The organism is Flavobacterium sp., from assembly GCF_965277525.1.
In the GTDB taxonomy this organism is placed as follows: Bacteria; Bacteroidota; Bacteroidia; order Flavobacteriales; family Flavobacteriaceae; genus Flavobacterium.
This window is the reverse complement of record NZ_CBDIDC010000005.1, coordinates 1,555,595-1,602,465: the sequence shown is the minus strand read 5'-3', so window position 1 is coordinate 1,602,465 and position 46,871 is coordinate 1,555,595. Positions and strand designations below refer to the sequence as shown.

Annotated in this window: 45 protein-coding genes (1 of these 45 cut by a window edge); 22 read left to right on the top strand and 23 right to left on the bottom strand. The window is 33.7% G+C overall.

The window, feature by feature from the left end; all coding sequences use genetic code 11:
- Positions 1–240: 240 nt before the first annotated feature.
- The 3 genes from ACQY44_RS15300 to ACQY44_RS15290 form a co-directional block, all read right to left on the bottom strand.
- Positions 241–2,637 (bottom strand): ribonucleoside-diphosphate reductase subunit alpha, encoded by a 2,397-nt coding sequence (locus tag ACQY44_RS15300; protein ID WP_428231185.1) that lies wholly within the window; start codon positions 2,635–2,637, stop codon positions 241–243.
- Positions 2,638–2,902: 265 nt separating this feature from the next.
- Positions 2,903–3,880, bottom strand: a complete 978-nt coding sequence (locus ACQY44_RS15295; protein WP_428231184.1) for a ribonucleotide-diphosphate reductase subunit beta — start codon at positions 3,878–3,880, stop codon at positions 2,903–2,905.
- Between the two features lie 336 nt (positions 3,881–4,216).
- Positions 4,217–4,786, bottom strand: coding sequence for a DUF3109 family protein (locus ACQY44_RS15290; RefSeq protein ID WP_428231183.1), 570 nt, complete (start codon positions 4,784–4,786; stop codon positions 4,217–4,219).
- 308 nt (positions 4,787–5,094) lie between these two features.
- Between ACQY44_RS15290 and ACQY44_RS15285 the strand changes: the two genes are divergently transcribed.
- The 3 genes from ACQY44_RS15285 (at position 5,095) to ACQY44_RS15275 (ending at position 6,588) form a co-directional block, all read left to right on the top strand.
- A complete protein-coding gene (locus ACQY44_RS15285) occupies positions 5,095–5,673 on the top strand; it encodes a MarC family protein (protein ID WP_428231182.1) in 579 nt (192 codons plus the stop codon).
- A 107-nt stretch (positions 5,674–5,780) separates the two neighbouring features.
- Entirely contained in the window at positions 5,781–5,981 is a 201-nt protein-coding gene (locus ACQY44_RS15280; RefSeq protein ID WP_017496183.1) for a hypothetical protein, read from the top strand.
- Position 5,982: 1 nt separating this feature from the next.
- Positions 5,983–6,588: an FAD-dependent oxidoreductase gene (locus ACQY44_RS15275; protein WP_428231181.1), complete on the top strand. Its 606-nt coding sequence runs from the start codon at positions 5,983–5,985 to the stop codon at positions 6,586–6,588.
- A gap of 358 nt (positions 6,589–6,946) precedes the next feature.
- Here ACQY44_RS15275 and ACQY44_RS15270 read toward each other — a convergent pair whose 3' ends face one another.
- The 5 genes from ACQY44_RS15270 to ACQY44_RS15250 form a co-directional block, all read right to left on the bottom strand.
- Positions 6,947–7,258 (bottom strand): hypothetical protein, encoded by a 312-nt coding sequence (locus tag ACQY44_RS15270; RefSeq protein ID WP_428231180.1) that lies wholly within the window; start codon positions 7,256–7,258, stop codon positions 6,947–6,949.
- A gap of 77 nt (positions 7,259–7,335) precedes the next feature.
- Entirely contained in the window at positions 7,336–7,701 is a 366-nt protein-coding gene (locus ACQY44_RS15265) for a nuclear transport factor 2 family protein (protein ID WP_428231179.1), read from the bottom strand.
- 18 nt (positions 7,702–7,719) lie between these two features.
- Positions 7,720–9,297, bottom strand: coding sequence for a S41 family peptidase (locus tag ACQY44_RS15260; protein WP_428231178.1), 1,578 nt, complete (start codon positions 9,295–9,297; stop codon positions 7,720–7,722).
- Positions 9,298–9,729, bottom strand: coding sequence for a deoxycytidylate deaminase (locus tag ACQY44_RS15255; RefSeq protein ID WP_428231177.1), 432 nt, complete (start codon positions 9,727–9,729; stop codon positions 9,298–9,300). It lies immediately after the preceding gene.
- Positions 9,730–9,734: 5 nt separating this feature from the next.
- Positions 9,735–10,328 carry a HupE/UreJ family protein gene (locus tag ACQY44_RS15250; protein WP_428231176.1) on the bottom strand — a complete coding sequence of 198 codons (594 nt, stop codon included), beginning with the start codon at positions 10,326–10,328 and terminating at the stop codon, positions 9,735–9,737.
- Positions 10,329–10,497: 169 nt separating this feature from the next.
- Between ACQY44_RS15250 and ACQY44_RS15245 the strand changes: the two genes are divergently transcribed.
- Positions 10,498–10,929, top strand: a complete 432-nt coding sequence (locus tag ACQY44_RS15245; RefSeq protein WP_428231175.1) for a TerB family tellurite resistance protein — start codon at positions 10,498–10,500, stop codon at positions 10,927–10,929.
- A gap of 123 nt (positions 10,930–11,052) precedes the next feature.
- Here ACQY44_RS15245 and fbp read toward each other — a convergent pair whose 3' ends face one another.
- Entirely contained in the window at positions 11,053–12,060 is a 1,008-nt protein-coding gene (gene fbp, locus ACQY44_RS15240; protein WP_428231174.1) for a class 1 fructose-bisphosphatase, read from the bottom strand.
- Between the two features lie 264 nt (positions 12,061–12,324).
- Here fbp and ACQY44_RS15235 point away from each other — a divergent pair, with 264 nt between their 5' ends.
- Positions 12,325–12,798 carry an N-acetyltransferase family protein gene (locus ACQY44_RS15235; protein WP_428231173.1) on the top strand — a complete coding sequence of 158 codons (474 nt, stop codon included), beginning with the start codon at positions 12,325–12,327 and terminating at the stop codon, positions 12,796–12,798.
- A 257-nt stretch (positions 12,799–13,055) separates the two neighbouring features.
- The gene (locus ACQY44_RS15230; RefSeq protein WP_428231172.1) at positions 13,056–14,318 is read left to right on the top strand and encodes an aspartate kinase; all 1,263 of its coding nucleotides are present in this window, start codon (positions 13,056–13,058) and stop codon (positions 14,316–14,318) included.
- Between the two features lie 74 nt (positions 14,319–14,392).
- Here ACQY44_RS15230 and ACQY44_RS15225 read toward each other — a convergent pair whose 3' ends face one another.
- Positions 14,393–14,746, bottom strand: coding sequence for a helix-turn-helix domain-containing protein (locus tag ACQY44_RS15225; protein WP_428231171.1), 354 nt, complete (start codon positions 14,744–14,746; stop codon positions 14,393–14,395).
- 147 nt (positions 14,747–14,893) lie between these two features.
- Between ACQY44_RS15225 and ACQY44_RS15220 the strand changes: the two genes are divergently transcribed.
- From ACQY44_RS15220 to ACQY44_RS15205, 4 genes are all read left to right on the top strand, one after another.
- Positions 14,894–15,091 (top strand): hypothetical protein, encoded by a 198-nt coding sequence (locus tag ACQY44_RS15220; protein ID WP_428231170.1) that lies wholly within the window; start codon positions 14,894–14,896, stop codon positions 15,089–15,091.
- A 199-nt stretch (positions 15,092–15,290) separates the two neighbouring features.
- Positions 15,291–15,923, top strand: a complete 633-nt coding sequence (locus tag ACQY44_RS15215; protein ID WP_428231169.1) for a hypothetical protein — start codon at positions 15,291–15,293, stop codon at positions 15,921–15,923.
- Between the two features lie 154 nt (positions 15,924–16,077).
- Positions 16,078–16,599, top strand: coding sequence for a peroxiredoxin family protein (locus tag ACQY44_RS15210; RefSeq protein WP_428231168.1), 522 nt, complete (start codon positions 16,078–16,080; stop codon positions 16,597–16,599).
- Between the two features lie 7 nt (positions 16,600–16,606).
- Positions 16,607–18,760, top strand: a complete 2,154-nt coding sequence (locus tag ACQY44_RS15205) for a peptidase domain-containing ABC transporter (RefSeq protein WP_428231167.1) — start codon at positions 16,607–16,609, stop codon at positions 18,758–18,760.
- 9 nt (positions 18,761–18,769) lie between these two features.
- Here ACQY44_RS15205 and ACQY44_RS15200 read toward each other — a convergent pair whose 3' ends face one another.
- The 3 genes from ACQY44_RS15200 to ACQY44_RS15190 all read right to left on the bottom strand — a co-directional run bounded on the left by ACQY44_RS15200 (position 18,770) and on the right by ACQY44_RS15190 (position 22,502).
- Positions 18,770–20,947, bottom strand: coding sequence for a TonB-dependent receptor domain-containing protein (locus ACQY44_RS15200; protein WP_428231166.1), 2,178 nt, complete (start codon positions 20,945–20,947; stop codon positions 18,770–18,772).
- Between the two features lie 113 nt (positions 20,948–21,060).
- Positions 21,061–22,122, bottom strand: a complete 1,062-nt coding sequence (locus ACQY44_RS15195) for a helix-turn-helix domain-containing protein (protein ID WP_428231165.1) — start codon at positions 22,120–22,122, stop codon at positions 21,061–21,063.
- A 38-nt stretch (positions 22,123–22,160) separates the two neighbouring features.
- Complete coding sequence (locus ACQY44_RS15190; RefSeq protein WP_428231164.1) at positions 22,161–22,502, bottom strand: helix-turn-helix domain-containing protein; 342 nt, start codon at positions 22,500–22,502, stop codon at positions 22,161–22,163.
- 368 nt (positions 22,503–22,870) lie between these two features.
- On the opposite strand from ACQY44_RS15190, the gene ACQY44_RS15185 reads away from it, so the two are divergent.
- The 4 genes from ACQY44_RS15185 to ACQY44_RS15170 all read left to right on the top strand — a co-directional run bounded on the left by ACQY44_RS15185 (position 22,871) and on the right by ACQY44_RS15170 (position 28,768).
- Positions 22,871–23,101: a DUF5808 domain-containing protein gene (locus tag ACQY44_RS15185; protein ID WP_428231163.1), complete on the top strand. Its 231-nt coding sequence runs from the start codon at positions 22,871–22,873 to the stop codon at positions 23,099–23,101.
- A gap of 306 nt (positions 23,102–23,407) precedes the next feature.
- On the top strand, positions 23,408–26,839 hold the full coding sequence (locus ACQY44_RS15180; protein ID WP_428231162.1) for a hypothetical protein: 3,432 nt from the start codon (positions 23,408–23,410) through the stop codon (positions 26,837–26,839).
- 64 nt (positions 26,840–26,903) lie between these two features.
- Complete coding sequence (locus ACQY44_RS15175) at positions 26,904–27,461, top strand: hypothetical protein (RefSeq protein WP_428231161.1); 558 nt, start codon at positions 26,904–26,906, stop codon at positions 27,459–27,461.
- A 236-nt stretch (positions 27,462–27,697) separates the two neighbouring features.
- Positions 27,698–28,768 carry a glycosyltransferase gene (locus ACQY44_RS15170; protein ID WP_428231160.1) on the top strand — a complete coding sequence of 357 codons (1,071 nt, stop codon included), beginning with the start codon at positions 27,698–27,700 and terminating at the stop codon, positions 28,766–28,768.
- A gap of 139 nt (positions 28,769–28,907) precedes the next feature.
- On the opposite strand, the gene ACQY44_RS15165 is transcribed toward ACQY44_RS15170, so the two are convergent.
- From ACQY44_RS15165 to ACQY44_RS15155, 3 genes are all read right to left on the bottom strand, one after another.
- The gene (locus tag ACQY44_RS15165; protein WP_428231159.1) at positions 28,908–30,203 is read right to left on the bottom strand and encodes a porin; all 1,296 of its coding nucleotides are present in this window, start codon (positions 30,201–30,203) and stop codon (positions 28,908–28,910) included.
- 169 nt (positions 30,204–30,372) lie between these two features.
- The gene (locus ACQY44_RS15160) at positions 30,373–31,452 is read right to left on the bottom strand and encodes a sensor histidine kinase (RefSeq protein WP_428231158.1); all 1,080 of its coding nucleotides are present in this window, start codon (positions 31,450–31,452) and stop codon (positions 30,373–30,375) included.
- Between the two features lie 246 nt (positions 31,453–31,698).
- A complete protein-coding gene (locus ACQY44_RS15155) occupies positions 31,699–32,382 on the bottom strand; it encodes a response regulator transcription factor (protein WP_428231157.1) in 684 nt (227 codons plus the stop codon).
- 233 nt (positions 32,383–32,615) lie between these two features.
- Here ACQY44_RS15155 and ACQY44_RS15150 point away from each other — a divergent pair, with 233 nt between their 5' ends.
- The 4 genes from ACQY44_RS15150 (at position 32,616) to ACQY44_RS15135 (ending at position 38,339) form a co-directional block, all read left to right on the top strand.
- On the top strand, positions 32,616–35,429 hold the full coding sequence (locus ACQY44_RS15150) for a TonB-dependent receptor domain-containing protein (protein ID WP_428231156.1): 2,814 nt from the start codon (positions 32,616–32,618) through the stop codon (positions 35,427–35,429).
- A gap of 130 nt (positions 35,430–35,559) precedes the next feature.
- Positions 35,560–36,774 (top strand): hypothetical protein, encoded by a 1,215-nt coding sequence (locus ACQY44_RS15145; RefSeq protein ID WP_428231155.1) that lies wholly within the window; start codon positions 35,560–35,562, stop codon positions 36,772–36,774.
- A 107-nt stretch (positions 36,775–36,881) separates the two neighbouring features.
- Entirely contained in the window at positions 36,882–37,220 is a 339-nt protein-coding gene (locus ACQY44_RS15140) for a T9SS type A sorting domain-containing protein (protein WP_428231154.1), read from the top strand.
- A gap of 138 nt (positions 37,221–37,358) precedes the next feature.
- On the top strand, positions 37,359–38,339 hold the full coding sequence (locus ACQY44_RS15135; RefSeq protein WP_428231153.1) for an acyl transferase: 981 nt from the start codon (positions 37,359–37,361) through the stop codon (positions 38,337–38,339).
- A gap of 86 nt (positions 38,340–38,425) precedes the next feature.
- On the opposite strand, the gene ACQY44_RS15130 is transcribed toward ACQY44_RS15135, so the two are convergent.
- Genes ACQY44_RS15130 through tyrS form a run of 3 tightly spaced genes read right to left on the bottom strand, consistent with a single transcriptional unit; the run spans position 38,426 to position 40,212 of the window.
- Positions 38,426–38,680 carry a type II toxin-antitoxin system RelE family toxin gene (locus ACQY44_RS15130; protein ID WP_428231152.1) on the bottom strand — a complete coding sequence of 85 codons (255 nt, stop codon included), beginning with the start codon at positions 38,678–38,680 and terminating at the stop codon, positions 38,426–38,428.
- Positions 38,680–38,886: a hypothetical protein gene (locus ACQY44_RS15125; protein ID WP_428231151.1), complete on the bottom strand. Its 207-nt coding sequence runs from the start codon at positions 38,884–38,886 to the stop codon at positions 38,680–38,682. Before ACQY44_RS15125 ends, ACQY44_RS15130 begins: the two co-directional genes overlap by 1 nt.
- Positions 38,887–38,916: 30 nt before the next feature.
- Entirely contained in the window at positions 38,917–40,212 is a 1,296-nt protein-coding gene (gene tyrS / locus ACQY44_RS15120) for a tyrosine--tRNA ligase (RefSeq protein WP_428231150.1), read from the bottom strand.
- A 209-nt stretch (positions 40,213–40,421) separates the two neighbouring features.
- On the opposite strand from tyrS, the gene ACQY44_RS15115 reads away from it, so the two are divergent.
- Positions 40,422–41,423, top strand: coding sequence for an NAD-dependent epimerase/dehydratase family protein (locus ACQY44_RS15115; protein ID WP_428231149.1), 1,002 nt, complete (start codon positions 40,422–40,424; stop codon positions 41,421–41,423).
- Positions 41,424–41,425: 2 nt separating this feature from the next.
- Here ACQY44_RS15115 and ACQY44_RS15110 read toward each other — a convergent pair whose 3' ends face one another.
- The 3 genes from ACQY44_RS15110 to ACQY44_RS15100 are packed head-to-tail and all read right to left on the bottom strand — an operon-like array spanning position 41,426 to position 43,988.
- Positions 41,426–41,902, bottom strand: coding sequence for a DUF4296 domain-containing protein (locus tag ACQY44_RS15110; RefSeq protein WP_428231148.1), 477 nt, complete (start codon positions 41,900–41,902; stop codon positions 41,426–41,428).
- Between the two features lie 9 nt (positions 41,903–41,911).
- Positions 41,912–43,252 (bottom strand): dihydroorotase, encoded by a 1,341-nt coding sequence (locus ACQY44_RS15105; RefSeq protein WP_428231147.1) that lies wholly within the window; start codon positions 43,250–43,252, stop codon positions 41,912–41,914.
- 10 nt (positions 43,253–43,262) lie between these two features.
- Positions 43,263–43,988, bottom strand: a complete 726-nt coding sequence (locus ACQY44_RS15100) for a polyprenol monophosphomannose synthase (RefSeq protein WP_428231146.1) — start codon at positions 43,986–43,988, stop codon at positions 43,263–43,265.
- 106 nt (positions 43,989–44,094) lie between these two features.
- On the opposite strand from ACQY44_RS15100, the gene ACQY44_RS15095 reads away from it, so the two are divergent.
- The 3 genes from ACQY44_RS15095 (at position 44,095) to ACQY44_RS15085 (ending at position 46,138) form a co-directional block, all read left to right on the top strand.
- Positions 44,095–44,763, top strand: a complete 669-nt coding sequence (locus ACQY44_RS15095; protein ID WP_428231145.1) for a DUF4271 domain-containing protein — start codon at positions 44,095–44,097, stop codon at positions 44,761–44,763.
- Between the two features lie 14 nt (positions 44,764–44,777).
- Entirely contained in the window at positions 44,778–45,527 is a 750-nt protein-coding gene (locus ACQY44_RS15090) for a uroporphyrinogen-III synthase (RefSeq protein WP_173965978.1), read from the top strand.
- Between the two features lie 140 nt (positions 45,528–45,667).
- Positions 45,668–46,138, top strand: coding sequence for an Lrp/AsnC family transcriptional regulator (locus ACQY44_RS15085; RefSeq protein ID WP_035681816.1), 471 nt, complete (start codon positions 45,668–45,670; stop codon positions 46,136–46,138).
- A 140-nt stretch (positions 46,139–46,278) separates the two neighbouring features.
- On the opposite strand, the gene ACQY44_RS15080 is transcribed toward ACQY44_RS15085, so the two are convergent.
- Positions 46,279–46,871, bottom strand: partial view of a zinc metallopeptidase gene (locus tag ACQY44_RS15080; protein ID WP_428231203.1) — the 3' portion only. Its footprint extends 94 nt past the window's final position; only the last 593 of its 687 coding nucleotides appear in the window; its start codon lies off the right edge, out of view; it ends in the stop codon at positions 46,279–46,281.

Here is a 46,871-nt window from a genome sequence, read left to right as displayed (position 1 = left end):
TAGTTTTTTCATATTTTTCTTTTTAATCATACCTAGCCCCGATTGAAGTGGAAATCCTTTTTATTTTTTTCTTTAAAAAATAAAAAGATTGAAACGGAAAGCGGGACACGAATGAAGTGAACTGACGAAGTAAATAGCTCCTAAAAAAATAAAAGCAGCTATCATTACAATAACTGCTTTCTATAAATTAAAGATATAAATCTTTTCTCTTTATTCTATTCTCTTTATTCTAATCAAGAATTAAGACCCACACATTTCACAATCATCAGGCTCTGCTGCTTGTGCTTTTAAAAGCATTGCTTTATAATCCTCAACGCTGATTGCTTCTGTTTCCGGAACTAAAGTTACCGGAGCATCTTCTTCTTTTTTATCGTTATTTAATGTGAATTTAATCGCATCAACCGCAGATTTTGTTCTTAGGTAATACATTCCTGTTTTTAAACCTGATTGCCATGCATAGAAGTGCATTGACGTTAGTTTAGAATAGTTGGCATCCTGCATGAACAAGTTCAATGATTGCGATTGGTCAATAAAATAACCTCTTTGACGTGACATATCGATAATGTCTTTCATCGACATTTCCCAAACTGTTTTGTATAATTCTTTCAGGTCTTGCGGAATTACATCAATATTTTGAACTGATCCGTTATGACGCATAATTTCTTGTTTCAAAGTTTCATTCCATAAACCTCTGTCTACTAAATCATGCAATAAGTGTTTGTTTACTACGATAAATTCTCCAGACAATACACGACGTGTGTAAATGTTTGATGTATATGGCTCGAAAGCTTCATTGTTTCCAAGGATTTGAGAAGTCGAAGCGGTTGGCATTGGCGCAACCAATAATGAGTTACGAACTCCGTGCTCCATTACTTCTTTTCTTAAAGATGCCCAGTCCCAACGACCAGATAATTCTTCATCTTTCATTCCCCACATATTGTATTGGAATTCTCCTTGTGACATTGGAGAGCCTTCGAATGTAGAATATGGCCCTTCTTCTTTTGCCATTTCCATAGAAGCGGTTACGGCTGCGAAGTATAATGTTTCGAAAATTTCCTGGTTCAATACTTTTGCTTCATCACTTGTAAACGGCATACGCAACATAATAAAAGCATCTGCTAATCCCTGAACACCTAAACCAACCGGACGGTGACGTAAGTTAGAATTTTCAGCTTCTTTTACCGGATAGTAATTTCTGTCGATTACTTTATTTAAGTTACGGGTTACACGTTTTGTAACGTTATAAAGTGCTTCGTGATCGAATTTTCCGTTATCAATAAACATTGGTAATGAAATTGAAGCCAGGTTACAAACTGCGATTTCATCTTTAGAAGTAAACTCCATAATCTCCGTACACAAGTTAGACGAACGAATTGTTCCTAAGTTCTTGTGGTTCGATTTACGGTTTGCTGCATCTTTGTACAACATATAAGGTGTTCCTGTTTCGATTTGTGATTCCAGGATTTTTTCCCATAACTCACGTGCACGAATGGTTTTTCTACCTTTTCCTCTAAATTCATAATCAAGATACATTGCTTCGAATTCTTCTCCGTAAACATCGTATAATCCAGGACATTCATTAGGACACATTAACGTCCAGGTTGTATCTTCCTGTACGCGTCTCATGAATAAATCTGAAGTCCACATTGCGAAGAATAAATCTCTTGCACGCATTTCTTCTTTTCCTGTATTTTTCTTTAAATCCAAAAATTCGAAGATATCCGCATGCCAGGTTTCGATATAAATCGCAAAACTTCCTTTACGTTTTCCACCACCCTGATCAACGTAACGAGCCGTATCGTTGAATACTCTCAACATTGGAACGATTCCGTTTGAAGTTCCGTTTGTACCACGGATGTAAGATCCTGTTGCACGAACGTTATGAATAGAAAGACCAATTCCTCCCGCTGATTGCGAGATTTTAGCCGTTTGTTTTAAGGTATCATAAATACCATCAATACTATCATCCTGCATGGCCAAAAGGAAACAAGAAGACATTTGTGGTTTTGGAGTTCCGGCATTAAACAACGTTGGTGTTGCGTGTGTGAAGAACTTTTTAGACATTAAGTCGTACGTTTCAATCACCGATTTTAAATCGTCAAGGTGAATACCAACAGAAACACGCATCAGCATATGTTGTGGTCTTTCGACGATTTTACCGTTTATTTTTAGCAAATACGAACGCTCTAAGGTTTTGAAACCAAAGTAATCGTAATTAAAATCTCTTGTATAAATGATATGCGAATCTAAGAACGCAGAATTTTCCTGAATTACATTGAATACTTCATCCGAAAGTAATGGAGCTTCTTGTCCATTTCTTGGATTTACGTAGTGGTACATATCTTTCATCGTTTCTGAAAACGACTTTTTAGTATTTGAATGTAGATTTGAAATTGCTATACGTGCTGCTAATTGTGCATAATCCGGATGCGCAATCGTCATAGAGGCCGCCGTTTCTGCCGCAAGATTATCTAATTCAGAAGTAGAAACCCCATCATACAATCCTTCGATAACACGCATGGCTACCTTAACAGGATCTACAAGTTCATTTAAACCGTAACACAATTTTTTGATTCTTTCTGTAATCTTATCAAACATTACCGGCTCTTTATGGCCATCTCTTTTTACTACATACATAAGCTTACTATTTTAGTTATTGAAAAAATGAAAGACACTGGAATAACGAATTCCAGGACTTAAACATTGCGTGTTTTAAAATTATTTTTTGAGAATTGCAGGATTCTCAATAGTTACCCGTTTCAGTCTAAAAAACAGACCAAAAAAGCATTAAAAATTATCATTGAATCTGCGATTTGGGAAGAGATTCAATCTTAAAAAATGTTCTGTTGTTAATTTTATTCTTTATAACGTTTCGAGGTAACGTTACCCTTATTCTTGTTGTCTAGAAATCTGCATCAAATGAAATTTTCTGAGCATCACTATCTGTGTTCATTACGCCCGATTTTTGATACTCTGCAACACGTTTTTCAAAGAAATTGGTTTTTCCCTGAAGAGAGATCATGTCCATGAAGTCAAACGGATTCGCTGATCCACACACACGCTCGCAACCTAATTCTACTAATAATCTATCCGCTACAAATTCAAGGTATTGCGTCATTAAAACAGCATTCATACCTATTAAACTTACCGGAAGTGATTCTGTAACAAATTCTCTTTCGATATCTAAAGCATCAACAATGATTTCTTTAATTCTGTCTTTTGGCACTTTATTGATCAGGTGATGATTGTGTAAGTGTACTGCAAAGTCACAGTGAACACCTTCGTCACGAGAGATCAATTCGTTAGAAAAAGTCAAACCTGGCATTAAACCACGTTTTTTCAACCAATAAATAGAACAAAAAGCACCTGAAAAGAAAATACCCTCAACAGCAGCAAAAGCAATTAGTCTTTCAGCAAACGAATCAGATTCAATCCATTTTAAAGCCCAGTCTGCTTTTTTCTTAATGGCAGGAAAAACTTCTAGGGCATTAAATAATTCTGCTTTCTCTGCTTCATCTTTCACGTAAGTGTCAATTAATAAAGAATAAGTTTCGCTATGAATGTTTTCCATCATGATCTGAAAACCATAGAAAAACTTTGCTTCGGCATATTGCACTTCGTTTACAAAGTTCTCCGCCAGATTTTCATTTACGATTCCGTCAGAAGCGGCAAAGAATGCCAGGATGTGTTTAATAAAATACCTTTCGTCGTCACTTAATTTATTGTTCCAGTCTGTCAAATCCTGGTGCAAATCAATTTCTTCAGCCGTCCAGAAACTAGCTTCCATTTTCTTATACCATTCCCAAATATCATGATGTTTGATAGGAAAAATAACGAAACGATTTTTATTTTCTTGTAATATTGGCTCGACTTGTGACATGGTAATTTTTGTTTAATTTTTGTACTGAATTTTCACTAATTCAATAGACTACAAAGATTGTCATTTATCGCTAAAAATGAAAGCCAAACTTATTCACAATTCGGCGTAGTTTTTAACAACGGAGAAAAAATGAGATATTTTTCAGACAATAATTAATTTATTGTAAATGAACGGTTTAAAAGCCAACAAACAACCTTAAAGCCCGTAGAATATAGACTTTTTACAATAAAAAGCAAGAAATTTTCAATTGTTTTTAAAAGTTTTTTTTTGAGTTAAAACTTTATTTTTTGAGTTAAAATCTTTCCTTGTAAAGCGGTAACTGGGGCGCGTAAATTTTTATGATTTTTTGAGCTCTTCGGCTACTTTTTCAAGTTCTAAATACCAGTCCTGACCAAAGCGGCGAATTAACGCTTCTTTGACAAATTTATAGACCGGAACTTCTAATTCCTTTCCTAAAGAACAAGCATCGTCGCAGATATCCCATTTATCATAATTGACCGCAGCAAACTCCGTAAAGTCTTTTACCCGGATTGGATATAAATGGCAAGAAACCGGTTTTTTCCAATCTACGATTCCTTGGTTATAGGCTTGCTCTATTCCGCAAAGTGCGGTTTTACCGTCAAAAATAACGTAAGCACAATCTTTCTCGTCGATTAAAGGCGTTTCAAGATCACCATCCGTTCCTTTTACCCAGGTTCCTTGTGCTTCGATAGCAGCAATTCCTTCTTTGCGTAAAAATGGTTTTACTTTTGGGTAAATTTCTTCCAGGATTTTAGTTTCCGCTTCACTTAAAGGCGCACCGGCATCTCCGTCAACACAGCAAGCTCCTTTACAAGCTGACAAGTTGCACACAAATTCTTTTTCAAGAATATCTTCTGAAATAATGGTTTTTCCTAATTGAAACATGATAATAAAATACTGAAATTTATAAAGTGCAAAGATAGGTAAAGAAAGCAGATAAAACACTTTAAATATTTAACCGCAAGGCACGCAAAGATTTACTCAAAAATTCATAAAGCCTTATCCGCCTTTTATCCTTTGCGCACTTTGCGTAAATCTTTGCGAATCTTTACGGTTAAATTATCATTTGTTACAAATATCACTTTTTAAACACAAAAAGCGTGTTTTTATAACAAAAATACATTGTATTAAAAAAACACCTATCTTTATTATCTACCTTTGCAAAAATTTTAAACCCTTAAAATCAAAGTAATATGCTAGAAATTGACTTTAAAGAAATAATTACTGTCGGAATGGTACTTTTTGCTGTAATTGATATCGTAGGATCAATTCCGATTATTGTGAATTTAAGATCTAAAGTTGGACATATCGAATCTGAGAAAGCTTCGATTGTTGCCGGACTTATTATGATTGTGTTTCTTTTTGTTGGAGAAGGTTTCCTGAGTCTTATAGGCATTGACGTTCACTCGTTTGCTGTTGCAGGTTCGTTTGTATTATTTTTTCTGGCTTTAGAAATGATTTTAGGCATCAGAATCTATCGTGACGAAGAACCGGGATCCGCTTCTATCGTTCCTTTAGCGTTTCCGTTAATTGCAGGAGCCGGAACTATGACCACTTTACTTTCACTCCGATCTCAATTTCATACGATCAATATCATTATTGCAATAGTATTGAACATTATATTGGTTTATATTGTTTTAAAATCTTCAAAAAAAATCGAAACTTTATTAGGAGAAAACGGACTTGGTGTGGTTCGTAAGACATTTGGAGTGATACTTTTAGCCATTGCTGTTAAATTATTTGCTGCTAATGTTAAAGGTTTGTTTGTCTAACATTTATTTTTATAAATTTACCCCATAAAATTTCTAAAATACGACTTGCAGATATTTTTTAACATCTTAGGTTTTACTTTATTATTTTAGGCAAATAAACAACCATTATGAAAATCTTTACTTCCATCTTAGTGCTTTTAGCATTAGCTTTAATTGTTTTTAATATTACGTTGCTAGACTTCAAAAATCCTTTTCAGGGAGACAGTGTAGTTGCTTTTATTGGAATTGCAGCTTCATTTTGTGCCGTATTGATTCTTTTGATTTTTAGAATTTCCAAAAGAATTGAAGAGAAAACAAACGGACGATAATATGTTTGACGTTTTAATTATTGGCGGAGGCGTTTCAGGCATATCTTGTGCTCTCGTTTTAGGATCTGCCAAAAACAAAGCTTTTGTTACCGATAAAAAAATCGGAATTTTTACACATCAGAAAAGCTCTTCTTTGCAAGAAGCCATTTTCTACAATGCTTATGGCATATCACCAGGTAAATTAGGATCTGAAATACTTGCAGAAAGTACTCAGCATCTGGTCGCGACTTACCCACATATTACTCAGATTTCTAATGAAAAAGTAATTAAAGTAGAAGGTTCTTATCCTGAATTTACGGTTACTACAAACAAAAACTCTTATTCAACCAAAAATATTGTTGTAGGCATTGGTTCTGCCAATACTTTTGACATTGAAGGTTTGATGCAATACATTGAACCCCATAAAAAAGCACTTCCTGAAAAACAACGCATTCAGCTTAAAAACGACGATCATAAAGTAGCCGATGGCATTTATGTTATTGGAACTTTAGCCGGCTGGAGAAGCCAATTGGCCATTGCTGCCGGAAGTGGCGCTGCTGTCGCCACAGATATTCTTACTTTATGGAATAACGGCGTACAAACTCATGCTCACGATAGCATTCGATAAAATTTATTTATTTTTTACCATTAGCAGATTAAGAAAAATTAAGCTTTGGCTGAAATAAATTTAGTCATTTACGAACGAAATCAAAAACATAAGTTTTTATATATTGAACCATTAAGAGATTAAGAAAATTAAGCTTTGAGACTTAATAAACTTAATGGCTTAAAAATTTTACCGTTTCAAATCTTACTGTTCTAAAAAAGAAAAACCACCAAGAATCAAGCTTAATAAACTTAATATCTTAATGGCTTAAAACCTTATCGTTTCAAATCTTACTATTGTAAAAAAGAAAAACCATCAAGATTCAAGCTTAATAAACTTAATATCTTAATGGTTAAAAAAAAAATTAATGTTTCAGATCTTACTTCACAGAAACGATTTCTTTTACTGTGATATGCTTTTCTGTATCCGTTTTCCAGATTTCTCCTTTTAACGAAACCTCATCGCCTTCTTTAAACCTTTTGTAGTTTTGTGGCCCTCCCACATTTACGATGCTGATTACAGCAAAATAAACCTCATTTTTATCGGTATTGATTTTAGCCGTATAACCATCTTTCCCATTTTCTATTGATTCCACTTTTCCTGTGACTGTATTATCCTTTTTCATAGTTGCACACGAAATTACAAATGTCATCAGTACTAGTAGAAAACTTATTTTTTTTAGATTTTTCATATTATTTATAGTTTAACCGCAAAGTACGCTAAGGTTTACGCCATGTGCGCCAAGTTCTGTTTTAAATTATTATTATTTTATTGTAGAGCAATACAACTTCCGGCAATTACTTTTAGGCTTTCGCCGAATTGTTTCCAGACTCTTATATAACGAAATGAATTGGCAATTGCATTATTATCATAACTGCCTTTCAATAATACAATCACACTCACCACTGCCGTATCCTCAATTACATTAATAATTTGGTCTGCAGCTTCTAATGTTTCGATTTTCATTTTTCCGGAACGATACGATTCTAAGTCCACCTCTTTTGTGATGGTTTGTCCGTCCGGTAAATTAAAAAGTAAATCATCGTGCAGCATTTTATCCAGAGTTGGAACATCTGCATTTTTAATAGCTGTCAGAAGTTCGATTTCAGCATTTACAATAGATTCTATTTTCATCTGATACAAAATTAGGGATTACTTTTTTGGACTCAAAACAGCTTTAATCATCGCATCTTCTTTCAGGATAACATCATAATAATACAATTCGCCATACAGTTGTCTGGCAAATTCTGCTGTAATATAACGATTTACCAAAGCTTTGGTTTTGTCTAATTTCAGGTCTAAACCTGTCATTAAAATATAGGTTCTAAACTTTTTAAAATAAACATCTGAACTTTTCATCTTCGCCAAAAATTCATTAAAATGAAGATCTTTAAAAGCCTCTCTGTTTTTATCCAATTCTTCAAAAACAAAATGGCCAACAATTCCGGTTTGCATCAGATAGGCTACATTTTCATTTCCGTGTTCTGCTTCTATTGGCACAAACACATCCGGAACGATTCCGCCGCCGCCGTATACAATTTTTCCTTTTGGCGTTTTAAATTTCAAAGAATCGGCTACTTTAATGCTGTCTTTTGCATAAAGTTCACCGGATTTAATACGGGATTCTGATTCTTTAAAATATTCCTCGTTGCCTTTTTTATATGGCTTTTGAATCGATCTTCCGGTAGGCGTATAATATCTTGCCACGGTTAACCGCACTGCAGATCCATCGTTAAAATCCATCTCGCGTTGCACCAATCCTTTCCCAAAAGAACGTCGCCCTACAATAGTGCCGCGATCACTATCCTGAATTGCCCCGGCGAGGATCTCGCTTGCTGAGGCACTATTTTCGTTGATTAAAACATAGACTTTTCCGGTTTCAAAACTTCCTGCTTTTGTAGCAAATATTTTTTCGGTGGTTCCGTTTTTATTTTTGGTAAAAACAATCAATTGTTTGTCTTTCAGAAACTCATCCGCAATTGCAATAGCTTCTTCCATATAACCGCCGCCATTATCGCGAAGGTCAACAATTAGAGATTCAATCCCTTTTTGTTTTAATCGTGTTAAGCCTGTTTTGAATTCATTATAAGTCGTTTCGGCAAAACGGTTAATTTTTATGTAACCGGTTTTACTGTCGAGCAATAAAGAGGCATCAACACTTTTTATCGGGATAATATCCCGTTTTACTTTAAACTTGAGTTTCTTTTGTTCTGATTTTCTAAAAACAGTCAATTCAATTTCCGAACCTTTAATTCCTTTTAATTTCGAAAACAAGCTGTCTGATGGCAATCTTCTGCCAAACAATTTGGTTTTCCCTGCAAATAGAATTCGGTCTCCTGATTTTATTCCGGCTTTCGCCGAAGGTCCGTTTTCGACAGGTTTTATAATGGCAACAGAATCTTTATACATATAAAAATTGATTCCGATTCCTACAAAATCACCTTTCATGCTTTCGGCAACCTCAGCTTGTTCTGTTGGCGGAATATAAACCGAATGAGGATCTAATTTTGATAAAATATTGTCTACTGTGAGGTTTACAATAGAATCTGTATTGATGCTGTCAACATATTCATTATTGATAAAATCAATGAGTTTATTCAGCTTGGTTTTCGAGTAATTTTTAGCCAAAAGCTGATCATCCACGGGAGCATGCATGATACTTCCTAAGACTATTCCCAGAGCAAAAGTCGCTCCGATAATGATTGGCAAATATTTTGAATTAAATTTCATTTACTCTTCTAAAACAGGAATATGTTCGACTTCGACACCTGCTTTTATTAAAAATTGAATTCCGGAATCATCCCGATATCCGTTTTGATACACCACTCTTTTTATGCCCGACTGGTGGATTAGTTTGCTGCACTCTTTGCAGGGCGAAAGTGTAATATATAAAGTAGCGCCTTCACATGACTGTGTTGACCTGGCTACTTTAAGAATCGCATTTGCTTCGGCATGAAGCACATCCCAGCGTGTTAATCCGTCTTCGTCTTCGCAGCAATTTTCAAAACCGGATGGCGTTCCATTGTATCCATCGGAAATAATCATTCGGTCTTTTACGATAATGGCGCCTACTTGTTTTCGTTTGCAATAGGACAGCGCGCCCCATTCTTTGGCAATTCTCAAATAAGCCTTATCGTATTTATTTAATTTTTTTTCTTCCATTTATTTTATCTGTTCCAAATTGGGCTTTCGATAATCATCGGCACTACTACTCCTATAATAAAAGCCGACATTACAAGTGCCCAATCGCGTTTTGAAAAACGAAATACGGTTTGTACAATATAGGATACTATCAGAACCACAAACACCACAACTAACTGAGCAGCTTCTATTCCTAACGCAAACTCGCCTAAAGGTAGTAATTTTGAACTAGGTGATCCTCCTAAAATAGTTTTGAAATAATTAGAAAATCCAAGTCCGTGTATTATCCCAAAAAACAGGGTTACAAAAAACACTAAATTCAAACCATCACTTTTTGATGTTTTACCTGCTGTAAAGAGATTAAAAACCGCCGTGATCAAGATTGTAATCGGAATTAGAAACTCAACTGTATTTACTTTTATAGCAATGATTCCGTAAACGGAAAGCAATAAAGCTAAGGTATGACCAATTGTAAAAACAGATACTAAAAGCAAAATGCGTTTCCAGTCTTTGAACAAATAAGGGGTTGTTAATGCGATTAAAAAAAGAACGTGATCATAAGCGTGAATATCTAAAACGTGCTTTAATCCTATTTGAAAATAAATCCAAAATTCTGACATACGGGTACTACTATTAAATGATTAGGGGGTGTAAACTTACGATTTATTTTGAAAAATTAATGTGGTCCCAGATTAAATCAATGAATATTGATAAGTTAAAATTTATGAGAAAATTAAAATTAATAATTTAAAATAAAATTTATCTTTGCCGTATAAAAATCAACAAATTATGCCATTTTCAGAATTATTTGATAACGAATTCAAAGAAAGAAACAGAGGCCATTTCTCTGCAATTGTTCGTGTAGCTTTCGCTGACGGAAAAATTAATGACGAAGAACAAACATTTTTAGATAAAATAGCTTCAACATTACAAATTTCAGAAGACGAATACAAGGAAATCCTTCAGGATCCATGGAAACATCCAATAAACCCACCTTATTTATATACACAACGTTTAGAGCGTTTGTATGATTTGTCAAGAATGGTTCACGTAGACCACCATTTAGGGGATCAACAAGAGGTCATGTTAACCAGAATGGGATTGGCTTTAGGATTTACTCCCGGAAACGTAAATTATATTGTTAGAAAAGCATTGTCTTTAGTAGATAAAAAAGTAGACTTAGATACTTTCCTTTTCGAAATGGAAAATATGAACAAGTAAGAAAGTATTCAGTTTACAGTTACTAACGTAAATAAATAAATAAACCCGACAGATTTTAAAAAATTTGTCGGGTTTCTATTTATAGCTCAATCTGAGACTGAAAACTGTGACTGCGACTGAAAACTAATTAGCTTCGGCCATAAATTGCTCCGCTTTTTCGACCATATTATAACTTCCGCAGAAAAAAGGAACTCTTTGATGCAGTTCTGTTGGCTGAATTTCCATAATTCTTCCAAAACCATCTGTTGCTTTTCCACCTGCCTGTTCCGCTATAAAGGCCATTGGGTTGCATTCATATAACAGGCGCAACTTTCCTTTTGGTGCTTTTGCACTTGTTGGATACAAATAGATGCCGCCTTTGATCATATTTCGATGAAAATCGGACACCAGACTTCCAATGTATCTTGAAGTATAGGGTCTGTCCTCTTCTTCTCTTTGACAATATTTAATGTAATTTTTTACACCTTGTGGAAAATGAACATAATTTCCCTCGTTAACCGAATAGATATTTCCGTTTTGCGGAAATTTCATATTAGGATGTGACAAGTAAAAAGTTCCGATAGCCGGATTCAGTGTAAAACCATTTACGCCATGACCTGTGGTGTACACCAACATAGTAGATGTTCCGTAGATTACATATCCTGCTGCTACCTGATTGATTCCCGGTTGTAAAAAATCCTCGCTGGTTACCGGAGTTCCAAGTGGTGTAATTCTTCTAAAAACAGAAAAAATAGTTCCCACAGAAACATTTACATCAATGTTCGAGGATCCGTCAAGCGGATCCATTAAGATTACGTACTTATTATTATTACTGTTGTCGCTCCCCTTGACAGTAATAAATTCGTCGTTTTCTTCTGAAGCAATACCACAGACAATCTCACGGTTTATTAACGTCTGAATAAATACTTCGTTGGCATACACATCTAATTTTTGCTGGTCTTCTCCCTGAATATTTTGTTCGCCTGCAGCGCCAATAATATCCACTAATCCGGCTTTGTTGACTTTATAGTTCACGACTTTCGCCGCCAAACGTATAGAGTTAATAATTCGGGAAAGCTCTCCCGACGAATACTGAAATGCTTTTTGGTTCTCAATAATAAACTCTCCTAGTGTTTTATTGCGTTCTTCCATTACTATATCGTTGTAGTTTTTGATTATAAGTCACAAATATCGCTTTTTTTGTGAGAATGATTCAAAAATTATTTTGTTAGTTTGCCACTATTGTATATTTGCTAATTAAAGACAGGAAGTACCGAATAAAAAAATACATTTTTAGCTAATAAACGCTTAATAATAAGAATATATGAATTGCCCTTACAAGAAATTCGTACAAACAAATTTTTAAATTAAAAGTGGTAATAGTATATTTAGGACTAAAATAAAATTTTATAGAATATGAATATTAGAAAAGGAAATCCTGAAGATATGGAATCGGTTTTGGGATTAATACAGGAGTTGGCAATATTCGAAAAAGAACCGGAAGCGGTTGTGATTACTGTTGATGATTTAGTGCGTGATGGTTTTGGTGAAAACCCGTTATTTCATGTTTTTGTTGCAGAAGTAGAAGAAGAAATTGTTGGAATCGCATTGTACTATTACCGCTATTCTACCTGGAAAGGAAAAACCATACATCTTGAAGACCTGATTGTAAAAGACAAAATGCGCGGGACCGGTTTAGGATCTGCACTTTATGCTGAAATCATGAAACAAGGAAAAAAAGATAATGTGCGAAGAATAGACTGGAATGTTCTGGACTGGAATACTCCTGCCGTAAAATTCTATGAGAACTCAGGAGCCAAAATTCTTGAAGAATGGAGAGTGGTTCAAATGGACGAAGCAGGAATTAATTCGTTTTTAGAAAAATTATAAGGAAAATATTTTGCCACTCCCGATAGCTATCGGGATATCAGGATCAAAATGATTTTAAAATCTTTGTCTTCTTTGCCACGAATTAACACAAATTAATTAGTGGAAATTCGTGTAATTCGTGGCAAAAAAATCAGTGAAAATCATTTTAATCTGTGGCAGAAAAAAAGAAGCACTGCCGTGCGTCTCTACAATCCCAATCAATTGGAATTTGGAACTTAAAAAATTGGAATTTTATAAAAAATAGCAGCATATAGAAAATGAGAGTATTTAAATTTGGTGGTGCATCAGTTAAAGATGCTGATGGAATTAAAAACGTATACGACGTTTTACAAAAAGTAGGTTATGAAGATGTAATTTTGGTCGTTTCGGCGATGGGAAAAACGACAAATGCTCTTGAAGTTGTAATCAAGAATTATTTTGATAAATCGACTGAGTTAAATTTATCTGTACAGGAAATTAAGAAATATCACAATCAGATCTTATTGGATTTATTTGAGGATGAAAACCACGAGGTTTTTGCCGCGGTAAAAGCTCAGTTTTCTGAATTAGAATATTTCCTGGCACATAATAAATCTCCTAATTACAATTTTGTTTACGATCAGATTGTGAGTTTTGGAGAATTGATTTCGACTACTATTTTAAGTCATTATATGAACTATAGAGGTATTCAGACGCAATGGCTTGATGTTCGTAACTTCATTAAAACAAATGCGAATTACAGAGATGCCGAAGTAGATTGGGAAACGACTCAGCAATTGATCAGCAAAAATGTAAAACGTAAAATCCTAAACATCACACAAGGTTTTTTAGGTGCTGATGAAAATAACTTTACTACCACTTTAGGACGTGAAGGTTCTGATTATACGGCTGGAATTTTTGCTTATTGTTTAAATGCCGAAAGTGTAACCATCTGGAAAGACGTTCCGGGGGTAATGAACGCTGACCCGCGTTATTTTGAAAATGCGAGTTTATTAAACCAGATTTCGTATCGTGAAGCGATCGAATTGGCTTTTTACGGTGCAACGGTTATTCACCCAAAAACTTTGCAGCCTTTACAGAAAAAAGAGATTCCGTTATACGTGAAATCGTTTATCAACCCATTACTAAAAGGAACTTGTGTTTCTAAAGGTGTTGATCTTGAACCACAATATCCTTGTTTTATTGTGAAGAGAAACCAGCTTTTGATTTCGCTTTCATCAATAGATTTCTCTTTTATTATGGAAGAGAACATCAGCGAGATTTTTGCTTTGTTTCACGAATTCAAGATAAAAGTAAATCTGATCCAGAATTCTGCTATTAGTTTTTCTGTTTGTGTAGAGGATAAATTTGAAAACTTCAGCGAATTGAATGCCCTACTTTCGAAAAAATTCAAAGTAGATTTTAATGAAAATGTAACATTATATACGATTCGTCACTTTACAGAACAGGCAGCAGAAACTGTCGAAGACAATAAAGTGGTTTTACTAAAACAAGTAAGCCGCGAGACCATGCAAATTGTTACGAAAGAGATTAATAATTAAATCTTTTTTATTAAGTTAATTATTTAATTCAACTATATACGGAAAGGCTTCACTTATTGGTGAGGCTTTTTGTTTTAGTTCTTTCCCTTATTCAGGTTCTTGATAATAATTTTTAAATCTTCTATCTGTAGTTCATATCGTTTTATTATTTTTCTGTAAACACTAAGCATCGCAATTTCAGTAAAACGTTGTTCACTCACCAAATTATCACTTAGCAAAGATTTCGATTCTTTCCTCACCAAATCTTCCGGAGTTATTTCAAAAATCTCACAGATTTTATTAAAATGATTGGCCCAGGAAGTGCTTTCTCCTCTTTCCATTCTTGAATATGCAGATAATGATATATGTAAAAAATCTGCCACTTGCTCTTGTGACAGATTTTTAGACCGTCGCAATTCTTTAAGCTTATTTCCTATAATTTTATTCATAATTAACATTTTTACGCCAGTAAACGTAAGAAATATTTTGCAATATCCCGAATACAGATTTAAAATAACCGATTTTAGGTTTATATTTTTATAAAACTATAAATAGATTTGTAATATAAATTAATTATTAATCTTAAATTAAATATTATGAAAAAACTAGAATTAGATCAAATGGAAAATTTAAAAGGTGGATTAACATCCCGACAAGTAGGTTGTGGCGTCTATGGTTTAGCTGCTGGAATTGCTTCAGGTTTCAATCCACTTGTAGGAGGACTAACTACCCTTGCATGTTTTTTAACAACATCTGAAAGAATGATTCTAACTGATGAAATGGCAATCGAATAAAATCATGAATAACTCGGCTTTGACTGCAACAATGGTTATTATAATAATCGCATTAGGTTATAGATTTTTAAACAAAAAATAATGATGTATAAAAGTGTTCTCAAGATAAACTTATTTTGAGAACACTTTTTATCATATTCACAATCGCTTTAATTAAGTAAAAAACTCATAGGAGGTTATTTAAAAATTTACAATAAAAATGAAGCATCCTGTTATCAAATGCCTGCTATTTTCAGCTGTTTTAATCTCGATTTCTGAAATTACAAAAATGATTCTAGACATTGACAAACTACTTTACGATACAATGGCAGAAAATCTTAGTTTTGAACAATTAAATCATTTTTTTGAATTTCAGAATAAATGGAAGTGGGTTTCTTACTTATTTATCCCAATACACATTATAATCAAAACAAGCATAATCACTATTGTATTATATATAGGAGCTTATTTTTTAAGCCAAAAAGAAGTCACATATAAATCATTATGGAATATTGTAATTAAAGCCGAATTTGTTTTTTTATTAGTACCTATTGTAAAAGTCGTATGGTTTTATTTTTTTCAAACAAAATATGACTTGGAGGACATTCAGTATTTTTATCCATTATCGGCATTAAACATTACAGGTTACAAAGGGTTAGAGCTTTGGTATATATATCCTTTTCAAACACTTAACCTATTCGAATTGGCATACTGGCTTATTCTTGCCTATTTTATTGGGAAAGAAATTGAGACCAATATGGATACAGGATTGAAAATAGTAACTTATAGCTATGGATCAGCTCTGCTATTATGGGTAACTACCGTTATGTTTTTTACACTTAATTATTCGTAAATATCAAAATTTAGAAAATCCTTTTATTCTACACTATATAATAACGACAATTTATATCATAAATTATTTAATTTACTGTGAAGTTCTATTAAGAATTTTATCTCGGTGACTCCTATTATTATTACAGTAATGGTATTCAACTAAAAACAAAAAAATGAAGCAATTATTTAAAAAAACATTTATATCATCATTCATAATTCTTCTACTTTTTTATGCTTATCAAATAACATCTAAAATAGATCATAAAAATGAAATAAATCAAAATATAAAAACCATTCCTAAATTTTCTTACAAAAATACAAAAGGTGGGATTTTCACCAATCAAAACCTAAAAGATAGAACTAATACAATTTTTATTTATTTTAATACAGAATGCGAGTATTGCAATGAAGAAGCTCAAATGATAAAAGAAAATATAGATGACTTCTATGAGAGTCAATTGATATTTATATCGCTTGAGAAACCAGAATTAATCAAAAAATTTGCTCAAAATCATCAACTAATAACTTATGATAACATTCATTTTTTATGTGATGACAAAGTTACTTTCGCTTCTACTTTTGATGTAAGTACTTTACCATGTTTAATACTTTATGACAAAAATAAAAAACTAATTGAGAAAATTAAAGGACAGACAAAAGTAACAACTTTGCTAAAAAAAATGAATCAAGAATAAAACTACAATGAATCTAAAGCATATCGAAAAAACATATGTACTGCAATTAGACCAATCAGATTGTGGTGTTGCATGTCTGTTGTCAATTATAAAATTAAATCATGGAAACCAATCACTTGAAAAGTTAAGAGAAATAAGTGGCACAACTAAAGAAGGTGCAACTATGTTAGGTTTATACCAAGCTGCTAATCAGTTAGGTTTTACAGCAGAAGGCTGTGAAGCCGATATTCAGGCATTAATTGATCATAAACAGCCCGTTATTTTACATGTTTCGATCGAGAATCGATTACAGCATTATGTTGTTTGTTACCAATACAATGAGAAAAAAGGTTTTTTAATTGGGGATCCGGCAAAAGGAATTTCTACTTTAAGTATTGCAGAATTGGAAAAAATATGGATTTCTAAAACTTGCTTAACACTGGAAACTAATGCCAATTTTGTTACTCAAAAAATGCAACAAAACAATCAGAAAAAATGGTTCTTAGATTTAATAAAAGAAGATTATAAGCTAATTTGGATTTCGGTTTTACTAGGTGTTTTTATTGCCGGACTAGGAATGTCGATGGCTCTTTTTTCTCAAAAGTTAATAGATGATATTCTACCATCACATAATATCAAAAAACTAGTTTCGGGTATTTCAATGTTAGCTATTTTATTATTTGCCCGGGTTGGAATTGGTATTTTGAGACAATACTTTCTATTAAAGCAATCAAAGGATTTTAATAACAGGATCAACAGTTCTTTTTTCTTTTCACTATTACAATTACCCAAGCTTTTTTTTGACACCCGAAAAACGGGAGAACTTGTGGCAAGATTAAATGATACTCAAAGAATACAAGGTGTGATCAGGTTGCTCTCAAGCTCATTAGTAATTGATGTTTTGGTTTCAATAATTTCTTTAATTTTCCTTTTTGCATATTCCTGGCAATTGGGTATGATTTCTATATTAAGCTTACCCGTTTATTTTTTCATCATTTATCGAAATAATAAAGATATAATGACGTCTCAAAAGGAAGTTATGAAGAGCTATGCCTCTAATGAGACTAATTACATTAACACTATTCATGGAATTGCGACTATCAAAATAGACAATAAACAACCTTTTTTCAACAAATTAAATGAGCATATTTTTGACAATTATCAAGAGAAAATATTCAATTTAGGGAAAATAAACATCTCCTTATCATGGCAATCTGGTTTAGCCAATGTTATTTTTTCGATTGGAATTTTAGTGTATACATCAATTCAAGTATTTAATAATGAAATTAAAATTGGAGAGTTAATGGCTATCTTAGGAATTGTGGGTTCCTTATTACCATCGATAGCAAATCTGGCTTTGATTTCAATTCCCATAAACGAAGCTAAAATTGCTTTTAACAGAATGTATGAATTTGCATCTATAAAAAAAGAAAATGAAAAAGGAATAGAAATTTATCAAATTGATAAAATCTCAATTCAAAACTTATCTTTTCGATTTGCTGGAAGAAGCGAACTTTTTCATGATATAAATATAGAAATTGAAAAAGGGAAATTTATAGCAATTATTGGAGAAAGCGGAAGTGGAAAAAGTACTTTAGGCCAAATATTACAGCGGTTTTATCAATTTGAAAAGGGAAACATCCTAATAAATAATAAATATCAATTACCCGAAGTTGGACTTAAAAGTTACAGAGATTTATTAGGAGTGATCCCTCAGGAAATTACAATATTCAATGGAAACGTAATTGATAACATTCTATTAGGATCTATTGACACTGTAGAAAACGTCTTAAAATTTATTCATGAATATGCCTTTGAAGATTATTTTAATCAATTACCTCAAGGATTAGCCACTCTTCTTGGTGAAGAAGGCATCAATTTGAGTGGAGGACAAAAACAAATCATTGCTTTAGCGAGGGTTTTATATAAAAAACCTCAATTTTTAATTCTGGATGAAGCTACTTCTGCAATGGATCGAAATACAGAAAACTTCACAATGAATTTATTTCAAAGAATAAAACCTAATTGTGCAATTCTATTTATTTCACATCGTTTAAATAAATTGAAACATACAGTCGACATTATTTATATTTTAGAAGATAAAACCATCACAGCATCAGGAAATCATCAAAGACTCATGGAAACTACTAATTTCTACAGTGAATATTGGAATATTAATTAGGCTTTGCCTTTACCTCGCCCTACTATCCTCACTTTGCTCCATCTCTGTCTTTTTATAATTTGCCTTTTTTGAATTCCCAAAATTATAGGTCGCAATGAGTTTAAAGTACTGTGTTGTAAAGGTTCGATGATAATAAATTTCAGTCTGCCCAACGTTATAATCGCCTGAAATCCTAAAACCATGAAAGAGATCATTTGCGGTAAAATTCAGCTTTAAGGCATCTTTAAAAAAGTTTTTTTCTATTCCTATTGTTACTGTCGATCTACTATCATCGTGGCGCAATCCGTAACTTTTATTGCCTAAATACCAGGCTAATAATTGTATTTTGAACCAATCAGAAATGGTAAATGTATTATTCGAATACAAATATATCTGAGGTTTGACTGCTCCGGATGTGTATTCAAAAAAATCATCAATAGCCTTACTTACATTCATACTGACGGTATTGGTAGAACTCCACCATTTGTTTGTAAACGATTTGGAAATTGAGGTAAAAAAAGTATGTTCTTTCTCGAGATTTAGCGATCGTAAAACATAACTATTTGGGGTATCGCCTCGCAGGGCAGCTCCGGAAATGGGATCAAATTTGTAGGTGTAACCTATTTTAAAATCAATTTTTCTAAACAGAGCACCAATTTCAAAAGCGTGTATCTTTTCAGGTAATAAATTAGGATTTCCTTCTATGGTTGTAAAAGGGTCCTGATAAATCACAAATGGGTTTAATGCCTGATATCTTGGTCTGGTGATCCTTGAAACATACGAAAAATGCGTTTTTAAATTTTCCGAAAAATCCATATTCAAAAGTAGGTTCGGGAAAAAATTAGTATAGTTTTTATTAAATTTCTGAATTCCATTTGCACTTGTATACAAATCATAATTGGTTCTTTCGGCTCTTGCGCCAACTGAAAAATTGAATCTTTCATCTAATGTGCTTCCATAATTTAAATAAGCTGCACTAATTTTTTCCGTGTATTTAAAATCACTCGAAAGTTGATTATCAAATTCAAAATTCAGATCTCCTTCATCTGCAATTAAAAAATCTGTTCCTGATATTATTTTGGCATGACTCCATTTTACTCCCACTTCGAGCTTTGTGCTTTCGTTTATTTTTTTTGAATAATCAGCTTGTGCAGCAAGAATATTTATAGTGTTTCCCACATTATTTTTCAAATATCTACTGTCTTTTATGGCATCGACCAGACTATTTTCTTCAATAAAATCTTTGACAGTTCCGTTATAATTAGAATATTGAGATCCTATAAATAATGACGAACCTTTGCTGTCTGTGATGGTATTGTAATTTAGATTGATGAATTGGTTCAGTAAAACATCATTTTTGGCAATAGCTGTGGCATAAGAACTTTTTCCTGAATTAGTATCTATCCCATTTCTGCTTTCTACAACACCTCCTAAATCTTCAATATTACCGCTATAAGCCAGTGAAATATAACTTTTTTCAGAAAAAGTATATTGCAGGCCAAATCCAAAATTAGAATAATTATTAAATTGTCTTTTCCAGTCTGTCGTTAATTCTGATCTCATATACTCATCAGGATTTGTCCTGGTTCTGGTCGTATATAACAATTCGCGGCCTTTCCCTAATTGCAATCCATAATTGGTAATAAAAGAAAATTTTCCTTTGGTAAAATTAAAATCAAGAAGTGTATTGGTACTTGTTCCGGCAAATTTAGAAACCGTTACTTGCTGACTTGCTGTTCCCTTTATGCCATTTTCGATATTTTGTTTTGTAATAATATTGATAACGGCTTTCCCTTCGGCATCATATTTCGAGGATGGATTTGAGATGACTTCAATCTTTAAAATCTGCGAAACCGGAATTGCAGCGAAACGTTCGTAATTGATCAATATTCCGTTAAGATAAATAATAGCTTCGCCTTTTCCGAGAACGCTTATTTGTCCTTCGGCTACAATAATATTCGGAACCCTGCCCAATAATTCACTAACAGAACTACTTGTCGAAAGCAGTGTATTGGCAACATTCACATCAATAGTTCCATTTGCTGCATATTTTATTAACGATGCCTGTTTTTTAATGACCACTTCATTTAACTCGTTAGGGGCACTTACCTCCTTTTCCTGAACTGGTTTTGAAGATTGTCCGTTTGCTGAAGTAGAATAAAGAATCAAATAACAGATATAAATGAAAACGGTAACTGGGAATCTCATGATTGGTGACGATTAAAATTTGACTTATTGTTGAAGCAAAAGTCAGCTGTACATCGCAATATGAGGTAATCAGAATAGAAATCAGGAGTACGAATTTATAAATTCATACTTAATTATACTTGTAAAGCCTGTAATTGGTAATTGGATGGAGTTGTTCCGGTATGTTTTTTAAATGCTGCAAAAAAAGTAGATTTAGAATTGAATCCACCATCATAACCAATCGACTCTAAAGTAATTTTATTGTTTGAAGTGATAATTTTACATGCCTCTTTGATCCTGAATTCATTTACAAAACTGGTAAAATTCTTTCCCAGATTATTATTCAAAAACTGTGATAATTGATGGCTTGATATATTTATTTCTTTAGACAAATCCTGCAAGGTCAGATTTGGGTTTTTATATAATATTTTTTCGATCATTATAGTTTCCAGCTTTCGAAAAAGTATTTCAGCTTCGGCGGAATCAATCTTTTTAGCTGCATTTTTTGATCCATGTAGCAGAAACAAATCATCCGTTTTTTTTCGATACAAAAGGATCGAAATAATTAAATATAAAATAAATGAAAAAACCACTGCCCCACTAATATATGTTACCGCCGGAGCATGCATAATCGAAAGAAAATAAAAAAGAAACAAAAGGAAATTTCCCAGAAAAAGCATTCCAAACCACATTTCAGACGGAGTTGTTTTGTGTTTTTTACTTATGATCTTTTGTAGAATTCCTTTAATAGTAAATCCGGAATAAACAATATAAACAAACCATTGAAAATAAATCGCTTTTACAAAATACTGTTTCCAAAGTTTCGGAAAATATTCGTACGGAAAAATAAAACCAACTGTGATAATAAATAAAGCCCAAAATAAAAGTGTAAGTTTCCAGGATTTTGGCATAACATCAACTTCTTTAACAGCTGATTTTAGAAAATAATACAAACACGGGCCTATAAAGAAACAAGCAGTGAGCCCAAACTGCAAATACATTTTAGGTAAGGCCGGATCAAAATAAACAAATACAGATTTTCCGATTCTTATACTCAATGCAAATAAAAGAGCGCCTAAGAAATAATTGGTAAGGTATTTTTTCCTGGTAAAGAAAAAGAAATATATCCCCAAAATAATTCCGTTAAAAGCTCCTAATGCACTAAAAAAGAATAAGAGTTCTTTACTCGTATCCATAAATTAAGTTTGTTATGTTCTGACAAAGCTAAAAAATTTTACGACTTCCACGTTTTTTTATGCTCCTTCAGATCCTTAATTACCTTTTTCAACTCTTTAATACGTTCTTCATACTGCACGATTATTGTATCTGATAAATGATTTGCACTACTGATAGAAGACATTTCTTTTTTATTTGCATCTACTTTCAGTAATTCATCAGGAGTTATTTCAAAGATTTTGCAGATTTTTAGAATATGAATTGCCCAGGTATGACTTTCGCCATTTTCCATCCTCGCATAAGCGGACTGTGATATATGAAGATATTCTGCTAATTGTTCTTGCGACAATTTTTTATTTTTCCGAAGTATTTTAAGTTTATTACCTACAACAATATTCATAATTGATCAAAGTTTTTCCTTATAAAACAATAGAGGACAGTTTTATAAAAATATACTCACAAAAAATTATTATTTTTGAATAAAAAACAAGTATAAATTACGTATTAAAAATACCCGATATTCACATAATACGAAGCGTTATAAAACACTAATTTAGATTTGCCAAAAAACAAATAAATAATTCTCTGAAAAATCAGGTTTTGAACCTCATTCTCATGGAGCCCTAAAACCTCAAAATTATGCTTAACCCTGTAATACTTTTATCTTTTCTTGTCATAATAATAGCTCTGGGATATCGATTTAGCAAAAAATATCCTTAAGAATATCCATTGCAATTTATAAGAAAGAAAATTTAAAACTTTAAAATCATGGATCATAACAGCAAACCTGACAAGGAAACCCGGAATGAATGGAACAACAATCCAGACAACTGGATTTGGGGCCTTTTTTATTTCAATCCAAAAGACAATAGGTTATTCCCACCCAAAAAAATAAAAGAACTTGGATGGACCATTAATTTTGCAAATCCAAATTCTGTATTTGTAGTCATCGTTGTCATTGCAATTCTTCTTATAACAGGAGAATATGTCAAATCATAAAACCCAAAGCAAGCCATTGTTCTTGATTAAATCATAGATTAAAATATGAAATTCTTTATTTTCAAATATAGTATTGCTATTATTAGCTGTCTCTATCTAGCGTATTTTTTCTATAAACCGGATCATACCGGCAATATGATCAAAATGGGAACTTCACTTGTTTTAGCACTTTTTGTTTCTGTCTCCATGTATCACCAGTTAAAGAGCAGAAAATAGCGTTCAGCCAAACCTTAAAAGACCTAAATCATTGCTTTGAAATTTCCCAATTATAAATACTACTTTTGATTTTTCAGAGTTAAAGTATTTATGTTTAAAAAATTACTGTTTTTAACGGTTTTTATATGGTATTCCGGGCTTCAGGCACAGGAAACGGAATCATCGTACAAAACCAAAAAAGTAATCGTAACGCGGGATACAATCCATTTAGAACCATTTAGTATCAACTCCGGTTTTTTTCAGCTTTTAGACACTAAAAATCAAACTGTAGACTCTGCTTTTTATAAGATCGATTTTCAAAAAGGAACCTTGGTTTTAAATGAAAAAGCAGGTTCAGTTTCAGACACTTTAATTGTAAACTACTTAAGATACCCCGATTTTATAACCAAAGAATACAGCCTCTACAAATCAGACCAAGTAGTTACGAATGATGTTGGTTCTGAAAGACTGTATAAGATTGACAATACAAATGTTAAAAAAGTTACTCCTTTTGATGGCTTAACGACTTCCGGGAGTATTACGCGTGGTGTTACGGTGGGGAACAATCAAAATACAGTTTTAAATTCTAATTTAGACCTCCAGATTACCGGAAAAATATCCGACAAAATTAGTCTGCGGGCTTCCCTTCAGGACAATAACATTCCGTTGCAGGATGGCGGCTACTCCCAAAAACTGGATCAGTTTGATAATATTTTCATGGAGCTTTTTAGTGATGACTGGAACATTCGTGCGGGAGATGTTTTTCTGGAAAACAGAAAAACGCAATTTTTAAATTTCAATAAAAAAGTACAAGGACTTTCTACCAGTTTTAATTTTGGAGATGGGGAAAGTAAAACGAACATTTTTGCCTCCGTTGCGTTTGTAAAAGGGCAATACGCCAAAAGTACCTTTACGGGACAGGAAGGCAATCAGGGACCTTATAAATTAAAAGGACAAAATGGTGAATTGTATGTTTTGGTCATTTCAGGTTCTGAGCGCGTTTATGTAAATGGTGTTTTGCTCAAACGGGGAGAAAACAATGATTATGTGATTGATTACAATGCCGGAGAAATTACTTTTACCTCGCTTTTTACGATTACATCTGAAATGCGAATCAATGTTGAATATCAATATTCCGAACGAAATTACAATCGACTTGTAACGTATGCAGGCGCCACGCATGAAAACAAAAACTGGAGTTTTGGCGGTTATATTTATTCTGAGAATGATATGAAAAATCAGCCTTTGCAACAAAATCTTTCTACTGAGCAAGTTCAGATTTTAAGTCAGGCAGGCGATGATCCTAATTTGATGAAAGCACCATCTGCTTATGAAGATACTTATGCAGATAATAAAATATTGTATAAAAAGACGTTGGTTAACTCCGTTGAAACCTATGAATATTCTAAAGATCCCAGCAATGTTTTGTACAATGTAAAGTTTAGTATGGTTGGCAATAATGCGGGCAATTACATTATTCAAAACAACAATTCGGTAGAACGAATTTACGAATATGCTGCACCGGTTAATGGTATTTTACAAGGCAATTACGAACCTATTGTAAATCTGGTGGCGCCCATAAAACTTCAGGTGGCCACTTTCTTAGGGAAATACAATCCGGATGAGAAAACACTGGTTGACTTTGAACTTGCAGTAAGTAACAACGATAAAAATTTATTTTCGAAAATCGACGACGGTGATAATGGCGGAATTGCGCTGAAAACAACTATTAAAAAACGTCTTTTTACAAGGGACTGGACTTTAGATGCTTTTGCCAATTACCAGTTTGTACAGAAAGATTTCAGATCAGTAGAGCGTTTGTATAATATCGAATTCAATCGCGATTGGAATTTGAATGAAACATTGCTGGGCAATCAAAGTTTGCTTGTCGCAGGTTTGAGTTTTGATTTATATGCTAAACAGAAAACCTCAAACATTGGTTTAGTTACCTATCAGTTCGAAAAATTAGATTATACCGAAAGTTATTCAGGAGCACGACATACAACAACGGCACTTTTCAAATTCAAACAATGGACAATCGAAAACCAGGGCAGCTTTCTGAACACAGATGCTACAGGTTCAACTTCTAAGTTTATCAGAAATCAAACCAGAACCAAATATCATTTTGGCAAAAACTGGATTGGTGCGAGTATGCAAATCGAAGACAATCAGCAAAGAGATAAAGTGACCAGTCAATTTTCGGCATTAAGCCAAAGATTCTCAGAATATGGCGCTTTTATTGGTCGTGGGGACAGCACTAAAGTTTTTATTGAAGTTGGGTATTTGCAGCGTCGCAATGATAGTTTGCAAAACGGATTATTACAACACGTAAACAATTCGCAAACCTATTTTTTAAAATCAAAATTGATTCAGAATAAAACAACTGATTTAGCGGTTTATGCCAGTTACCGTAATCTGGATTTTACAGATATATCCCGAAAAAATGAACCTTCGCTGAATTCGAGAATACTTTATAACGATCGCTTTTTTAATCAATTCATGCAACTCGGAACGGCTTACGAAACCAGCTCCGGAACTATCGCACAACAAGAATTTACCTACATTGAAGTTCCCACAGGTCAGGGAGTTTATACCTGGAATGATTATAATGGCAACGGAATTCAGGAGCTGGAAGAGTTTGAAATTGCAGCCTTCCCCGATCAGGCCAAATACATTCGCATCTTTTTGCCCAATCAGATTTATATTAAAACGAATCAGAATAAATTTTCGCAATCTGTTGCTTTGAATCCATTGCAATGGCAGAATGAGACGGGTTTAAAAAAAATAGCTTCTTATTTTTACAATCAGACGTCCTTTATTATGGATCGAAAGGTAAAGAGCAAAGGCGAGCGTTTAGAATTGAATCCGTTTGATTCTTCTGAAGAAAACATTTTAGGATTAAATTCGAGTTTTAGAAATAGCTTCTATTACAATCGCGGAAAGCAAAAAAACTCCGTAACATATACCTATCTTATTAATAAAGGTAAAAATTTACTTTCGATAGGATCACAAAACATTAAAAACAGCTCCCACCAATTACAATACACCCATTTGTATCAAAAAAGCTGGCTGTTCAACTTCTTTACCAAAACGATTAGTACCAACTTAGTTTCTGAAGATTTTGTCGAGAAAAACTATGATTTAAAAGGTTATCAGGTAGCGCCGAAAATCAGTTATTTGTTTTCGAAAAATACAAGTTTAGACTTCTTCTACGAATTTCAGAACAAAGAAAATCAGATCGGTAATTTCGAAACTTTAGTTCAGAACAGACTCGGAACTTCTTTTTCATTTGCCGGCGAGAAAAAAGTCACCCTAAATGGAGAGTTTTCTTTTTATCAAAATAAATTTACGGGAAATGAATTTTCATCTGTAGGATTTCAGATGCTGGAAGGACTTCAAGAGGGACAAAATTTAGTCTGGAAGTTACTATTACAAAAAAATATAACCCAGTTTTTAGATGTCAATCTAAATTATCAGGGGCGTAAAAGTGAGACTGGCTCAGTTGTTCATACAGGAAACGTACAGCTTCGTGCTTATTTTTAACACATTACGAAGAATCGTATTAATAAATTGATTAATTTTAATTGAAATTTAAAACCGTAACCTTATGAAAAAATTATTATTACTCTGTTTTATGGTAGTTTTATCTACTAATTTCTATGCACAGGAAACTGCTGTAAAAGATACGAAGAGCAAAACTGAAACTGCTGCTAAAAAGAAAAAAGCAACTGCTGACAAAGCAGCGTCAGATGCAAAAAAAGAGGCTACAAAATCTAAGAAAGTAGCAAAAGATGCTACCGATGCTTCTGCAGCAGCAACTAAAAAAACTACTGAAGCAACTAAAAAAGCAGCCGACAAAGAAGCAACCAAAGCGAAAAGCGATGCAACTAAGGCCTCTAAAAAAGCCACAGCAGCAGCGGAAAGCACTAAAGCTGATGTAAAGAAAACAGCCACTAAGGCTGATGCGACAACTAAAGCAGCTACAAAAGATGCTACGGCAACTACAAAGTCAGCTACTAAAACATTAAAAGAAACTACGGAAAAAGCTCCAAAAGTAGCCGATAAAGTTACAGGAGAATACAACGGAAAAAAAGTATATACAGGACCTAAAGGTGGTAAATACTACATTAATAAAAACGGAAATAAAACCTATATCCAGGATTAGTTAAAGGTACTGAGTTGCTAAAACACTAAGGTTCTAAGATACTTAGACTATAATATACAAACTTTGAAGCCGAACTTACGTTCGGCTTTTTTATTGCTAAAGAAAAGAATCTTAGAACCTCAGTCGCTTAGTATCTTAGCAACTAAAATAAAATACAGAGTTAATAATTTAGTAATATGTGCGAAATAACATAAAAAACATATTTCTTTATCTTCGTTTTCAAAAAGCGTTACATTATGAGCATTGACTATTCTGCGAACAAAACAATTTTAGTTGCTCCATTAAACTGGGGATTGGGCCATGCCACAAGATGTATCCCCATTATAAAAGCGCTTCAGGAAAACAATTATATTCCGATAATAGCTTCTGACGGAGTGGCATTGGCGTTATTACGAAAAGAATTTCCGTACATACAAACACTGGAGTTACCCTCTTATCAAATTGAATATGCTAAGAATGGCAAAAACTTTAAATGGAAATTGATCAAAAGCCTGCCTAAAATGATCGTTGCTATTCTGGACGAGAAAAAGATGGTAAAACGCTGGATCAAAAAACACGGAATTGACGGAATTATTTCAGACAACCGACTGGGTGTTTTCAGTAAAAAAGTTCCATCGGTTTTTATGACGCATCAATTGAATGTCATGACCGGGAATACTACCTGGCTAACCAGTAAATGCCATCAATATATTATAAAAAAATATACGGAATGCTGGGTTCCCGACACCAATGAAAAGACAAATTTAACGGGTGATTTAGGCCATCTGAAAACAAGTGATCTTAACTTAAAATACATTGGCCCCTTAAGCCGAATGCGCAAAAAGGAAACTCCAAAGTTATACGATTTGATGATAATTTTATCCGGTCCCGAACCTCAACGTACTTTCTTAGATGAGAAACTTCAAAAAGAAATTACGGAATATAAAGGAAAGGTCGTTTTTGTACAAGGTCTCATAGAGAAAGTACAAACCAAATGGCAAGCCGGAAATGTGACTTATTACAATTTCATGAACTCAAAACAATTAGAACAAACTTTTAATGAAAGTGGTTTTGTTCTATGTCGTTCTGGTTACACTACTGTAATGGATTTGGCAAAATTGGGTAAGAAAGCCTTTTTTATCCCAACTCCGGGACAATATGAGCAAGAATATCTGGCAATAAAACTTCAGGAAGAGAATCTGGTACCGTACGCAATGCAAGACGACTTTACCATTGAAGATCTTTCAAAAGTAAAGTCGTTTAAAGGTTTGACTCAATTTAATGATACAATAGACTGGGATTCACTATTTACCGTTTTTGAAGATTAGAGGTGTACAGCGATGCGCCTTTTTTGCCACAAATTTTACGAATTTACGCTAATTAATTTGTGCCAATTCGTGAAATTACTTCGCCCGTTCACTATCGCTCGGTTCGTGGCGAACTAATACTAATTTAAAATCATTTAGTTTAGAAATTAAACTGCGCTTGTAAACGCAATAAATTTCCTTGCTGACGGTTGATTGGTAATGCGCTGTCCTCGAAAGTACGATCAGCAATAACGTATTCTGCGGTAAATTCAAAAGCTTTGAACGGTTGCCATTCTATACCAATTTCATAATCTCTAACCACATAACTTCTGGCGTCTTTTTCGTATTTTTTTCCTCCGTCATAATATTGAAATTTAGCAAAAGGATATAGGTGTTGCTTTTTGATATCTAATTTATAATTCAATAATACGTAACCACCGTTTAAATCTGTTTCGTCAACTGTATTGGTTAACGTATTATAACGAGGTCCCCTACCAACATTATATTCTGTCTGAATCCCAAAAGGTCTTGGGTATAAAACGAAAGTCGCTCCTACTCTTTGGTCTTTTACATATTGAGGATCATCTACTTTTACTCCCGGAGAAATTTCGCCTGTAAATGCCCATTTTCCGGTATAAGCCTGAATTCCGGGTTCGATAATCTGACTTCCTATAACAAAAGGATAAGTCACTCTCGCCACAACATTCAAATCTCTGTTTCCATCAAGTTTATTAGCGATTTGCCCATTGTAAACTCCAAAAGCAAAAACTCCATAATCTCCTGAACCTTTGTATCCATCTTTTACCAACATGGCAAAACGTTCTCTGATTTCGGCCGGAGCCCAATAAAAGAATATTCCTAAATCACGTTCGTTTAGTATCGCACTGTTCATTGCATCGTTACGATCTAAAGCCAATCGTTGCGAACTCGATTGCATATTTTCGAAACCATACGGAATTTTACTTTGTCCTATACGAACGCGGTATTCCTTTTTCTTATCAAAAGAAAGATCGAAATACAAGTCTCGAATCTGAACGAAATTTTGAATTCCCGTACTTGGTGAACTGGCAAAATCAGGTTGAAAATAAAAGAATACATTCGGATGAACCTGCCCTGAGAATACTAAACGTGCACGACGAATAAAAAGTCCGTTGTTTGCTTTAGCATCCGGATCTGTAGAAGTAGTTCCCCATGATTTATCACATTGTTCGCAGGAAACTTTATCATTTGTAGAAAATAAACCATTGTATCGTATTTGTGCATAACCTCTCAAAGAGATCTTGTCGTACCAATGTTCTTCGCCGCTTACTCCGGATTTGGTGTCCGGAAGTTTTGCTTTGTTGATCGAATCTAAAATACGCATTACTTCGTTTTTTACATCCTGTTTATTTAATTCCTGTGCGTTTGAGGCGCAAGTTATAAGCAATAAAACGGCCAAGATTTTTCTTTTTATCATCTTTTCTCTAATTCCCTTAATTTCAAGGTACAAAGATGAGTCACCTATGTTAAGAAATCATTAACAAGATGTTACTATAATAAAAATTTAATGTTACGCAGTTTTAACTTACATTGATTAATTGTTAAAACACCCCGCTTTACGGTACTTAACAAAAAACAAATTACAATTACTTAACTTCAGCTTTAATGGCTTTATGTGCTTTTTCAAGCGTAAACGAGAATTCAGATCCAATTCCGAACTCACTTTCTACATATACTTTTTCTTTATGTGCTTCGATAATATGTTTTACAATAGCCAACCCTAAACCAGAACCACCTTCTGAACGGGTTCCGCTTTTATCTACTCTGTAAAAACGTTCGAAAAGTCTTGGGATATTTTGTTTTTCAACCCCTTCTCCGTTATCACTAATACGAATCAGGACTTTTTTCTTGGTTAAGTTTACAACACCCACTTCTGTTAATCCGTCATTTTTGCCATATTTAATAGAATTGACAATCAGATTTTCCAGCACTTGCTGAATCCTGTCCTGATCTCCACGTACAATAACTGACTGTACATTTTTACTTTCAAAAGCCAGTTTGATTTTCTTTTTATCGGCTTTCATTTCCAATAAATCAAAAACACTCTGAATCAATTCCACGATATTAAAGTCAGTAATATTCAAATCCAAATCGCCTGATTCTAATTTGGTGATCATGTCTAAATCTTCTACTATATATATCAGACGTTCAACTCCTTTTTCAGCACGTTTTAAATATTTTTTTCGGATCGTTTTATCGTCCATTGCTCCATCCAGCAAAGTCGAAACATAGCCCTGAACCGTAAACAAAGGAGTCTTTAATTCATGTGAAACGTTTCCTAAAAACTCTCTTCGGTATTGTTCCCGAATTTCGAGCATTTCGATTTCAAGTTTTTTATCCGTGGCAAACTTTTTCACTTCGCGTGAAAGTGTTTCCATATCAGTCGTTATGGGTTGATTGATAAGTGTGGTAGATTCTAGTAAAGAAACCTCATCGTAAATTTTCTTCACTCTTCGATAAATAAAGCGCTCTACGCGATATTGCAACACCAGAAATGAGAAAATATAAATCGAAATAATGAAAATTATTCCAAAAGCAACCTGATGATGTAACTCATTTTTATAAAACAAATTCATCAGAATCAGCACAAATCCAGTTCCGAAAAGACTTATATATAATGCCGACTTAACAGCAAATTTGTATGTTTTTTTAAAATTAATTTTCATTGATTTATTTAAACCATTAAGAGATTAAGAAAATTTAAGTTTCTCTTTTGAGTTAATGAATTTCTCTTAAATTAACATTTGAACTCAAAGCAAAGTTAATTCAAAAACCATATAAGCAATTAAAGCTCATACGATCTTTAACTACTTATATGGTCTGTTTTTTTTATATTTTAAAAAATTGAATCCGTTTTAATCTAAAAAATTGCTTAGCATCTTAGTCCCTTAGCAACTTAGTATCTTAAAAAATTACACTTCAAATTTATAACCAACACCTTTGATGGTTTTAAAAAGGTCTTCTCCTATTTTTTCGCGTAATTTTCGGATATGAACATCGATTGTTCTTCCTCCTACTACAACCTCATTCCCCCAAACTTTATCCAGGATTTCATCTCTTTTAAAAACTTTCCCTGGTTTTGAAGCCAATAAATAAAATAATTCGAATTCTTTTCTTGGTAAAGCAATTTCGACATTACCTTTGATGATTTTGTATTCTTCCCGATTAATCTCGATTCCGCCTACATTTAAGGTATCACTAACAACTTCTTGTTCTTTTAACCTTCTTAACAAAGCCTTTACTTTGCTGACCAATAATTTTGGTTTTATTGGTTTGGTGATATAATCATCTGCACCTGCATCAAAACCAGCAACTTGTGAATAATCTTCGCTTCGGGCTGTTAAGAATGTTATGATAACATTACTTAATTCAGGAATTTTTCTGATGTGTTCACAAGCTTCCATTCCATCCATTTCGGCCATCATTACATCCATAATAATTAGGTCCGGCAATTCTTTCTGTGCTTTTGCTATCGCTTCTTTTCCGTTAGAAGCAGTAACAATCTGATAGCCTTCCTGAGCAAGGTTATAGCCTACGATTTCCAAGATATCTGGTTCATCGTCAACTAATAAAATCTTGGTTTGTGTTTTTTTCATAAATAGCAAAAATTGAGATTTTTACATCAAATTTTCTTTATTATACATTCGATGTTTTTTATTTCACAGCGTAAATATACTAACAAAATAACCGTTAAAAACTGCGGTTAACGGTAATTTAATCTGGTAACAATTTGATAATCTACAAGACACAAAAACATAACAAGTACCTAACATGGACTTTACACGGCGTTTCTTTCTTTGCACAAAAATAAATCAAACACAACACAAAAATGAAATTCAATTTAAAATTTCTACTTATCACACTATTTATTTGTACGATTTCGGTCGCGCAAAACAAAGGTACGATTTCTGGTGTATTAACCGACAAAGAAACCAACAATGAAGTTCTGCCTTTCGCAAATGTTTTAGTAAAAGGGACTAACACAAGCGCGAACACTGACATTGACGGAAAATATTCGTTGAGCGTAAATCCGGGGAACTACATTCTTATTTTTAGTTTCGTTGGATATGAATCTGTAGAAAAACCAGTAACTGTTAAGGCAAATGAAACCATTACGGTAAATCAGGTACTTTCTTCAGGAAGTTTTACTCTAAAAGATGTAGTCGTAAAATCTACGGCTAACAAAGAAAAAGAAACTGCTTTATTACTTGATCAAAAAAATGCTGTTGTTATCAAACAAAGTATTGGCGCTCAGGAAATGTCAAGAAAAGGGGTTAGCGATGTCGAAGAAGGTTTAACCAAAATTACCGGAATTACTAAAGTAGACGGAAGGGGTCTATTCGTAAGAGGTTTGGAGGATCGTTACAACAGTCTTTTGCTAAACGATTTGGCTGTTCCGTCAAACAATCCATTTAAAAAAATCATTCCTTTGGATATTTTTCCAACCGATATTGTAAGTGTTTTAGAAACCTACAAAACTTTCAATCCTAATTTATACGGTGATTTTGCAGGAGCTACTTTTAATATCGTAACAACTGCTACAGGAAAAAGTCAAACGAAAATTAATTTTGGAGCTGGTTACACTATTAATAATAACCTTCAAAAGTTTCTTATTTCTCAAGATGCAACTTCAACATCTGATTTCTTTGGATTTTCAGGTAACGAAAGAGATTTACCATCTGCATTGACCAAAACCCCTAGTAATCAAACATTAACTGCAGATCAAGCTGCAAACGGATTTGGTTCAGGATTTGACGTTAAAAGTAGTGTGTCTCCTCTAAATACAAGTTTTGGAGTTCTTCATTCAGAAAAATTCAACGTAGGCAAAAAAGATAACGTGTTTCAATATTTGATATCACTTAACTATGATAATAAATATCAAATTAGAAGCGGAGCCGATAGAATTTTTAATACTGCACAAGGAAACTATGACAATGATTTAACGACAACACAGTATAAATTTATTACAAATTCATCTGCACTAGTTGGGTTAACTTATAAAACAAAAAGGCTTTCTCTTACATCAAATACGATATACCTCAAATCGACTGAAAATTTAATACAAGATCAGGTAGGTTATACAAACTCTAATGCAGCTCAAACAAATGGCTTTATTAGAATGAATCAATTGCAAGAGTCTACTTTATTTAACACTCAATTGTTTGGTAACTATAAAATAACTGAAGATGAAAGACACACTGTTAAAGGTGGTGTCTCATTCTCTACCACACAATACGAACTTCCTGATAGAAAATCTTTCAAAGGTATTAAGATGGATGACAATACAACTTCAATATCATACACTGGTAACAGTATAACCAGACAATATCTTGATTTTAAAGGAGACCAGCATGTCTCTGGTTTATTAGAATACGGTTGGAAATTTGGAAATGAAGACATAAGCAAAGCAAACAAGCTTACAGCAGGTTATAGCGGTTATATGAATAAAATGGGATCTGAATTTAGATTTTTAGTATCACAAAATCTAGACTCAAATAGTGCTACTTTTCCAACTAATACTCCTGATGCTACTTTAAGAAACGAAATTTCAAACGGAAATTTCACTTACAGAGAAGGTACAAACTCAACTTACAAAGCAATGCTAGAAGAGTTTGTTAACGCTGGATACTTAGATTTAGCCTTAAAATTTTCTGAAAAATTTGAGTTAAATATAGGCGGAAGAGTTGAACAAACTCATAGAGAAACAAAATACAAGTCAACAGGAAGTTTTGAAGATCCATATCAAATAATAACTACTGATAAAACAGATATTTTGCCATCTGTAAACACAAAATACATTTTAAATGAGAATTCAAATTTAAGATTTGCAGCCTCAAAAACAATTACAAGACCTGTAATTATGGAGTCTTATCCTCTTGAGTTTGTAAACCCTGATGGTACCATAGAAAGAGGTAATGAATTTTTGACTAATAGTGCTAATTACAATTTTGATTTAAAATACGAATTGTTCCCAACCGGTAAGGAATTAATTTCTGCTACAATTTTTACTAAAATGATAGATAATCCTATCGAAAGATTATTTACAAATTCAGCAGGAAGTGGTGGACAAATTATAACATACGGTAATTCTAATAAAGCTTTACTATATGGTGCTGAATTCGAATTCTTATTTCAATTAGAAAGAATTTCGAAATCATTATCTAATTTCTCTTTAGGTGCTAATGCAGCATTAATGGATACGAAAGTAACGATTCAAAAAACTTTTGAAAATGGAGTTAACAATCCTGAAACTATTGCAGTTGATGATAATCCATCCCGAAAATTACAAGGAGCCTCTCCTTGGATCGTAAATGCTGATCTTAGATACGATTCTGAGTTTAGTGAAAAATGGAAAAGCTCGATGACTATGGTTTATAATGTATACAGCAAACGTATATATGCCGTAGGTACAAATGGACTAGATAATTATTATGAAATGCCGTTTAGTAAACTTGATTTTATCTGGCAAAATAAAATTTCAGAGAAATTTGATGTTAAACTTTCTGTAGATAACTTATTAAACCCGTCTTATAAAATACAAATGGGTGAGAATAGCAGAATCCCAATAACTGAAAGCGATTTAACCGTAAGAGAATACAAAAAAGGAATTGGTTTCTCTATGAACGTATCTTACACATTTTAAGAAACACTTAACAATTACCAAACACAAAGTTAAAGAACGAGTGTTGATTTGATAACATTCTCTTAAATAGATTAAAAGAGAGTCAGATTAAATTTGTTGCAAGATTAAAAAAAAACAAAACACACAAATTATGAAAAAATTAGTAATCTGCTTAGCAGTTTTAGGAACTATCTTTACAGGATGTTCGAGTGACAACAATAATGATACACCTGTAAAAACACCAGTAACAGGAGAAATATCTTCGAACATTACAGCAAACAAAACTTATGCTTACGGTAACTATACATTAAAAGGGATGATAAAAGTTAGCAGTGGTGTAACTCTTACTTTTGAGCCTGGTTGTACAATTACTTGCGACAAATCTACAGGAGAAAATGGTCTTATTGTATTAAACGGAGGAAAACTAATTGCTAACGGTACAGCAGACTCTCCAATCGTTTTTACTGAAAAATCAAAAGTTGGAGGTTCTTGGGCTGGTATCATTATGTACGGAGATGCTCCAATTGTAAACTCAGCAACTGCTCCTGCTCCACAAACAGCAGTATCAGAAGATGGTTTAAATTTAACATACGGAGGTTCAAATGCAGCACACAATGGAGGCTCATTGAAATATGTAAGAGTTGAATATGCCGGACAAGTTATCACAACTAACAGTAAAGAAAACAACGGATTTTCATTCTACTCTGTTGGATCAGGAACTGTATTAGATCACTTGGTTGCCTACAAAGGTAATGATGACGGTTTTGAATTTTACGGAGGAACAGCAAGCTTAACAAACGCAATCTCTTATGGTAATACTGATGACTCTTTTGACTGGCAAGACGGATGGAGAGGTCAAGAAAACTCAAACTGGTACGCATACCAAACAGGTGTTGCTAACTACGGTATAGAAGTAGAATCTAAAAGTGTTGATAATGCATTCTGGCCAAAAGTTACTGGCATCACCCTTAGAAGAGCTGCTGGTACAACTACAGAAGCACAAAGTGAAATTCAATTGGATGCCATTCAATTTAAAAAAGAAGGAAATGGTGATTACAGTAACATCGTAATAGATGGTTACGTTAGCCAAACTACTCCAACTGCTTACAATGGTGGTGTGATTCAAATATTAGATAAAGCTACATATGATCACCAAGTTGCTGCAGGTAAAATTAAATTAAACAACGTTAAAATCACTAACTCTCCTCTTACTTTTATTTCAGGAGTACCTGCTTCGTTCACAGTAAGTGCAGCTAGTTTTGTTCCTGCATCAAACTGGTCAATTAGCACTACTGCTACAGGAGCTGTGTTAACAGGTGGTGCATGGGCTACTGTTGATGGTGTAAACTTATTAGCAAAACTATAAGTCACTAATAAATAAATTGTTAAAAACATCCTAAATCTTTAGGATGTTTTTTTTTGGCGTAATTTTTGCATTTTTTTTTGTATATTTACATTAATCAAAATTACGCGATGGCAAAAAACTACTTTTATATTACATTCTTATTGGCTTTTTTCTTTACTCTAAGTGTTTCAGCACAAGACAGTAAGCAATTACCAAAACCTCAAGATGCAACTACCATTGAGGGACTGAGCTTGTACCCTAATCCAGTTACCAGCGGAAAAGTATCTATCTTCTCTAAAAATGATTTAGAAAAAGAGATTATCATTTTTGATGTTCTGGGTAAAAAAGTACTTCAAACACATTTGAGCTCAAGAGAATTGAACGTTTCAGAACTTGTCCCGGGTGTTTATATCATTAAAATAAGCGAAGGAAATGCTTCTGCAACCAAAAAGCTCATTATTCGATAAATCATAAAAAAGCTCCTGAAAAGGAGCTTTTTTAGTTTTCAGGCACAGCCACAGTTTTCAGGTTCACAGAAAACCGAAAACTACTACTGAAAAACTGCGACTGAAAACTAAAAACAATATCTTTGTACAAAAAAAGTTTTGATTACAGCCAACGATATATTTACGATTTCGAGTCAGAAACAATTTGAAAAGACAGCCCTAAAAGTGTTTCGTTTTCAACATGAAAATAACAAAGTATATCGTGACTTTTGCGACTTTTTAAAAGTAAATCCGCAACAGGTAAAATCTTTGGAACAAATTCCATTTTTGCCTATTCAGTTTTTTAAGAGCCATGATGTTGTTTCTAATAATGATCCGGCTCAGGTTACGTTTACCAGCAGCGGAACAACCGGAATGATTACAAGCCGACATATAGTGACCGATGTTTCCCTGTATGAAGAAAGTTATCGCAAAGGATTTTCTCAATTCTATGGCAACATCGAAGATTATGTTGTTTTAGCCCTTTTACCGTCTTATCTCGAACGCGACGGCTCTTCGTTAATTTATATGGTCGAAGACCTGATAAAACTATCCAATCAGCCTGAGAGCGGCTTTTATTTACACAATCATGATGACTTAATCAAAAAAATGACCGCCCTCGATGAATCGGGGCAAAATGTCATTTTAATCGGAGTTACTTATGCTTTATTGGATCTGACTGAAAAACATCAATTTAATCTTCAGAATACCATCATAATGGAGACTGGCGGAATGAAGGGCAGACGTAAAGAAATGATCCGTGAAGAACTACACGACATCCTTTGCAACGGTTTTGGCGTTTCAGCAATTCATTCAGAATACGGAATGACTGAACTTTTGGGACAAGCTTATTCTTTAGGCGAAGGCGTATTCGAATGTCCGTCCTGGATGCACATTTTGGTTCGCGATCCCGAGGATGCACTCACTTACGTGAAAGATGGAAAAACCGGTGGAATAAACGTAATAGATTTAGCCAACATCAATTCATGTTCCTTTATCGCCACGCAGGATTTGGGTAAAAAAAATCCCAACAACTCTTTCGAGGTATTGGGACGTTTTGATAATTCTGATATTCGCGGTTGTAATTTAATGGTTCTTTAAAGTTGAATCGTTGATTTGTTTGTCCGTTTAAACGTAATTTTCGCAAACCAATTAAACAACTAATCGATTAAGCAGTTAAACAATTTTTATTCGTAAATATCTTTTCGATGTCCTAAATCAATTACATCTATCAAAAGAACTTCATCGAATACTTCATAAATAAATCTATAATCACCAACTCTAATTCTATAACCTGATCTTCCTTTTAATTTTTTATATCCTTTTGGCCTTGGATCTTCAGCCAAATCATAAATATGCTTTTTAATAGCTGAGTAATATGGCTCATTTATTTTTATCAGAGCTTTTAAAACCTTACTTCGAAATTCAATATTGTAAGCCATTACTTTGCCATCTTTCGCTTTTCTTCAATAATTTTAAAAGCATCATCAATAGAAATCCTGAAACCATCGTCATTTCGCTTAGCCTCATCATACAATTTAACATCCTCTAAATCTTCCAATTTTTCCAGAAGTTTATTGTATTGCTTTATAGGTAATAAAACAGCAGTTCTATTCCCTTTATCATCTGTTATAAATTGTGTTTTCATAGTCTAATAATATTCTATAAAGTTAGAAAATTATTTTGCTCTAATCACAAAATAATTTCTTCTTCCACTTTGCAATAATACAAACTGATTGTTGATCAAATCATTTGACGTTAATACAAAATCTTCTTTTATTTTTTCTCTGTTTACAGAAATTGAGTTTGCTGTCAAAGCACGTCTCGCTTCTCCGTTTGATTTAAAGAAACCTGTTTTTTCGTTTAAAACTGAGATAATATCCAATCCGTTTTCCAAATCAGCTTTTGCGATTTCAGCCTGAGGAACACCATCAAAAACCTCTAAAAAAGTCGTTTCATCTAATTTCTTCAAATCATCTGCCGTAGAATTTCCAAACAATATATTCGAAGCCTGGATTGCTTTCTCTAATTCTTCTTCAGAGTGAACAAAAATTGTAATTTCTTCAGCCAGTTTCTTTTGCAAAACTCTTAAATGCGGAGCTGTTTTGTGCTCTTCGATTAAAGCATCAATGGTTTCTTTATCTAAGAAAGTAAAGATTTTAATGTATTTCTCAGCATCAACATCCGTTGCATTCACCCAAAATTGGTAAAATTTATAGACCGAAGTTTTATCAGCATCCAGCCATACATTTCCACCTTCAGATTTTCCGAACTTAGAACCGTCAGCTTTTGTAATCAAAGGCGTTGTCAAGGCAAAAGCTTTGGCTCCTTCTCCTCCCATTCTGCGCACTAATTCCGTACCCGTGGTGATATTTCCCCATTGGTCAGAACCGCCCATTTGCAAAACGCAATTGTTATTTTTATATAAATGATAAAAATCGTAACCCTGAATTAGCTGATACGTGAATTCTGTAAAAGACATTCCGTCGCCTTCTCCGGCAAATCTCTTTTTTACCGAATCCTTTGCCATCATATAATTTACCGTGATACGTTTTCCAACTTCACGGGCAAAATCAATAAACGAGAATTCTTTCATCCAGTCATAGTTGTTTACCATAACCGGGGCATTTGCCTCTTTTGAATTAAAATCTAAAAAACGAGACAGAACACTTTTAATTCCCGCAACGTTTTTAGCCAGAGTTTCTTCGTTCAGTAAATTTCTTTCATCAGATTTTCCGGACGGGTCACCAATCATTCCGGTTGCACCACCTACCAAAGCAATTCCCTTATGGCCTGTTCTATTCAGGTGAACCAATAGAATAATCTGAACCATACTACCAATATGTAGTGAATCTGCTGTTGGATCAAAACCTATATATGCCGTTGTTACTTCTTTAAGCAATTGTTCTTCCGTTCCTGGCATGCTATCATGATATAACCCGCGCCACTTTAATTCTTCAACTAGATTCTTCATTTTTAAAATAATTTGTGCAAATATAATCAATGGCAATCGCAATGGCAAAAAACAATTCAATGGCAATGGCAATAGCAATTTCAATAACAATGCAAATAGAAAGGATTTGTCATCTTGTTCTTTACAACTTTGAATCTTTCTAAAAAACCTTTGCAACTTTGAACCTTTGTATCTTTGCTCCTTTAAAAGCAAAAAGTTATCTTTACAAAATGGTATTAGTAACTGGAGGTACAGGTTTAGTAGGCGCACATTTATTACTTCATTTAATTGAAAATGGAGAAAGCGTTCGGGCGATTTACCGAAACCAGTATAATATTCAAAAAACAAAACTAGTTTTCGAGCTATACAAAAAAGGAGATTTATTCGAAAAAATCAATTGGCTTGAAGCGGACATTCTGGATGTTCCTTCCTTAGAAATTGCCTTTATCGATATTGATTACGTTTATCATTGTGCTGCCTTAATTTCTTTTGACCCTAAAGATGAAGATCTGCTTCGAAAAACCAATATAGAAGGAACAGCCAATATGGTTAATTTTTCTATTGCAGGAGGGATAAAGAAATTCTGTTTTGTAAGTTCTATTGCAGCTTTGGGAGATATTGCACCACACGAAACCTATATCACTGAAGAAACAGACTGGAATCCGGAAAAACCACACAGCGATTATGCTATTTCTAAATATGGTGCCGAAATGGAAGTTTGGCGCGGGCTTCAGGAAGGTCTTGATGTTATTATTATAAATCCGGGTGTGATTTTAGTTCCTGTTTCGAAAACAAAAATATTTGATGAAGGAATCAGTGAATTGTATCAAAAAGTAGTCAAAGGCCTTAAGTTCTATACGATGGGCAGCACTGGCTTTGTGGCCATAAGCGATGTCATCAAAATTGCGTATGAATTAATGAAAAGCAATATCAAGAACGAACGTTTTACCTTAATTGCTGATAATACCGTTTTCCGGGACATCTTAAACACAATTGCGGACACTTTAAAAGTAAAAAGACCAACTATCCATGCTAAGCCCCTATTGATGAATTTTCTCTGGATGGCAGATTTGATCTTTTCGGCCTTATTTTTTCAAAAAAGAAGAATTACAAAAGCAACCGCAAAAGCTTCTTATTCTAAAAACCTTTATTCTAATGAAAAAATAAAAACCGCTCTTGGAACGGTTTTTTTAGATGTGCATCATTATATAAAAGACAGTTCGAAGCTATAAAACTACTTCTTGTGCGATTGTATTAATCTTCGTATCGAATCAACATTTACTTGTTGTTTCAGCGGTTTTTTAACCTCGTCTTTGACAGAATCCTTAACCTTATTTTTCTTTTCTTTCGCCGCTTTTTTATCTTCAATTTTCACTATCGAATCTGTAGCTCTCTGATTAACGGCAAGTCTTTTACCAATTTCGTCAAACATTTCCTTGTACGTGTCATAATCAGTCGCATAATACATATTGCTTTGCGCAAATTGCAGGCTATCGACTTTATATTTTTTCAGAATGAATTTCGTAGGATCCGTATTAATTGAATCTAAAGACAACGGGGTTTGATATTTCATAGCATCCAAAAGAGACAAATCATACATAATATCAATCATCTTTCCTTTCTCTATAAGTTTTGCAGGTTGTTTGACCAACTCTTTTTTACAACTTACAGAAAGAAACAAAACCAACATTATTACTATACAATTCTTCATTTCAGCTATTTATCTATCAAACAATAATCTTTTTCCGTTGCGAAGGTCTTTGACTTTAAAATTATTATAAATCAGCTCACCATTCACAAAAGTATGTGTAATTCTGGATTTAAAAGTATAATTTTCAAAAGGTGACCAACCACATTTTGCGAGAATATTTTCCGGCTTTACACTCCAGGGTAAGCTTGGATTTACAATTACCAAATCAGCAAAATAACCTTCTTTGATAAAACCTCTTTTTTCTATTTTGAAAATTTTAGCCGGATTGTGGCACATTTTCTCCACGATTTTCTCCACACTAATCTTCCCTTGATGATGCGCTTCAAACATTGCCACCACAGCATGTTGTACAAGCGGGCCACCAGAAGGCGCATTCAAATACGACTGCATTTTTTCTTCTTTAGTATGAGGAGCGTGATCTGTGGCAATTACATCAATACGACCATCATTTAAAGCTTTCCAAAGTTCAGCTCTGTCTTCAGCAGTTTTAACAGCAGGATTCCATTTAATGAAATTTCCTTTTGTTTTATAATCCTCATCCGTGAACCAAAGATGGTGCACACAAACCTCAGCTGTAATTTTTTTATCTTCTAACGGAATTTTGTTTGTAAACAATTCCATTTCCTTTGCTGTCGAAAGGTGAAAGATATGCAAACGTGCTCCTGTTTTTTTCGCCAGAGCCACAGCTTTTGATGATGAAATATAACAAGCCTCAGCACTACGAATTAAATGGTGCGCCGTTACCGGAACATCATCTCCATACTGCTCCTTAAAAGCTGCTAAATTATTTTGAATTGTAGTTTCATCTTCACAATGCACTGCAATCAGCATGGGCGTACTTGAAAATATTTTTTCTAAAGTCGCTTCGTTGTCTACCAACATATTTCCGGTCGAAGAACCAAGAAAGATCTTAATTCCTGCAACATTTTTTGGATTCGTTTTTAAAACCTCTTCCAGATTATCATTGGTTGCACCCATCATAAACGAATAATTCGCGAATGATTTTACGGCTGCAATCTGATATTTATCTTCCAGTATTTCCTGAGTAACAGCATTTGGAACGGTATTGGGCTGCTCGATAAAAGAAGTAATTCCTCCGGCAACTGCAGCTCTTGATTCTGATTCGATATCGCCTTTATGTGTTAATCCAGGCTCTCTGAAATGCACCTGATCGTCGATTGCCCCCGGAATTAAATAACTTCCTTCAGCATCAATTACTTTACAATCGGATGTTTTTAAGCTAATGCTGTCTGCAACTTCAACAATTAAGTCATTTTCGATCAAAACATCCCCCTCAAAAATAGATCCTTCGTTTACAATTTTAGCATTTTTTATTAGAACCCTATTCATCTTCATGACTTTATAATGTATTGAATAATTTTTTTAATCGAAGTGAAATTACCCCCAGAATAGCTTCTTTGATAATGGCATTACTCATTTTCGAAACTCCTTTTGTTCTATCAGTAAAGATAATTGGAACTTCTGTAATTTCAAATTTACCACAATAAGTCCTGTATTTCATTTCTATCTGAAAAGCATAACCCACAAATTTAATTTTATTGAGATTGATCTTTTCCAGAACCTCCCTTTTATAACAAACAAAACCTGCCGTAGCATCATGAATTTTCATACCGGTAATAAACTTCACATAAACTGAAGCAAAATAAGACATCAAAACACGACTCAAAGGCCAGTTTACGACATTTACACCTGTTACATAACGAGAACCAATCGCTAAATCTGCTCCGCCAAAATGACAAGCATCAAACAATTTTTCAAGATCATTGGGATTGTGGGAAAAGTCGGCATCCATTTCAAAAATGAAATCATATTTGCGTTCTAATGCCCATTTAAAACCGTGAACATAAGCAGTTCCTAAACCTGATTTTTTGGCTCTTTTTTCTAAAAATAATCGATCCGGAAATTCTTCCTGCAATGCAATTACCTTGTCAGCGGTATGATCCGGTGAATTATCATCAATAATTAAAAGATGAAAAGACTTGTGTTGCGAAAGTACAGCTCTAACTATGCTTTCAATATTTTCGATTTCGTTGTAAGTGGGAATTATGACAATACAATCATTCATTTTTCTGCGTAAATTTCATCGCAAAAGTAAACTTTTTATAGCATTTGATTCATAATAAATATATAATAAAACTATTGATACAAAAAATTACTAATTTTGTGTCGTTATGATTGAACAACTTCACCCTCGAATTATCGAAAACAAAGACTGGGCAACACTTTTATTTGTGTTGACATTTGCTGTAGTTGCTATGACTAAATCTGCTTATGAAACCAGATTTAGTGAATTTAGCAGGCTTATTTTCTCAGACAAATACGCAAAAATATATCGTGATAACAACCACCTGAAAAGTAGTTTTACGGTTGGTTTGTTTTTCGTGCAAATTGTTTCGTATGCTTTTTTCATTCAGTTGACGATGCATATTTTTGGATACGGCTCAAAAACCGACTGGATTTTATTTATTCAGATCGCTACCTTTTTACTTTATTTTATTCTGGCGAAATTTTTAATCGAAAAAATCGTAGCAACTTCATTCAACATCGATGAGTTTGCCGACCTTTTTAACTTACAAAAAGTTACCTATAGAACTTATATTGGTGTTTTAGTACTCCCTATTAATGCAATTTTGTTTTATTATGACAATATTCCTAAAATTATACCCATAGCAATCATAGGTATTTCCTTGTGTATCAGCCTGTATTCATATTTTATTTCAATAAAAACGTATCAAAACGTAATAATCGGCAAGTTATTTTATTTTATTTTATATCTTTGCGCTCTTGAAATAGCCCCTTATTATTTTCTCTATTATTGGATTACAAAAGGGAGTGCTTAGAAAAAGTTTACAATATGAAAGTGAAAACAATTTTGGTGTCACAGCCTGAACCTAAAGTGGAAAATTCTCCTTACTTTGAGCTCCAACAAAAACACAAAATAAAAATTGATTTCAGACCATTTATTCATGTGGAAGGAGTTAATGCAAAAGAGATCCGATTACAGAAAATCGATCTTAATCATTACACTGCAATAATTTTGACAAGCCGTAATGCGGTGGATCATTTTTTCAGGGTAGCAGATGAAATGCGTTATAAAGTTCCTGAAGGATTGAAATATTTCTGCCAATCTGAAGCTGTTGCATTTTACCTGCAAAAGTATGTTGTGTATAGAAAACGTAAAATCTACGTTGGAGCAAAAGATTTTGCAGACTTATCTCCTCTTATCAAAAAATACAAAGACGAAAAGTTCTTGCTACCGGCATCTGATCAATTGAATGCTGACGCTCCTATAACATTAAACAATCTGAAAGTAGATTGGGCACAAGCTGTTTTTTACAAAACAGTAATGAGTGACTTATCTGATCTTGCCGATGTTTATTATGATGTTTTAGCATTCTTTAGTCCAACCGGAATCAAATCATTGTTTAAAAACTTTCCTGATTTTAAACAAAACGATACCAGAATTGCTGTTTTTGGAAGCACAACTCAAAAAGAAGCTCTTGATCATGGTTTAAGAATCGATATTCTTGCTCCAACTCCTGAAACTCCTTCTATGACAATGGCTTTAGAAAAATATATAAGCGAAGCAAACAAAGGAAAATAATCCTTTTACAAAATACCCTAAAATTCCAAATTTCAACTTTACAGGCTGAGATTTGGAATTTTTCTTTTTAAATCATTTTAAGTACATTTGATTTCTAACTAAAACCAAATAACTAAATTTAGTTTCAAATTATAACTCTTATGAAAATCAACTCCCTTTTAATTGAAATTGACGGTATCGACAAGGAAATCCTTCGTTACTTAATGGATGATGCCCGAAAACCAATTTTGCAAATTGCCAATAAAATAGGCATTTCAGGAGCTGCGATTCATCAGCGTTTAAAGAAACTGGAACAATCAGGTGTGATTTCAGGTTCTAAATTTACTGTAAACCCAAAAGTACTGGGTTATAATACAATGGCTTTTGTTGGTGTTTACTTAGACAAAGCTTCCCGAAACTCTGAAGCCGTAAAAGACCTAAAAAAAATCCCCGAAGTTCTCGAATGTCATTATACCACAGGAAACTGGTCTGTTTTGATCAAAATCATCTGTCGCGACAACGAACATTTGATGCAACTTTTAAATACTAAAATTCAAGCCATAGAAGGCGTTTCAAGAACGGAAACTTTTATTTCCCTGGATCAGCAAATCGACAGGCAGATTCAGCTTTAAAATTACAATTAGAAAATGTGTCAATTTGATCATTAGATAATTCCTCAAACCATTACAAAACAACAAACCCGATTAGCTTTTAAACTCATCGGGTTTGTTACAAAAATGATCTAATTGACTAATTATCTCATTAACCAATTTTAGTTCCTTCTGCTTCCTGAATAAATCGAGATATAATACAACAACGTCGCGATCGATCCTATAGCAGCAACCAAATATGTTCTTGCAGCCCATTTTAAGGCATCCTTTGCTCCCGCCTGCTCCTCTTGTGTCAGCATGTGTTTATTTTCTAACCAGGCCAATGCCCTGTTACTTGCGTCATATTCTACAGGCAAAGTTATAATAGAGAACAAAGTCGTTACGGCAAAAATGATAATACCAATCAGTAATAAATGCGGAAAAGTTCTAATCATAAGAATTCCGGCCAATAAAATCCATTGCATATAACTCGATGCAACGTTTACAATAGGCACCAATTTAGAACGCATTGTCAGCCATTCATAGCCAATTGAGTGCTGTACCGCATGCCCACATTCGTGTGCCGCAACTGCAGCCGCAGCCGCGTTACGATGATTATAAACTGCCTCACTTAAATTTACTGTTTTATCTGTAGGATTATAATGATCTGTTAACTGCCCCGGAGTCGAGATAACACGAACATCAGTGATCCCGTTATCAGCCAACATTTTTTCGGCAATTTCAGCGCCACTCATTCCATTTCTTAATTGTATTC

Bases quoted from the DNA above. Each gene is read 5' to 3' on its own strand.
- ACQY44_RS15205 (WP_428231167.1), top strand. From the start codon at position 16,607: ATGAATCTAAAGCATATCGAAAAAACATATGTACTGCAATTAGACCAA.
- ACQY44_RS15175 (WP_428231161.1), top strand. From the start codon at position 26,904: ATGAAAAAATTATTATTACTCTGTTTTATGGTAGTTTTATCTACTAAT.
- ACQY44_RS15180 (WP_428231162.1), top strand. From the start codon at position 23,408: ATGTTTAAAAAATTACTGTTTTTAACGGTTTTTATATGGTATTCCGGG.
- ACQY44_RS15170 (WP_428231160.1), top strand. From the start codon at position 27,698: ATGAGCATTGACTATTCTGCGAACAAAACAATTTTAGTTGCTCCATTA.
- ACQY44_RS15100 (WP_428231146.1), bottom strand. From the start codon at position 43,988: ATGAATGATTGTATTGTCATAATTCCCACTTACAACGAAATCGAAAAT.
- ACQY44_RS15095 (WP_428231145.1), top strand. From the start codon at position 44,095: ATGATTGAACAACTTCACCCTCGAATTATCGAAAACAAAGACTGGGCA.
- ACQY44_RS15110 (WP_428231148.1), bottom strand. From the start codon at position 41,902: ATGAAGAATTGTATAGTAATAATGTTGGTTTTGTTTCTTTCTGTAAGT.
- ACQY44_RS15235 (WP_428231173.1), top strand. From the start codon at position 12,325: ATGAATATTAGAAAAGGAAATCCTGAAGATATGGAATCGGTTTTGGGA.
- ACQY44_RS15285 (WP_428231182.1), top strand. From the start codon at position 5,095: ATGCTAGAAATTGACTTTAAAGAAATAATTACTGTCGGAATGGTACTT.
- ACQY44_RS15250 (WP_428231176.1), bottom strand. From the start codon at position 10,328: ATGTCAGAATTTTGGATTTATTTTCAAATAGGATTAAAGCACGTTTTA.
- ACQY44_RS15300 (WP_428231185.1), bottom strand. From the start codon at position 2,637: ATGTATGTAGTAAAAAGAGATGGCCATAAAGAGCCGGTAATGTTTGAT.
- ACQY44_RS15145 (WP_428231155.1), top strand. From the start codon at position 35,560: ATGAAAAAATTAGTAATCTGCTTAGCAGTTTTAGGAACTATCTTTACA.
- ACQY44_RS15270 (WP_428231180.1), bottom strand. From the start codon at position 7,258: ATGAAAAATCTAAAAAAAATAAGTTTTCTACTAGTACTGATGACATTT.
- ACQY44_RS15155 (WP_428231157.1), bottom strand. From the start codon at position 32,382: ATGAAAAAAACACAAACCAAGATTTTATTAGTTGACGATGAACCAGAT.
- ACQY44_RS15210 (WP_428231168.1), top strand. From the start codon at position 16,078: ATGAAGCAATTATTTAAAAAAACATTTATATCATCATTCATAATTCTT.
- ACQY44_RS15085 (WP_035681816.1), top strand. From the start codon at position 45,668: ATGAAAATCAACTCCCTTTTAATTGAAATTGACGGTATCGACAAGGAA.
- ACQY44_RS15290 (WP_428231183.1), bottom strand. From the start codon at position 4,786: ATGTTTCAATTAGGAAAAACCATTATTTCAGAAGATATTCTTGAAAAA.
- ACQY44_RS15165 (WP_428231159.1), bottom strand. From the start codon at position 30,203: ATGATAAAAAGAAAAATCTTGGCCGTTTTATTGCTTATAACTTGCGCC.
- ACQY44_RS15195 (WP_428231165.1), bottom strand. From the start codon at position 22,122: ATGGATACGAGTAAAGAACTCTTATTCTTTTTTAGTGCATTAGGAGCT.
- ACQY44_RS15185 (WP_428231163.1), top strand. From the start codon at position 22,871: ATGGATCATAACAGCAAACCTGACAAGGAAACCCGGAATGAATGGAAC.
- ACQY44_RS15150 (WP_428231156.1), top strand. From the start codon at position 32,616: ATGAAATTCAATTTAAAATTTCTACTTATCACACTATTTATTTGTACG.
- ACQY44_RS15125 (WP_428231151.1), bottom strand. From the start codon at position 38,886: ATGAAAACACAATTTATAACAGATGATAAAGGGAATAGAACTGCTGTT.
- fbp (WP_428231174.1), bottom strand. From the start codon at position 12,060: ATGGAAGAACGCAATAAAACACTAGGAGAGTTTATTATTGAGAACCAA.
- tyrS (WP_428231150.1), bottom strand. From the start codon at position 40,212: ATGAAGAATCTAGTTGAAGAATTAAAGTGGCGCGGGTTATATCATGAT.
- ACQY44_RS15245 (WP_428231175.1), top strand. From the start codon at position 10,498: ATGCCATTTTCAGAATTATTTGATAACGAATTCAAAGAAAGAAACAGA.
- ACQY44_RS15190 (WP_428231164.1), bottom strand. From the start codon at position 22,502: ATGAATATTGTTGTAGGTAATAAACTTAAAATACTTCGGAAAAATAAA.
- ACQY44_RS15160 (WP_428231158.1), bottom strand. From the start codon at position 31,452: ATGAAAATTAATTTTAAAAAAACATACAAATTTGCTGTTAAGTCGGCA.
- ACQY44_RS15260 (WP_428231178.1), bottom strand. From the start codon at position 9,297: ATGAAATTTAATTCAAAATATTTGCCAATCATTATCGGAGCGACTTTT.
- ACQY44_RS15225 (WP_428231171.1), bottom strand. From the start codon at position 14,746: ATGAATAAAATTATAGGAAATAAGCTTAAAGAATTGCGACGGTCTAAA.
- ACQY44_RS15140 (WP_428231154.1), top strand. From the start codon at position 36,882: ATGGCAAAAAACTACTTTTATATTACATTCTTATTGGCTTTTTTCTTT.
- ACQY44_RS15230 (WP_428231172.1), top strand. From the start codon at position 13,056: ATGAGAGTATTTAAATTTGGTGGTGCATCAGTTAAAGATGCTGATGGA.
- ACQY44_RS15090 (WP_173965978.1), top strand. From the start codon at position 44,778: ATGAAAGTGAAAACAATTTTGGTGTCACAGCCTGAACCTAAAGTGGAA.
- ACQY44_RS15215 (WP_428231169.1), top strand. From the start codon at position 15,291: ATGAAGCATCCTGTTATCAAATGCCTGCTATTTTCAGCTGTTTTAATC.
- ACQY44_RS15275 (WP_428231181.1), top strand. From the start codon at position 5,983: ATGTTTGACGTTTTAATTATTGGCGGAGGCGTTTCAGGCATATCTTGT.
- ACQY44_RS15255 (WP_428231177.1), bottom strand. From the start codon at position 9,729: ATGGAAGAAAAAAAATTAAATAAATACGATAAGGCTTATTTGAGAATT.
- ACQY44_RS15280 (WP_017496183.1), top strand. From the start codon at position 5,781: ATGAAAATCTTTACTTCCATCTTAGTGCTTTTAGCATTAGCTTTAATT.
- ACQY44_RS15105 (WP_428231147.1), bottom strand. From the start codon at position 43,252: ATGAATAGGGTTCTAATAAAAAATGCTAAAATTGTAAACGAAGGATCT.
- ACQY44_RS15220 (WP_428231170.1), top strand. From the start codon at position 14,894: ATGAAAAAACTAGAATTAGATCAAATGGAAAATTTAAAAGGTGGATTA.
- ACQY44_RS15115 (WP_428231149.1), top strand. From the start codon at position 40,422: ATGGTATTAGTAACTGGAGGTACAGGTTTAGTAGGCGCACATTTATTA.
- ACQY44_RS15295 (WP_428231184.1), bottom strand. From the start codon at position 3,880: ATGTCACAAGTCGAGCCAATATTACAAGAAAATAAAAATCGTTTCGTT.
- ACQY44_RS15130 (WP_428231152.1), bottom strand. From the start codon at position 38,680: ATGGCTTACAATATTGAATTTCGAAGTAAGGTTTTAAAAGCTCTGATA.
- ACQY44_RS15200 (WP_428231166.1), bottom strand. From the start codon at position 20,947: ATGAGATTCCCAGTTACCGTTTTCATTTATATCTGTTATTTGATTCTT.
- ACQY44_RS15265 (WP_428231179.1), bottom strand. From the start codon at position 7,701: ATGAAAATAGAATCTATTGTAAATGCTGAAATCGAACTTCTGACAGCT.